Genomic DNA, 55956 nt, shown 5'->3' with positions numbered 1-55956 from the left:
CCGCCGAGGTGAACAGCACCTGCCCGAGCCCGGAGGCCAGCGCCACCGGGCCGACGGTGCGGATGATGTGCAGGTCGAGCTTGAGCCCGACGACGAACAGCAGCAACGCGATGCCGAGTCGCGCGAACAGCTCGATCTCGCTGCTGTGCGCGACCAGCCCGAAGCCTGCCGGTCCGAGCAGGATGCCGACGGCGATGAAGGCGACGATCAGCGGTTGGCGTAGTGCGCGGACGAGCGCACCGGTCACGGCGGCGACGCCGAGGATCAGGCCCATCTGCAGGAAGAGGTCATCGCTCATCGGCATATCCGCCAATGTGCGGTCTGGCGCGGCTCGAGGGTACTCGAGGCGTAGGGCGGGCTGCGGGGTCGGTCCATGGTCCACCTCGAATGGGTCGTTCTCTCCCCGTCGGACCGGGCGCGATCGTGCCGGTTCCCACATCGGTCACCGCCCCTTCACCGCATCTTCACCGCCCATCAACGCCGCGGCAACAGAGTTCGGTGATCCTGTGCGCCACGCTCATCCAGGCAGGCGACGCGATGACCGAGATCACCCGCATGTCCCCTCTGAAATATCGCAGCATCTTCATCTCCGATGTCCATCTGGGCTTCAAGGGGTGTCAGGCCGAGTTCCTGCTCGACTTCCTCGCCACCACCGAGTGTCGGCAGCTCTATCTGGTCGGCGACATCGTCGATCTGTGGGCGCTGCGCGGCGGGCTCTACTGGCCGGAGACCCACAACCGAGTGGTCGCCGCGATCCTCGACAAGGCGCGCGCCGGCACCGAGGTGATCTATGTACCGGGCAACCACGACGAGGTGCTGCGCGCCCATCTCGGGCTCGACTTCGGGCGGGTGGCAGTACGCGACGAGGTGGTCCACACCACCGCCGACGGGCGCCGTTTCCTGGTGCTGCACGGCGATCGCTTCGACGGCGTGATCGAGCACGCGCGCTGGCTCTCGCGCCTGGGTTCGCACGCCTACGACCGACTGCTCGCGCTCAACGCCCAGCTCAGTCGATTGCAGCGGATGCTGGGGTTGCGCTACTGGTCGCTGGCCGGTTATCTCAAGCGCAAGGTCAAGAACGCGGTCAACTATATCGGCGACTTCGAGCGGGTGGTGGCCGAGGAGGCCGCGCGACGGGCGCTCGACGGCATGATCTGTGGCCATATCCATCATGCCGAGATGCGCGACATCGCCGGCGTGGCCTATTGCAACTGCGGCGACTGGGTGGAGAGTTGTACCGCGCTGGTCGAGCATCACGACGGTCGGTTCGAGTTGCTGCGCTGGACCGATGCCTGTGCCGAGTCGCTCGGCGACGAGGAGGGGCGTCCGGCGGTGGCGCTGGCGCGGGTCGGTTGATCCGGCGCTCCTGGCCTATCATGGGGCGAGGTCCTGACCGGAGGAGACGCGCCATGCCCACATTGCAACTGCACACCAATGTCACCGTCGCCCCCGAGCGTCGCGCCGAGCTGCTCGCCCGGCTCTCGGCTGCGGTGGCCGAGCTGCTCGGCAAGCCCGAGTCCTATGTGATGGTCCTGCTCGATGACGGCCGTGCGCTGAGCTTCGGCGGCAGCGCCGAGCCGGCGGCGTTGCTCGAACTGCTCAGCCTTGGCCTGCCCGAGTCCGAGACCCCAGGCTATACGCGCACACTCTGCGCGCTCTGCGAGACGCTGCTCGGCGTCCCTGAGCGGCGGGTCTACATCGATTTCCGCTCGCCGCCGCGCCATCTCTTCGGCTGGAACGGCGGCACCTTCCAGGACCCGCGACGCGACTGACCCTCGCCGCCATCTCCGCGCGCCATTGAACCGCCATCATCCCGCAAGCATCTAATGGATACGGTGTAGCTCGGTTGCGGCGATCGAAACGATTGTCGCCCACGCCGCCCCGTCTCGCCCGCCCCGCCGCGATGCCCGGGGCTATCTCCCGCCCACCCCGGGCGGTCCCTGCCGATCCTTGCGATGGAGGTGTGGAGTCATGGAGGCCCGCGAACTGTCCGACCGGGGGCCTGGTCCCCACTTGGTGCGGCTGCGCGACGGCAGTCGCTGTTTGCTGCGCGCGCTCGGCCCGGAGGATCGCGACTTCCTGCTCGCCTGTTTCGCCGGGCTGTCGCCGGGCTCGCGGCGGCTGCGCTTCTGCGGCGTCAAGCGCGAACTCAACGAGCGCGATCTCGCGGTGCTCGCCGCCATCGACGGGCATCACCATCTTGCCATCGGCGCCATCCGTCTCGATGAACGCGGGATGCCGGGTGAACCGCTGGGGGTGGCGCGCTGTATCCGCACCGCGCCCGGCGCCGACAGCGGGGAGCTGGCCGTCGAGGTGATCGACGCGGCACAGCGTCGTGGCGTCGGTACCGCGCTCCTGCAGGCGCTCATCGGTCACGCCCGCGCCGTGGGTATCCAGCGTCTGCGTTGCGAGGTGCTGGCGGCCAATGTCGGCATGCGCGCGCTGGCCGCGCGTCTCGGCGGGCGTCCGCGCTGGCGTGGCGGCGCGGTGCTCGAGTACGAGCACCTGCTCGGTGGCATCGAGCAGGGCGAGATCCCCTGCAGTGGTTGGCGCGCGACCGTCGCCCGCTATCGTGTGTGGATGCAGCCGCGGCCACGCTCGTTCGGCGCGCGGCGCTCGCGCGTGCTGGCGCGGCGCGCAGCTCAGAGCGCGCGTCGCAACCGGCTCCAGTCGAAGGCCGGGCCGGGGTCGGTCTTGCGCCCTGGGGCGATGTCGGCATGCCCGACGACACGCTCGGGGGTGATCCCCGGATAGCGCCGCCGCAGCGCCCGTGCACAACGTCCGAGCTGGTGGTACTGAGCTGCGGTGAAGGGCTGGGTGTCGGTGCCCTCGAGTTCGATCCCGATGGAGAAGTCGTTGCACGCCTCGCGCTCGCCGAAGCGCGAGCGTCCGGCGTGCCAGGCGCGGCGCTCGCAGGGCACGTACTGCACCAGGGCGCCGTCGCGCCGGATCAGTAGGTGGGCGGAGACGCGTAGTTCGGCGATGGCAGCGAAATAGGGGTGGGCGTCGGGGTCGAGTCGATTGCGGAACAGGGCGTCGATCCACTCCCCGCCGAACTCGCCCGGCGGCAGGCTGATGTTGTGGATCACCAGCAGGTCGATGGTGGTCGCCGGTGGGCGTTCGTCGCAGTTGGGCGAGGGGCGGGCGAGGGCGCCGTCGAACCAGCCGGCGATGTCGATCTCGGGGTCGGTGTCCATGGTTGCTGTGGTTTTCCTTTCGTGTCCGGTGTCTGTGTCTTCGGTGTACACAAGCTCACTGATCTCGGTCATTGGGGCGCTTGACAAGTCTGGCGCCCGGCAATGCCGTGTATCTTGCTGTGCTATAGTGGCCAAGCTGTATACGAATCCCCTAGATATCAGGGATGGTTGCCGGGGAGCCGTCTCGTCCTGATCCGATAGGGGGCCGCCGTGCGGCAGACTGCGCCCGTGCTCAAGATCGCCTTCGTCAATCCGCCCTATCTGGCGCGGTTCTCGCGTACCCAGCGCTCGCCGGCGGTGACCAAGAGCGGCACCCTCTATTTCCCGATGTGGCTCGCCGCCGCCGCCGCGCTCTGCGCCGAATCGGGCCACGAGATCGACCTCATCGACGCTCCGGCCAGCGGCGCCGACATCGAGGCGGTGCTGGCGCGCCTGGCGCACTTCGCCCCCCGGCTGCTGGTGGTCGAGACCAGCACCCCGAGCATCGCCAGCGACCTGGCCTTCTGCGCCCGCGCCCGCGAGCGTCTGCCGGGGACCTGTGTCGCGCTGGTCGGCACCCATGCCTCGGCGCGAGCGCAGGCGTGTCTGCGCGATGAGCCGGCGGTCGATCTGGTGGTGCTCGGCGAGTACGACCTCGGGGTGCGCGACCTGGCCGCGGCGCTCGCGCGCGACGAGCCGGTCTCCACGGTCGCCGGGCTCTGTTACCGTGACGGCGACAGGCCGCGTCTCGGCGCCGCGCGCGCGGTACTCGATGACCTCGACCGGCTGCCGCCGATCAGCCCGATCTATCGTCGCTTCCTCGACATCCGCGACTACTTCAACCCCAACGCCATCCACCCGATGGTGACCATCAGCACCAGTCGCGGCTGTCCCAATCACTGCACCTTCTGCGTCTATCCGCAGACCATCACCGGGCACCGGCTGCGACGGCGCTCGGCGGGTCATGTGGTCGACGAGCTGGAGTACATCCGCAGAGCTTTCCCCGAGGCGCGCTCGGTGTTCTTCGAGGACGATACCTTTCCCGCCGACCGTGCCCGCTGCGCCGAGATCTGCGAGGAGATGATCCGTCGCGGCTTCGACCTGCCGTGGTCGGCCAACGTGCGCGTCGATGTCGAGCCTGAGACCCTGCGGCTGATGCGTCGCGCCGGCTGTCGCAACCTCTGCGTCGGCTTCGAGAGCGGTGACCAGGCGCTGCTCGATCGCGTGCGCAAGCGTATCACCCTGGCGCAGTCGCGCGCCTTCATGCGCGAGGCCCGCGCGCTCGGGCTGATCGTCCACGGCTGCTTCATGGTCGGGCTGCCGGGCGAGACCCCGGAGACCATGCGCCGGACCCTGGAGCTGGCCATCGAGCTGGCCCCGGACACCGCTCAGTTCTACCCGATCATGGTCTATCCGGGGACCGCCGCCTACGACTGGTACGCGCGCGAGGGGATGCTGGTGACCGAGGACTTCTCGCGCTGGCTCACCCCCGCCGGGCTGCACAACACCGTGGTGCGCAGCGCGGTGCTCGACGCCGAGGCGTTGGTCGCCTTCTGCGACCAGGCGCGGCGGCGTTTCTATCTGCGTCCGCGCTATCTGTGGCGGCGGCTCGGGCTGGTGGCGCGCGATCGCGAGGAGTTCCGCCGCACCTGGCGCGCCGGGCGCACCTTCTTGCGCCATCTGCTGCGCGGCTCGGACATCGAGGCCGGCCATGGCTGAGGCCGCGCCGCGGATCTCGGTGGTGGTCCCGGCCTATCAGGCCGAGGCGACCCTCGGGCGTTGTCTCGACGCACTCCTCGCCCAGCACACCGCCGCCGATGACTACGAGGTGATCCTGGTCGACGACGGTTCGCGCGATCGCACCGCCGAGATCGCCCGGCGCTATCCGCTGCGCTACGTCTATCAGGCCAATGCCGGTCCGGCGGCGGCGCGCAACCACGGCGCGCGGCTGGCCCGCGGCGAGCTGCTGCTGTTCACCGACAGCGACTGCGTGCCGGCGCCGGACTGGATCGAGCGGATGCGCGCACCCTTCGCCGACCCCGAGGTGATGGCGGTCAAGGGGGCCTATCGCAGCGATCAGCCGCAACTGGTGGCGCGCTTCGTCCAGCTCGAGTTCGAGCAACGCTTCGCGCGGCTGCGCCGACGCGCGCGCATCGACATGGTCGACACCTATTCCGCCGGTTATCGGCGTGCGGTCTTCGTCGCGCTCGGCGGCTTCGATCCGCGCTTCCCCAAGGCCGACAACGAGGACACCGAACTCTCCTACCGGATGGCCGCGCGTGGCATGCGCATGGTGTTCGCCCCCGACGCGGTGGTCAGCCATCTCGGTCACCCCGATTCGGTCTGGCGCTATGCGCGGCTGAAGTTCTCGCGCGGCTACTGGCGGATGGTGGTCTACAAGCGCCACCCCGGCAAGATGCTCGCCGACAGCTATACCCCGCAGACGCTCAAGCTGCAGATCCTCGCCACCCTCGCGCTCGCCCCGGCACTGGCGCTCGCGCCCTGGTGGCCGAGGGCGGCGCTGGCGCTCGGTGGTGCGACGCTCGCCGCCTTCTTGCTCAGCGCCGCGCCCTTCCTCGCCGCCGCCTGGCGGCGCGATCGCCGGCTGGCGCTGGCCGCGCCGGCACTGCTGCTGGTACGCGCCGCCGCGCTCGGCGGCGGCGCCGTCGTCGGGAGCCTGCTGGGGCGTCTCGGCGCGGGCGTGGGGGCTGATCGATGAGACGCACCCAGCGCAGTGTCTGCCGGATCTGTCACGGCGGCTGCGGTGCACTGGTGACCGTCGAGGACGGGCGCGTGGTCAAGGTCGTCGGCGATCGCGACTCCCCGATGAACCAGGGCTGGATGTGCGTCAAGGGGCTGCGCACCCCGGAGATCGCCAACCACCCCGACCGACTGGAGTGGCCGCGGCGCCGCCGCCCGGGCAAGGCCGGCGGCTGGGAGCGGGTGAGCTGGGAGGCGGCGCTCGACGAGATCGCCGAGCGCGTCGCCGCGATCCGCGATCGCCTCGGCCCCGAGGCGATCGCCCTGGGGCAGGGCACCGGGCGTCATCACTACATGCACGTGGTGCGCTTCGCCAACGCCCTGGGCACCCCCAACTGGTACGAGCCGGGGCTGGCGCAGTGCTTCATCCCGCGGGTGACGGTGAGCAACCTCACCTACGGCGGCTATGTCACCGGCGACTACTACGGCGACACCCCGCCGGCCTGCATCCTCTTCTGGGGGAGCAACCCGCTGGTCTCCAACCCCGACGGCAAGATCGGCATCGCCATCCGTCGCGCCCTCGATCGCGGTGCGGTCGGCATCGCCGTCGACCCGCGTCGGCACGAGACGGCGCGTCGCTGCGAGCTGTGGCTGGGGCTGCGCCCGGGTACCGACGCAGCGCTGGCGCTGGCGATGATCCAGGTGATCATCGCCGAGCGGCGCTACGACGCCGAGTTCGTCGCGCGCTGGACCCAGGGCTTCGACGCACTGGCCGCCCATGTCGCCGACTGTACCCCGGCCTGGGCGGCACCGATCACCGGGGTCGCCCCCGAGCTGATCGTCGAGGCGGCGCGTCGCTATGCTGCGCTCCGCCCGGCGGTGCTGGAGTGGGGCGTGGGGATCGAGCAGAACGTCAACGCCCTGCAGACGGTGCGTGCGCTGGCCTGTCTGCGCGCCCTGGTCGGCAGCATCGATGTGCCCGGCGGCGAGCTGCTGTCGATGCAGCGGATGCGCGCCTATCCGACCCTGGCCGAGCAACTGCCGCGCGAGCAGGCGCGCAAGCGGCTCGGCGCCGAGCGCTTCAAGCTGCTCGGTGGCTGGCGCGCCTACATGCCCTCGGCGCACATCCCCACGCTGTTCGCCGCGATGCGCACCGGCGAGCCCTATCCGGTCAAGGGGCTGCTGGTGTTCGGCAACAACGCGCTGGCGACCGTGGCCAACGCCCGCGCGGTGCGCCGCAGCCTCGAGTGCCTCGATCTGCTGGTGGTGAGCGAGCTGTTCATGACACCGACGGCGGAGCTGGCCGACTTCGTGCTGCCGGCGGCCTTCTGGCCCGAGGTCGAGCAGGTGATCGGCTATCCGCTGGCCACCGGCAACCTGGTCTACCACCAACCGGCGCTGACCCGGCGCGGCGAGTGCCGACCGGACGAGTGGATCATCGACCAGCTCTCGCGGCGGCTCGGCCTGCCCGACAGCGAGCGTCCCTTCGAGGCGGTGATGGCCCATCAGCTCGAGCCGACCGGGGTCGGTCTCGATCAGCTGCGTCGCCAGGGCGTGCTGCGGCTGCCGCATCGCTACCGCAAGTACGAGACACGCGGCTTCCGCACCCCGTCGCGGCGCATCGAGCTCTACAGCAAGGCGCTCGAGCGACTCGGCTACGACCCGCTGCCGAGCCATGTCGAACCGCCCGAGAGCCCGCGTAGCCGTCCCGACCTGGCGCGCGACTATCCCTATGTGCTGATCACCGGCAGTCGCCGGCGCGAGTTCTTCAACAGCGAGCACCGCCAGGTCGCCGGGCTGCGTCGCCGCGCGCCCGACCCGCGCGCCCAGCTCCACCCCGAGGTGGCGCGCGCCGAGGGCATCGCCGACGGCGACTGGATCGCGATCGCCACGCCGCGCGGTCGCATCCGCATGCGCGCCGAGATCACCCCCGAGATCAACCCCGAGGTGGTGAGCATCGACCACGGCTGGTGGTTCCCGGAGGCGCCGAGCGCGCTCGCCGGGGCGTGGCGCGCCAACGCCAATCTGTTGACCTCCGACGCGCCGCCCTACGACCCGGCCTTCGGCACCTATCAGCTGCGCGGACTCCTGTGTCGCCTCGCCCCCGCGAGCGCGCCCGCCGCCGCCGAGATCGACGAACCCGACGATGATCCAGCACGCGCTTGAGCGTCTCAACCTCTTCCTCGGTGCGCGGGTCGGCGGCCAGCGGGTGCGCTGGTTCGTGCTCGCGCTGGTGCTCACCGACCTCGGCTGTCTCGCGCTCAGCCTGTGGTTGGGCTGTCTCTCGCACCGCATCGGCGGGGGCGGGCCGGTCGACGGCGTCGCGTTGGGGCTGGTCGGGATGCTGCTCGGCGCCCTGGTGTTCGAGCGCGTCGGGCTCTATCGCTACGAGCCGAGCATGATGCGGCTGGTGGAGATCCGCAAGATCATCCGCGCGGTGGTGATCCTCGCCCTGGTGCTCACCGCCTTCGCCTTCTACACCGGCGAGCAGGCGGCGCGGCTCGCGCTGCTTCACGCCATGGGCTGGTTGCTGGTCACCCTGCTGGGCGCGCGCGCCCTGGTCTATCGGCTGCAGCAGTCGCTCTACTCGCGGCGCTTCAACGTCAGCCGGGTGCTGATCGTCGGCGCCGGCGAGGCCGGGCGGATGCTCTACAAGCACATCCGCGAGGCCCCCGAACTCGGCTACTGGGTCTCGGGCTTCTATGACGAGGACCGTCGCGCCCTGGCGCTCGCCGGAGAGGCCGCCGCCGGGCCCGAGGCGCCGGCGCTGATCGCCGAGGCCGACGCGCTGCGCGCCTTCATCGAGCGCGAGCAGGTCACGCTGGTGCTGATCAGCACCCCGATCCGCAGCGCCGGCGAGTGTCACCTCCAGCAGCTGATGCGCCTGACCGAGGGACTGGCGGTGCGGATCTGCTTCATGCCCTATCTCAGCGGCTACTTCGCCAAGCAGATCCAGTTCATGGACATCAACGGCATCCCCATGGTGACCCTGGGCGCGATCCGCCCCCGGCCCGCCGAGCAGATCAGCAAGCGCCTGCTCGACCTGACGCTGGCGGGGGCGGCGCTGTTGCTGCTCGCGCCGCTGATGATCGCGATCGCGCTGTGGATCCGTCGCGACTCGCCCGGGCCGGTGCTCTTCGTGCAGGAGCGGGTGGGCAAGGACGGCGCGCGCTTCCCGATGTACAAGTTCCGCACCATGCACCTCGACAGCCCCAGGTTCGCCTATTCGCCGACCGTCTCGGACGACCCGCGGATCACCCGCGCCGGACGCTTCCTGCGGCGCACCAGTCTCGACGAGCTGCCGCAGCTGCTCAACGTGCTCGAGGGCAGCATGAGCCTGGTCGGCCCGCGCCCCGAGATGCCCTTCATCGTCGAGCAGGAGTACGAGGAGATCCATCGCGAGCGGTTGCGGGTGAAGCCGGGGATCACCGGGGTCTGGCAGATCAGCGGCGACCGCGACAAGCAGATCCACGAGAACATCTCCTACGACCTGTTCTATGTCGAGAACCGCTCGCTGCTGCTCGACGCCATCATCCTGGTACGCACCCTGTTGTTCGCCGTCTCGGCGATGCGTACCTGCTAGCCGCGCCACCGGAGCCGCCATGGAGACCGCGACCCCAACCCTCAACGCCCTGCTCGCCGAGCACGCCAGGCGCACCCCGGAGCGCCCCTTCATCCACCATCGCGACGGCACGCTCGACTATCGCCGGACTCAGGCGCTGGTCGAGCGTCTCGCCGGCGCGCTGCACGCGCTCGGGCTGGGGCCGGGAGCGCGGCTGGGGATCGCGCTCGGGCGGCGGCCCGAGGGGGTGCTCGCCTTCCTCGCCGCGACCCGGATCGGCGCCCTGCCGGTGGCGCTCAATCCGGCGCTGGAGCCGCGTCTGCTGCTCGGGTTCGCGCGCGCGCAGCGGCTCGCCGCGCTGCTCGCCGAGGGCGAGACGCTGGCGGCGCTGGCCGCCGGGGAGCTGCCCGAGGGGATGGCGCTGATCGACCGCGCCGGTCGCCACCCCGGCTGTCTCTCCTGGCCCGAGCTGCTCGGCGCCTCGCCCATCGCTTCACGGCCCGAGCCCGAGCCGGGGCAGGTCGCCTATCTCAACTTCACCACCGGCACCACCGGACGGGCCAAGGGCGCACTGGCGACCCACGCCAATCTCTACTGGAACACCCGCGCCGCGATCGAGGCCTTTGCACTCGGCCCGGACGACGTCCATCTGTGCATGTTCGCCGCCTTCGCCCACCCTCACGAGCTGTTCTGTCGCGCGCTCCAGACCGGCGGTGCGCTGGTGCTGCTCGAGGAGATCAGCCCACGCGCCATCGCCGGGACGATCCGCGCGTTCGGGGTGACCTGCATGATGGGGCTGGCGCCGATGTACCGGATGATGGCCGGGGCCTGTGTGCGCGCCGATCTCGCCAGCCTGCGTCTGGCCGAGAGCGGGGGGATGTACACCAGCCCGGAGATCAACGCCGCCTTCGCCGCGCGCGGCGGGGTGCCGATCATGTCGGTGTGGGGCAGCACCGAGACCAGCGGGGTGGCGTTGGCCAACACCGCCGAGGGCTATCGGCTCGACGGCAGCATGGGGCGGGTGTGTCCGCACTATCAGGCGCGCGTCGTCGACGAGCTGGGGCGCGAGCTGCCGCCGGGTGAGGTCGGCGAGCTGCTGCTGCGCGGTCCGGGGCTGGTCTCGGGCTACGACGGTGGGATCGCGCTGGCCGGCCACCAGGGCTGGTATCGCAGCGGTGATCTGGCGCGGTGCGACGACGAGGGTTTCTATTATTACGTCGAGCGGATCAGCGGCATGATCAAGGTCGCCGGGCTCAAGGTCTATCCGCTGCAGCTCGAGCTGCTGCTCGGCGCCCATCCTGAGGTGCGCGAGGCGGCGGTGCTCGGTCGTCCCGACCGCCGCAAGGGTGCGGTGCCGGTGGCCTTCGTCGTGCCCGAGCCGGGCGCCGAACTCGACGCGGCCCGACTGCGCGCACACTGTCGCGCCCAGGGGCTGCCCAACTACATGGTGCCGAGACGCTTCGAGCTGGTCGACGACCTGCCGCGCATCGGCAGTGGCAAGATCGACAAGCGGCCCCTGCGCGCCCTGGTGGAGCGCGGGTCCCTGACCGACGGGTGACGACGATGAAGGCATTGAGGGCAACGGCGGTCTGGGATCCCAGGCCGGGGTACGCGCCGAGCGCGCGCGAGCTGGAGCGGCGCCGCGCCGACTGCGCCAGTCAGGTGTGGCGCGATCCGAGCTTCGCGCTCGCCGAGGTCGCGGTCCCGGAGATCGGCGACACCGAGGTGCTGGTGCGGGTGGTGTGCTGCGGCATCTGCGGCTCGGACAGCCATCTCTACCAGACCGACGCCGAGGGCTATCTGATGTTCTCCGGGCCGGCGGCGCTGCCCTGCATCATCGGCCACGAGTACGCCGGGGTGGTCGAGCGTGTCGGGCGCGCGGTGCGCGGGCTGCGCGAGGGCGATCTGGTCGCCGCCGAGAGCATCGTCTGGTGCGGCTGCTGCACCCCCTGTCGCAGCGGCGCCTTCAACCAGTGCGACCGGGTGGAGCTGACCGGGATCACCACCGACGGCGCGCTGGCCGAGTACGTCGCCGTCGACGAGCGTCAGTGCTGGTCGCTCGCCGCGCTCGCCGGGCGCTACGACGACACCCGGCTGTTCGAGGTGGCGGCGCTGATCGAGCCGCTGGGCTGTGCCTACAACGGGCTGTTCGTCTGCGCCGGCGGCTTCCGCCCCGGGGCGGTGGTGGTGGTCCACGGCGCCGGCCCCATCGGACTCGGCGCCATCGCCCTGGCGCGCCTGGCGGGGGCCAGCCAGGTGATCGCCTTCGACCCCATCGTCGAGCGTCTGGCGATCGCCGAGACGCTGGGGGCCGATCGCGTCTACGACACTACGGCGCTGCGCCGCGACGGCGTCAGGCCGCGCGACCTGGTGCTCGAGCACACCGCCGGGCGCGGCGCCGAGATCCAGGTCGAGGCGGCGGGCGCGGCCGGGGAGACCGTCCCCGAGATGCAGTCCTCGCTCGCCCCCGGCGGCCAGATCGTCTATCTCGGGCGCGCCGCCACCGAGACCCCGGTGCAGCTCAACGGGTTGGTGAGCGGTGCCAATGCCATCCAGGGCGGGCGCGGTCACGCCGGCTACGGCATCTATGACGGCATCATCCGGTTGCTCGCCAGTGGCCGGCTCGAGGTCGCGCCGATGATCACCGCGCGCTATCCGTTCGCCGAGGCGATCACCGCCCTGGCGACCTCGGTACGGCGCACCGACGGCAAGGTGATGGTGCGGATCGGCTGACTGGAGGCGCGTATTGCACCGCGACAGTCGTCGTGCGATCACGCCGACTGATCGATGCCGGACGGTTTCCGTGTCGACGGCTTGCGCGAGTCGCGGACCCGCTGCTGCGCCGATGGTGTTGCGGCTCGGCCTGAGGTTGTCATCGGGGCGCTTCCGGCCTGTGTCGTGGTGCGGTTTGCGGCGTCCCCGCCCGACTGTCGGGCGAGGTGTCGCGGTCAGCGGCCCTGGGTGCGGTCGATCAGGTTGTAGCCCTGCAGCGAGGGCAGCAGGTTGTCGACCACTCGGGTCCACAGCGCCAGCGGAGCGGCGGTGACATAGACCACATCGTACGCGACGAGCGGGAACTGGGCGCCGAGCACCATCGCGGTGGCGTCGCTGAGATCGAGCTGATAGATCTGGATCGGTCGCGCCTCGCCGCCAGGGCGGATGACGAACACTCCGGTGGCATCGGCCGTACCCTCGCTGAGCCCGCCAACGCTGCTCAGCGCCTCGGTCAGTCGCATGCCGTTACGGCCCATGACCAGAGTGGTCGGCTGACGGACCTCGCCGAGCACGAACACCTTGAGGGCGTCGTTGCGCGGCACGTGGATGATGTCGTTGTCGCGCAGCAGCCGGTTCTCGGTGAGCACCCCGTGCTGGAGCAGCGCCTGCAGCGAGATCCGCTGCTCCTTGCCCCGCCGGCTCAGGACCACGTTGTCCCAGTCGGCCTGCTCGGTCAGGCCGCCGGCGTGGTTGATGGCATCGAGCAGGGTCAGCGGGATGTTGGTGAGCGGGCGCGGTCCCGGCTTTCTGACCTCGCCGGTGACATAGACTCGCTTGGCGTTGAAGGCGGCGACGTTGACCTCCACCTTGGCCTCCTCGATGTATCCCGAGAGCGCCTCGGTGAGTCGCTGGCGCACCTCCTCCAGGGTCAGCCCCGCGACCGCGAGCTTGCCGACATAGGGAAAGTAGATGGTGCCGTCGTTGTGTACCCAGGTGCCGGATTCGGCGGCGCTGCGATAGGAACCGGCGGGGATGGTCAGTTCCTCGTGCTCGAAGACGATGATGTTGAGGATGTCGCCCTTGCCGACCCGATAAGCGTAGTTGGTGATCTCATGCTCCAGCGCCGGGTTGTCGAGCGGGCTGGGTGGCGGCGTGGTGAGCCGTTGGATCAGCTTGAAGGTGATCGGGTGGATCTCGGCCTGCTCGGCGGCCGGAGGCTCCTCGGCGCCACTGCGCGGCTTGTCGAAGGTCACCATTCGGGTGCCCGGGACCAGGGCGCAGCCGGTGCCGAACGTGATCAGTCCGATCAGCGCGAGCACGGCGCTCCGGCGGACACGGGGCGATGGCGTGTGGGTGGTGGTCATCGGTGTATCCGGGGTCAGTGCAGATAACGGTATTCGAGCGGGTCGACGGCGGTCAGCACCAAGCCGACAGGCGCGCGCCGGGAGAGCCGCTCGAGTGCCGCGCGTGCCGCGCGCAGCGGGGTGCGTCCGGCACCGATCACCAAGAGCGCGTGCTCGACCCGCGCCAGCACCTGGATGGCGTCCTCGCTCGTGCGTAGCGGCGGGGTGTCGATCAGGATCAGCTCGTAGTCCTCGTCGAGACGCGTGAGCAGCGCGCCGAGTCGGGCATCGGCGAGGAGCGGCGCCGGGTCATCGAGCGTGGCGCCGGCCGGCAGCAGGTCGAGCCCGGGCACGCGGGTGGGAACGATGCAGTGCTCGATTGCCACGCCCTCGCGCAGGTGTCCGACCAGTCCGGGGACTGGTGCGGCATCGAGCCGCGTGGCGAGGTCGGGGGTGCGTAGGTCGAGTTCCAGCGCGAGCACCCGCAGCCCGTCGCTGGCGCATTGCTCGGCGAGTGCGGCGAGCAGGGCGGTGCGCCCGTCGCCACGACAGGGTCCGACCAGCGCGAGCCGGTGGGGCAGTCGACCGTCGAGCCGTTCGCGCAACCGGTTGCACAACGCGCGCAGCGGCTCGCGCAGCGCCGGCGCCGGGCGCGCGCCGCGGCGCACCCGCACCAGTCGGGCGAGCAAGGGCGGGCCGGGTAAGGCCGCCGGGTCGCGTACCGAGTCGTCGAACAGATCCTCGATCAGGGCGATGCCGAGTGCCCAGAAGCCGCCGAGCAGCACGGCGACCACGGCGTTGAGCGCGAGGCTCGGCTTGGCCGGGCGAGTAGTCGGCGTGGCCCGCTGAACCAGCACGTGGGTCGGCGCGACCATCGCAGCGGCGAGGCCGAGTTGACGCTGCGCCTCGAGCATCCGGTCATGGATTGCCTTGCTCACCTCCAGTTCGCTGTTCAGCGCGGCCTGGCGCTCGAGCAGCGCGGCATGGGCGTCGATCCGGTCGCGACACTCGGCGATGGTGTGGGCGATCTGTCGTCCCTCGGTCTCGCTGATCGCCAGCGCCACCCGCTGCGAGATACGTTGCGCGCCGAGTTCCTCGTAGAAGCCCAGGGTCTCGCCGCCACCGCTGACTACCGCTTGCGCCTCGGCAACGATCAGCTCGCGCAGGCGCTCGATCTGGGCGAGCAGCCGACGGTACTCTGAGGATGCCTCGGTGCTGCCGACGCGCAGCGCCGCCAGCTCCTGGAGCAGGTCGTTGAGGTCGGCCTTGAGGCTGCGGATGTGCTCGCTGTTGGCCTGGGCCTGGTCGGCGCTGCGCGCCGCCCCGGTGCGGGCCAACTCGATGTCGAGGGCGCCCAGCTCGGCGGCGATCGCCGCCTGCTCGGTACGGTTCTCCTCGGCCTGGGTGCGCAGGGTGGCGAGCTTGGTCACCAGGGTCTCGAGTTGCGCCTCGAGGTCGCTCACCCCGGTCTCGGCGATGAAGGTGCGCTGCGCGGCGAGGGCAGCGAGATAGTCGTCGCGCACCGTGCCGAGCCGTTCGACGACGAAGGCGCGGGCACGTGCCAGATCGGCCTGCTGGAGTTCGACCTGGCTGGCGATATAGGCCTCGGCGAGTCCGTTGGCCAGTGCCGCGGCCTGATCGCGCTCACCGCTCCAGCCGACGATCTCGATCATGCGGCCGTCCTCGAGTTGGTCGATGTCGAGGTGTGGGCGCGGGGTCAGGCGTGGCAGCAAGCCGCCCTTGATTAGCCGCCGTGCGGTGAGCGGCTCGCCTTGGTCGTCGCTGAGTCCGAGGGTGGTGATCACCCGCTCGAGCGAGGGTTCGAGCTGACCGAGCGAGATCTCGGTGTCGGCATCGAAGTCGTCGCTGCTGCTGAGGCTGGCTGCGGGGATGCCGAGCGCGGCGAGCAGGGTGTTGGCCCCGGGCGATTCGCGTACCAGCACCAGCGCGGTCGAGCGATAGGTCGGTGCGCTCACCAGGGTGAAGAGTGCGACCAGCGCCAGCACGGCGAGGAACAGGCTGGCGAGTGTGCGGCGACGCCGGATCAGCAGGTCGCGGATCTGTATCAACTCCATCTTGTCGCGTCGCCATGCTCGGGGTCGGGGGCGAACTCCTCCGGGGGTGTCTTCGCGGGTACGCTCGGCGGGCCATTATACCGGCCGGTGGCGTCGCGTCGTGCGATGCGTACGGTGGCGACGACCAGCCCATAGAGTATCCAGCTGAAGGCCGAGTCGTAGGAGAAGTCGACCGTGGCATGGATCAGGAACGCCAGTAGCGCGGCGGCGAGACAATACAGATAGCGGCGCAGCCGGGGGTCGCGGATCTCGCGGAGCGCCCGCGCCAGGGCGAGGACGATCCCGAGCACGAAGCCGAGCAGCAGCAGGATGCCGACCGGACCGGCGTCGAAGAGGACGCTGAAATAGTAGTTGTGCGCTCCCGGCCAGGGGTCGACGAGATGGGCGAAGCCGCCGAGTCCGGCGCCGATCCAGCGCTCGCCGAGCAGCCTCAGCCCCGTCTCCCAAAACTCCAATCTGAAGGTGATGGACAATTCGTTGACCCCGGTCCCCGAGGCCAGGCGGTCGGCGCGCAGCACCATCACATTGAACACCATGATCGCGACCAGCGCGGCGAGGAAGGCGAGTCCGGCCAGCAGCCGTCGTCCGCGCAACCCGGGGTAGAGCGCGATGAAGGCGGCGAGGGCGATGACGAAGGCGCCGGCCGCGCCCTTGGAGCCGGTGGCCAGCAGGTTGGAGATCAACCAGGGGGCGCTCAGCGCGAGCACCAGCCGGGCGCGCCAGCCGCACTCGGGCCAGAGCGCGCAGCCGGCCATGAACACGAAGGTGGTGACGGTGCCGGCGATCTGCGGCGGCGCGAAGCCGCCGGCGCGAGTGCCGTAGAGGATCAGCGATGGCTCGAAGCGCCAGTCCGGGCCGAGCTGGACCTGCAGCGCTCGCAGCGGGCTGGTGTCGATCTTGTTGGAGAGCACCAGCATCAGTGCCAGCACAAGGCCCCAGGCGACCGTGAAGCCGAGGGTCAGGGTGAGCGCGCGCCGATCGTCGACATAGAGCTGGATGAGGAAATAGAGCCCGACCCCGAGGATGAGGTTCAGTCCCATGCTCGACCCGTGCAGCGGATCGAGGCTCCAGCCGTAGCTGGCGAGCATCCACAGCAGCAACAGCAGTGGCAGGGTGTCGAGCGCGGCGAGCCTCGGGGGTGCGCCGGGGGCACGTCGGGCGAGCACTCGCGCGGTCAGTAGCGGCAGCAGCAGCGGGGCGAGCCCCAGGGCCAGCGGATAGCGCTCGCCGAGCGCGCGCAGCGGCGAGTCGGTGCTCAGGTTGACGTTCATCAGCAGCGCCGCGCCATAGATCACCAGGAAGCCGATCAGCGGCCAGCGCAGGCTCGCGGCATAGAACCACAGCAGCGCGACCAGCCCGAGCGCGAGCCAGGGCGAGACCAGGATGGCGAGCGCCGCCGGTAGTGCGAGCGCAACCAGCAGGGTCGCGTTAAGGGGGATCGCCAGTCGGTCCATCCGCGCTCAGATAACGTGGTGTGGTGTCGAGGTCGAGCCGGATCGCGCCGTCCACCAGCGGTAGGGTGCGCGGTGCCGGGCCGCTGTCGGGCAGCGCCGACTCGACCCGTACCCGCGCCGTTCCGGCATGCTCGACGGGGATGCGTACCGCTGTGCTGCCGCCCGGTCGGTCGCTCCAGGCCACCAGGAATGGCGCGCCGTGACAATGGAAGCGCACCACCACCAGGCCCTGCTGGTCGTGCAGCAGCCGGGTGCGAGGCCAGTCGCAGTCGTCGAGTCGCTCGGTCATCCGTCGATAGGCGTGATAGGCCGGTTTGCGTCGTCCGTCGGCGTCGATCAGGGCGACCTGGCGGAAGTAGTCGTGATCCGGGCCGGCGCCGCGCTCGGGGGCGGCGCGCAGCCCCGACCACAGGATCAGGCGAAATCCGGAGCCGAGCAGATAGGCGTGACGCTTGACCACGTCCTCGGCCTGGTCGCGCTCGTCCTCATGGCGCCCGGCGTGTTCGAGCGCGACCAGCGGTGCGGGCGCGAAGCCGTTGCGCGCGGCGGCGCGCTCGAGGTCGTCGATCCAGGTGCGCAGCTCGGCGTACTGGCGCTCGAGCGCCACCCCCGGGGCGGTGCCGATCCAGTGCTGGTCGAGATAGTCGTAGGGGCGCTCGCCCCCGGCGCGGGCACCGAGCCGATCGAAGAAGGCGTCCATGAAGCGGCGTGGATCGGTGTCGCCGTGCCAGCCGGGGCCGCGCACCATGCCGGCGATCACCTCAGCGTCGGGGTCGGCGGCGCGGATCGCGCGATGGGCGAGGAGCAGGGTGTCGGCGAGGTCGGCGCCATCGCCTTGCCAGTAGCGTTTGGCATAGGGCTCATTCTCCACCGCCCAGCGTCGGATCGGCGCGCGCAGACCGGGCATGTCGGCGCGCCCGTCGCCGTCGTAGCGCTCCACCGCGGCACGCACGAAGGCGCCGTAGGCTGCTGTGTCATCGGGTTTGCGCGAGATCGCGCGCGCCATTCGCCGGCCCGTTGGTTGTGGCGGTGAGGCGGTGAGGATGGGCACCAGGTGGATATTGTTGGCCTGGCTGTAGCGCACCAGGGCGTCGAGCCGGCTCCAGTCGTAGCCCTCCCGGCCACCGTCGACGGCGTGCCGTTGCACCAGGTTCCAGCTGAAGGCGAAGGTCGCGCCCTGTGATGCCCAGTGGGCGCCGAGCGCGCGCATGGTCTCGCCATAACCCTGGTTCCAGGAGGTGTGCTGGAAGCGCAGCATGTTGGGATCGAAGAAGCCGAATGGCGAGTCCAGCGAGGCCCGCATGCGTGCCCGGTCGAAGTGGTCCTCGGGCGCCGTCTCGGGCATCGGCAGGGAGGCCGGCGCGCGATGCATGGGTGCGCGCGGTGGCGTGGCGTCCGTCTGGAGTGGGCGCCTGGCCGGCGCGCCCGCTGGTCGCCCGTCTCCCGGGCCACTGTCGACGACGATCAGCGCGTGTGGGGTCAGGCGCACGCGGGTCCCCGGGGTCAGCGCGTCGCGGCCGATCTCGTGTTCGCGCAGTACCAGGGCGCCGGGCGGCAGGGGGCGGGTCCCGCCGCCGAGCGTCTCGATCCGTGGCGGCGTGCCGGCCACCACGCGTCCGCGCAGCGGACCCCGCCCCGCGCCTCCCCCGGGGACCACCACCCGCTCGCCCGGATTGAGCGCGGTGGGGTCGGCGCGACTGTGACGCAGCAGCCGCAGTCCGCCGAGCGTCCGGGTGAGGGCGCGACCGTCGCTGGTGATCAGGTGCACCCGATCGCCCGCGATTCGCTCCACCCGCGCCATGCTCGGGCGCTGCGTCGCTCGCTCGGTCATGGGCGCTGCGGGTCGGTTCCAGGGTGGCGGTTGGGGATCGCTCTCGGGGGCGCAGGCCGGCAGCAGTTGGCTCGTCAGTAACAGGACCAGGGTCGCGAGTCGGCTGGAAGGTGTCATCGGCGCTCCCGACAGCGGGGTGGCATCGACGTATTGTCGATCCTCCGCTGGCCTCAGGTCCAGCGGCGATGGTTGCGTCTCGTGTGCGCGAACTGCGCTGGAACAAGGTCGCCCCGATGACCTGCTGTTATCCTTCTATCTATCGCAAGGTCGCGATCCGCCGGTATCCCGCCGGCGCGGACCGGTCCGGATATGGCCGACTTGGCGTGACGGGTTGAACGGCGGGAGAACACGCAGTGGTCGGGATTGAACCATCCAGGGTGCTTGTGCGGTGATCGGCTCGCAGCAGGGCGATGGCGCGCTGGGCGTGGCCGCACGCGGCTCGCTGATCACCCTCGCCGGGAGCTTCGTCGGCAAGGGGCTGGGCCTCGCCCTCAGGGTGCTGGTCACCCGGCTGCTCGGCGAGGCGGCCTTCGGCGCGCTGGCGCTCTGTCTGCTCGTCGGCGAGTTCGCCCGCACCCTGGCGGTGGCCGGGCTGGCGCGCGGCGGCATGCGCTTTCTCGCGCTGGCGCTCGGCGAGGGGCGCCCCGAGACCATCCCGGCGCTGTTGCGTACCGTGTTCTCGATCCCGCTGGCGCTTTCGCTGCTCTGGGCCCTGGCCCTCTTTCACGGCGCCGATACCCTGGCTAGTGGCTGGTTCGGCGATCCCACGCTCGCCCCGCACCTGCAACGCTTCGCCTTCGCCATCCCGGCGCTGGCGCTGCTGCGCGTCGGGGTCGAGACCAGCCGCGGCTTCCACACCACCCGTTACGCGACCCTGGTCGAGCAGCTCGCGCTGCCGGCGCTGCTGTTGTGCGCCGCGCTCGGCGGCTATCTGCTCGGCGGCAGCCTCGGGGCGGTGATCTGGGGGATGGTGCTGGCCTATGGCGTGGCGCTGGGGCTGATCCTGCTGGCGCTGCGCCGTCAGCTCGGCGCCGCGCTGCGCGCGCCGCGCACGCCGTCCGCTGCCGTCGCGTCGGCGCCGGGCGCCGGGGTGGTGCTGCGCTACTCGTTGCCGCTGTTTTTGAGCGGCTTCGCCGCGATGCTGATGGGCTCGCTCGACCTGCTGCTGCTCGGTCACTGGGTCTCGGTCGCCGAGGTCGGGGTCTATGCCGCCGCGCTCGCCCTCGCCGGGCTGCTGTCCTCGACGCTGATGAGTTCGGTCAACAGCATCCTCGCGCCGCTGATCGCCAGTGCCCACGGTGGCGCCGATCCGGCGCGCATCGCCCATCTCTATCGTGCCACCACGCGCTGGCTGACGCTGCTCGCGGTGCCGCTGGCGGGCGCGGCGGTGCTCGCGCGCGAGCCGTTGATGGCGTTGTTCGGCCCCGGCTTCGTCGCCACCGGCGCCGGGGTGTTGGCGGTGCTGGTGATCGGTCACGCGCTCAACTGCGCCAGCGGCGGGGTCGGTCAGGTGTTGGCGATGACCGGTCACCAGGGGCTGGAGCTGCTCGCCAACCTGATCGCGATCGCACTCAACCTGGCGCTCAACTTGGCGCTGATTCCGCTGCTCGGGCCGCTCGGCGCGGCGCTGGCGACCGCCATCGCGCTGGTCACGCTCAATGGGCTGCGGTTGTTGATGGTCCGGGCGCGGCTGGGGATGCAGCCCTTCGCCCGGCGTCCGCTGTTGGTGGCGGCGGCGGGGGTGGTGGTGGTGCTGGGCTGCGAGCTGAGCGGGCTGCGCGCGCTGGCACCGCTGTGGTGCGGGCTGGGCGTCGGACTGGCGCTGGCGGCGCTGGGTTGGCGTCTCGGTCTCGCGGCCGAGGACCTGAGACTGTTGCGGGGGCTGGGCGGACGGCTCGCTCGCGGCGGGCGATTGAGCCGGGCCTGAGCGCCCGGGGCATGGGGGAGACGAGATGACGCAGAGCAACAACCGGGTGATGGTCTTCGGCATGGACGGGGCCACCTTCGACATCATGCAGCCGCTGCTCGATGCCGGCCGGCTGCCCAATCTGGCGCGGCTGATCGCGCACGGGGCGAGCGGCACGCTCGACTCCAGCGTGCCCGAGTTGAGCCCACCGGCCTGGACCTCGTTCATGACCGGGGTCACCCCCGGGGCGCACGGGGTCAACGACTTCTTCGGGCCGGTCGAGGCCGGCTCCTACGAGACCCGCTTCTTCAACGCCTCCTACCGTCGACGCCCGCCGCTGTGGAGCCTGCTGAGCGCGCGCGGGCGTCGGAGCTGCGTGCTCAATGTGCCCTTCACCTTCCCGCCCGACCCGATCAACGGGGTGATGGTCTCGGGGATGGACACGCCGAGCCTGGAGAGCGCCTTCGTCCATCCGCCGGAGTTCCGCGACGAACTCGACCGGGTCACCGGCGGCTACCGTCTCGAACGCGTCGAGCGGCGACTCTCGCGCCGTGCCGTCGGGCGTTATGCGCGCAGCATCGAGGAGATCACCGAGAACCGCTTCCGCGCCGCCGCGCATCTGCTCGGCCGCGAGTCCTGGGATCTGTTCGTGGTGGTGTTCGAGGCGACCGACCGTGCCCAGCACAATTTCTGGAAGTTTCGTGATCCGGTCCACCCCGAGTACAACGCCCGCGACCATGCCCGCTACGGCGAGTTGGTCGAGCGCGCCTACGAGGACCTCGACCGCCGTCTCGGCGAGCTGCTGGCGCTGGTGCCCGAGGACGTGACCCTGTGCGTGATGTCCGATCACGGCTTCGGGCCGCTCTACAAGGGGGTCAGGCTCGAACACTGGCTGGCGCGCGAGGGCTATCTGCGTCGCGCCGCCGCGCCCCGGGCGCCGCGCCCGCCGGCGCTGCGCGAGCGGCTCGGCGCGCTGCTCCCGGGGCCGGCGCGGCGCCTGGCGCGCGCGCTGCTCGGGCGGCGCGGCGGCGCCGCGCTGCCGCCGGGGCTGGAGGCCTTCGCGATGGCCGGGACCGAGGTCTTCCCGGTCGGCGGTTACGGCAACCTGGTGATCAATCTACAGGGGCGTCAGCCACAAGGGGTGGTGCCCGAGTCCGAGTACGAACCGCTGCGCGCGCGATTGATCGCTGCGCTCGAGGAGCTGCGTGACCCCGACACCGGGGCACGCCTGATCGAGCAGGTATGGCGGCGCGAGGAGGTCTATCCGCACTGCCTGGCGCAGACCCCGGACATCATCATCCGCTGGAGTCCCGGCTATTACTGCGTCGGTGAACAGGAACTCGGCTTCCTCGGCATCCGTCCCACGCCTGGTGCGCTGACCACCGCGCATCGCTGGTCGGGCAACCACCTGCCCAACGGCGTGCTGATGCTCGCCGGTCCCGACATCGTCCCCGGCGCGGGGTTCGATGAGGCGGCCATCATCGACGTCGCTCCGACGCTGATGGCGCTGCTCGGCGAGCCGGTGCCGAGCCACATGGACGGGCGGGTGCTGACCGAGGCGTTGACCCCGGACTTCCTCGCCCGCCACCCGCCGCGTAGCGCCGACTACGACCTCGACATCGGCGAGACGCGGCCCTTCAGCGAGGCCGAGAGCGCCTGTATCAACGAGCGGCTCAAGGACCTGGGGTATCTGTGATGGCGCGGGCGCGGATGCTGATCAGGGACCTGTTGCTGTGGCTGCACTGGTATCCGCTGCGCTGGCTGGCGCAGCGGTTGCCGCCGTCCTGGTTGCACGCGCTGGGGCGCTGGCTGGGCGCGGTGGTGGCGTTGCTGGCGCGCGGCAAGGCCGCCGAGTTCGTCGCGGTGATGGACGCCGCTCCGGCGCTGGCGGCGTTGCCACGGCGTCGACGCTGGGTGCGCCGGGCCTTCCAGAACCGTCTCTGCAACGAACTCGAAGTGCTGGTCTACCCCCGTCTCGAACCGGCGCGTATGGCCGGTTTCGTGCGTTGCGACGACTGGTCCGAACTCGATGCTGCGCTGGCGCGCGGTCAGGGCGCGATGCTGCTGCTCGCGCACTTCGGCGCCAACCAGATGGCGATGCCCGCGCTCGGGCATGCCGGCTACCGGATGTGTCAGGTCGGTGGCTCGCCGCTGGTGTGGCGCGAGCGCATCAGCCATCGTCGCTTCTCGCCTCTGGAGGCGCGCACCCTCGAGTTGCGCTGGCGGCACGAGCGTGCGTTGCCGGTGCGTCATATCGACGTCTTCGGTTCGTTGCGCCCGGCCTTTGCTTGTCTGCGCGCCAATCAGGTGCTCGGTATCGCCATCGACGGCGCCGCCGGCAGCGACTGGGCCGAGGTCGACTTCCTCGGCGCGCGCGCGCGCTTCTCCACCGGCGCGCTGCGTATCGCCGCGCGCACCGGTTGTGCGGTGCTCCCGACCTTTCTGGTGCGCGAGGCCTCCGGGGTCTGTCGACTGGAGATCGGTGCGCCGCTTGAGCGCATCGCCGATCCCACCGATCCGGTGGCGCTGGGCGCGGTGACTCAGGACTATGCCCGGCTGCTCGAGCGGCGGGTGATCGCGCACCCCTGTCACTACCTGCCGTTCCTCGCGCTGCGTCGCATGACCGCGCTCAAGGAGGGCGAGCCGCCGTTGTTGCTCGAGACGCCCTCGGCCCCACCCGGAGGTCTGCCCGCATGAAGCTCACCCTGATCACCCCGACCCCGCCCGACATCAGCGCCTTCGACGTGCGCGCGCTCTCGGCCCATGTCCGCGCCTGCGGTCACCAGTGCCGGCTGATCTTCCTGCCCGGCAGCATCGGCCGGCTGCGCGCCGATCGCGAGGTGATCTATCACTATCCGCCCGAGGTGCTCGACGACCTCGCGAGGCTGAGCGCCGACGCCGACCTGATCGGGCTGTCGTTCATGACCCAGTACTTCGACCGTGCGCTGCAGGTCACCGAGCACCTGCGCCGGGTCCACGATGCTCCGCTGGTGTGGGGCGGGGTGCACCCGTCGAGCCGCCCCGACGAGGCGCTCGAGCACGCCGACATGGTGGTGATCGGCGAGGGTGAGCACACCCTGGTCGAGCTGCTCGAGTGTCTGGCGCGCGGCGCCGATCACCGCCGGGTGCGCGGGCTCTGGGTGCGCGATGGCGAGCAGCGTCATCGCAACCCGCAGCGCCCGCTGATCGACGATCTCGACAGCCTGCCGCCGTTCGACTTCTCCAACGACGATCATTACGTGCTCGATCCGCGCGCCGGGCGCCTCCAGCCGCTCACCGATGCGCTGCTGCGCGAGATCCTGCCGCTGCTGCCGGGACCGGGCGGCACCCTCAGGCGCGCCTTCCGCACCATGACCGATCGCGGCTGTCCGCATCGCTGTACCTATTGCAGCGTCTCGGCGATCAAGGCGCGCTGCGCCGAGGACGGGGTGCCCTATCTGCGCTTTCGCGGTGTCGAGCGGGTGATCGAGGAGCTGGTGGCGGTGCGCGAGCGTTTCCCCTTCGTCGAGGCCTTCCAGTTCTTCGACGACACCTTCTTCGCCCGTCCCCGCGCCCAGATCGAGGACTTCGCCGCGCGCTATCGCGAACGCGTCGGTCTGCCCTTCTACGTTCAGGCCAGCCCCTCGACGCTCAACGAACGCAAGCTGCTGGCGCTGCTCGATGCAGGGCTGGTCTATGTCGAGTTCGGCATCCAGAGCGGCAGCGAGCGGATCAAGCGTCTCTACGACCGCACCGAGTCCAACGAGCGGGTGGTGGCTGGCGCCGAGCTGTTGCACCGCCACCGCGACCGCCTGCTGCCACCGGACTATCACGTCATCACCGACAACCCCTGGGAGACCGAGGCCGACGCCATGGACACGGTGCGGCTGCTCTATCGGTTGCCCAAGCCGTTCGGGCTGGCGGTCTCGAACCTGGTGTTCTACCCCCACACCCCGCTCTATGAGCGCGCCGTCGCCGAGGGGCTGCTCACCGACACCGGCCCCGCGCTCTATCGCAAGCCGTTCTTCGCGCCTCGCCGCACCTATCCGAACTTCCTGCTGCACCTGTTCACCTTCCAGCACGTACCGCGCTGGGTCTACCGGGTGCTGATCGACGAGCGCGCGGTGCGGCTGTTCTCGCGCCCGGTGCTGCTCGCCCCGCTGGGGCTGGTCACTCGGGTCGGCGAGGGGCTGCGGCTGCTCGGCAAGGGGACCGGGGCGCTGGCGCGCGGCGACTGGTGGCGCATCGCGCGCTATCTGCAGCGGTTGCGCGCGTTCGATCCCGGGGTGACCGGACGCCGGCACTGAGGCGCGCGCCGGCGGAGCCGGCCATGCGCCCGGGCCGGATGGCATCACGGCCATCGCCGTGACCTCTCCCCGGTCGCGCCGCGCCAGGAGGGCGCGGTGCGATCACGACCCGGCAACCGAGGAGGAGCCCGCGGATGCGCATCGCGTTGATCTCGCCCTTCCCTGACATCACCGTGTTCGGTCTGCGCACCATGTCGGCCTATCTGCGCGAGCGCGGCCACTGGACGCGGATGATCTTCCTGCCCGACCCGGCCTGCGACGAGGACTACGGCGAGGAGCGCTATCGTCCCGAGACCCTGCGTCAGCTGGTGGCGCTGTGTCGCGACGTCGACCTGGTCGGCATCACCCTGATGACCAACTACTTCGCCGCCGCGCGCCAGATCACCCATGCGATCCATGCCGCGACCTCGGTGCCGGTGGTCTGGGGCGGGGTGCACGCCACCATCTGTCCCGACGAGTGCATCGTTCACGCCGACATCGTCTGTGTCGGCGACGGCGAGGAGGCGCTGCTCGATCTCGCCGACGCGCTCGGTCGCGGTGCGGCCATCGATGCTCTGGCCAATCTCTGGGTGCGCGCAGGGGACGGGGCGATCAGCCGCAACCCGCCGCGACCGCTGCTGCGCGACCTCGATCGCTATCCGGCGCCCGACTACAGCCTCGCCGACCATCACTTCATGGTCGCCGACGGCACCATCACCCCTTTCACCCGTGAACTCACCGAGCGCCACCTGCGCACCGGCACCGTCTCCAACCTGCTCGGCAAGATGGGCTACCAGACCATGACCGGGCGCGGCTGTCCGCACAAGTGTTCCTACTGCGCCAACGACGCGCTCAAGAACCTCTACGACAAGCGTGGCTATTTGCGCTGGCGCAGCGTCGAGCATGTCATCGACGAACTCGAGCAGGTCAAGCACCGCTTCCCGGACATCGGCTTCGTGTGGATCTCGGACGATGCCTTCTTCTCGCGCCCGAGCGCCTCGCTGGCGGCCTTCTGCACCGCCTACAAGGAACGCATCGGGCTGCCCTTCTCCTGTCTGGCCAGCCCGCTGACGGTGACCGAGGAGAAGATGGCGCTGCTGGTCGACGCCGGTCTGGTCTACGTGCAGATGGGCATCGAGAGCGGCAGCGCGCGGATGCAGGCGCTCTACAACCGCGCCCGCATGGACAACCGCCGGGTGCTGCGCGCGGCGCGGATCATCAACCGCTATCGCGCGCGGATGTTCCCGCCGAGCTACGACTTCCTGCTCGACGTGCCCTACGAGCGCACCGAGGATACCCTCGAGAGCCTGCGTCTGATCGCCCGCCTGCCCAAGCCCTATCGTCTCCAGCCCTTCTCGCTGGTGCTCTATCCGGGCACCGAGCTGCATCGCATGGGGGTGCGTGACGGTCATGTGCGCGATGCCCATCGCGACGTCTACGCCAAGAGCTACAACATGCGCGCCGGCAGCTATCCCAACCTGCTGTTCGCGCTCGCCCAGGGCGGGCGCATGCCGGGGCCGCTGCTGCGACTGCTCGCCAGCCGACCGCTCGGGCGGGTGCTCGCCGCCGCGCCGCTGCGCCCGGGCTTCGCCTGGCTCTATCGCGCGCTGCGTGCGCTCAAGGCGCGGCTGCGTCCGGTCGGGGGGCGCGCGGCATGAGGGTGTTGCTGATCCAGGCCTTTCTCGGCGGCAACGAGCCGCTGGTCTTCCCCATCGGGCTCGGCAGCCTGGCGGCGAACCTCGTCGGTCATCAGGTGCGGGTGCTCGACACCAACCTAGTCGAGTCGCCGCGCGCGGCGCTCGCCGAGGCGCTGGCCGAGTTCGCGCCCGAGGCGATCGGCATCTCGCTGCGTAACATCGACTCGACCAACAAGCGCGACGTGGTCTTCTACTACCCACTGCTCGGCGAGCTGCTGACGGTGATCGAGCGGTACGCTCGCGCGCCGGTGATCATCGGCGGTTCGGGCTTCTCGATGTTCGCGCGCGAGATCATGGAGGCCGAGCCGAGGCTCGACCTCGGCGTGCATCTCGAGGGCGAGGAGACGCTGCAGCAGCTGCTCGAGCGTCTCGATCGCCCCGAGACCGTGGCCTCGGTGTTCTATCGGCGCGACGGCGTGCTGCACTTCTCCGGGCCGCTGCAGGGACCGGTCGATCTCGATGCCATCGCGCTGCCCGAGCGCGGTGCGCTGCGGGTCGGCGACTATCGCGCGGGCTTTGCCGATGCCATCGGGGTGGAGACCAAGCGCGGTTGCCCGCTGAGCTGTGTCTACTGCATCTACGGTTATCTCAACGGCAAGCGGATGCGCCTGCGCGACCCCCGACTGATCGTCGACGAGATCGAGGCCCTGGTGCGCGATCACGGGGTGGAGCGTTTCACCTTCGTCGACTCGGTGTTCAACCTGCCGCGCGCCCATGCCGAGCATATCTGTCGCGAGCTGGTCGCGCGCGGGGTACGGGCGCGCTGGTCGGCGTGGATCAACGAGCGGCACGCCGACGCCGCGTTCATGGCGCTGGCGGTGCGCGCCGGCTGCGTCCACGCCATCTTCTCGCCCGACGCCATCGCCGATCCGACGCTGCAGCGTCTCGGCAAGGACATGCGGCGCGCCGACATCCTGCGCATCTACCGCCTGCTCTCGCGCTATCCCGGGCTGGAGGTGAGCTACAACTTCTTCCGCAATCCGCCCGGTCAGACCCTCGGCAACCTGCTCTCGATCCTGTTCTTCGTGCTTCGCGCCAGACTGCGCCTGGGGCGTCGGGTGCACTTCGAGTTCAGCGTGCTGCGCATCGAGCCGCACACCGGGCTGCACCGCATCGCCCTGGAGGAGGGGGTGGTCGATCCCGACGACCCGCTGCTCTATCCACGCTACTACACCAATCCGCGCACCCGTCATCTCGACCGTGTCTTCGATGCCCTGCTCTGGCTCAAGGGGCGCGTCGGCCGGCTGCGCGCGCGTCGCGCCGCCGCGGCCCGCTCAACCTGAGGAAGACGCATGAGTCGCACCCACTACAAGATCGTCAATGCCCGCAAGCGTTGGCTGACCCGGCTCGCCGACCTGATCGGTGCACCGCTGAGCCTACCCTGGCGATGGCGCCGTCAGCCGCGTCCGATCGACCCCGCCGAGGTGCGCGAGATCCTGCTGATCCGCACGCTCTATCTGGGCGACGTGATCATGACGATGCCGATGCTGCGCCCGCTGCGCGAGCGCTTCCCGGACGCGCGCATCACCCTGCTCACCGCCGCCGGCGCGGCGCCCTTGCTCGAGGGCAACCCCGACCTCGACGCGCTGATCACCTACGACCCCTTCTGGTTCAGCGACCACAGCGGTCCGCTCGACTATCTGCGCTGGCGTTGGCGGATGCGTCACCGGCGCTTCGACTTGGTGATCGAGGCGCGCGCCGACATCCGCGAGATCCTGATGCTGGTGCGCCCGCTGCAGGCGACCCACAAGGTCAGTTACGGCGTCGGTGGCGGGGCCTGGATGCTCACCCGGGTGGTGCCCTATCCGGGGCTGAAACACAAGGTGGAGTATCACCTCGATCTCTGTCGTGCACTCGGCTGCCGGGTCGAGGGCGTGCACTGGGGTGTCCACCACAGCAGTGCCGAGCGCGCGGCGGCGCGGCAATTGCTCGCCGAGCGGGGGATCACCAGGCCTTTCGTGGCCGTTCACCCCGGCTCGCGCCTGGTGCTCAAGTGTTGGCCGGCGGCGCGCTATGGCGCCCTGGTCGAGCAGATTGGTCGACGGTTGGGGCTTGCCGTGGTGCTGTTCGGCGGCCCGGACGAGCGCGCGCTGGCGGCCGAGGTGGCCGGTGCCGGTGGACCCCGGGTGCACGATCTCAGCGGTCAACTGGGGTTGCGAGCGATGGCCGCGCTGCTGCGCGAGGCGCGGGTGCTGGTGTGCAACGACAGCGCGCCGCTACACCTGGCCGCCGCCCTGGGAACGCCGGCGTTGGCGCTGTTCGGACCTTCATCGAGCCGCGAGACCCGTCCCTATGGCAACGGTCATCGGGTGGTGGAAGTGGCCGATTTGTGGTGTCGCGCCGGCTGTGACGAACATGTCTGTCGTCACCCCGAGCGGCAGTGGTGCATGCGCCAGCTCGGGGTCGATCAGGTGTTCACCGTGCTCTGCGAGATGCTCGCAGCCGAGGTATCCTCGGCTGCGAACTGGTCCCAGAACTGCCACAGCCCGGGGTCGCTGTCGATCCAGTGACGTAGCCGCGCGACGAAGGCCTGTTGCAGCGTCTCCGGGGTCTCGACTCCGGGCGGCGGCGACTCGATGACCGCGCGGTAGCGACGGGCGCCGTCGCGGGCCAGGAAGAGGAAGCGCAGCGGCGCGCCGGTGCTTCGGGCCAGGCGGAAGGGGCCGAGCGGCAGCTCCAGGGTGTGGCCGCAGCAGACGTGGGGCAGGTGATGACCATAGCGCTCGGTGGTGCCGGTGCCGTCGCCGGCCATCATCAGCACCCGCCCGGCGGCGAGACTGCGGTGGAGCTGACGCTGGAAGCGCGCGACATAGAGCATCTCTGCCGGGAAGGCCTCCTCGAGCCGCAGCCGGTGGTGAAGCTGGACACGACGACCGATGAATGAGAGCCCTTGCGCCGAGCGCAACCCGAGCTGGGTCATCGGGTAGCCGAGACGACCGAGCGTGACCAGCGGCAGCTGCGAGGGGCCGAGATGGGCGTGCACCAGCACGCAGCCGCGTCCCTCGGCGAGCGCGGCGTCGAGCCGGTCGCGACCGGCGATCTCGATCATCTGCGACAGCGCCCGCCCGTGCAGCCGGTGGTAGTGAAAGATCGACAGCCGGTCGACATAGTGGTTGATCAGATAGGTGCGGCTCCAGGCGGCGATCCGCGCCGCGTCGGCGGCGGGATAGGCGCGGGCGAAGCGCGCGCGCAGTTGCGCGCGGCGCGCGCCGGAGAGCGCCAGGTGCAAGCGTCCCATGGCGGCGAACAGCCGCAGGTTGAGCGCGATCGGCGCGCGCGCGCAGAACCAGCGCAGCGGATACCAGATCAGCAGTCGCAGCAGGTCGCGCGCCGGGTGCTCGTGCACGATCATCGCGCGCCCCCCTGGCGCTGGCGATAGAGCCCGGGGTCGGCGACTGCGGCCATCGCCTCGCGGTCGAGCGGGCGGTCGAGGAAGTCGGCCACGCGCGCCGCCTCGGCGGCGGGCTCGGCGATGGCGCGCGCATAGTCGACGTCGAGCACCTGGATGTGACGCTGCGCGGCGAGCCAGCCCTCGAGCGTGGCGAGCTGGCGGCGGTAGAGCGTTCCCAGGGTGGCGTCGTCGATCTTGTCGGGGTCGGTGCCGCGACGCACCAGCATGGCGCGCTGCGAGGCCAGCACCTCGGCGAGGTCGCGACGCATGAACAGCACCCGGTAGCGGTGTCCCGGGGGCAGGGCGTCGAGCAGCGGCGCGACCACCTTGATCGCCTTGCCGCGGGCCGCGCGCAGCCAGCCCGGATCCTCCTCGCGCAGCCGTTTCACCCGTTCGTGCTCGAAGTAGCCGCGTGGGTTGTCGGCGTCGGCCGCGCGCGCGGCATCGGTGAACACCTCCACCCCGCCGGCGGCGAGCATGGCGGTCATCATCGAGGTGCCCGAGCGGGGCAGGCCGGAGACGACGATGATCTCCTGGCGGCGGCGCAGACGGTCGAACAGCGGTAGCGGCATCTCGGGGGTCCGTGGCTGTGGGTTGGGATCAGTCGCGCGGCGGGCGCAGCAGGCCCTGGTCGCGATACCAGGCGACGGTGCGGGCGATGCCCGCGGCGAGCGAGTGGGGCGGGCGGTAGCCGAGTTCGGCGCGGGCCTTGCCGATGTCGACATAGAGCCGGCTCTCGGCGGTCCACTCGACGGTCTTGCGCGAGAACGGCGGGCGTCCGGTCTGGGGGATGAGGAAGGGGTAGAAGGGCAGCACCTTGCCCAGCCCCTCGAAGCCGAGCCCGATGGCGCGCGCCAGCGGGATCGGGAGGCGCGGGGTCCACACCTGCACCCCCAGCTCGGCGGCGATGGCGTGGACGATCTCCTCGAGCGAGTAGGAGCGCGCGTCGGAGATGAAATAGACCTCGCCCGGACGGCCGTGCTCGGCGGCCAGGCGCAGCCCGGCGACCTGGTTGCCGACATAGCAGAACTCGGTGAGCACCTCGCGCGGGCCGATCAGCGGGTAGAGTCCCTTGTCGATCACCCGGAAGAGCCGTCCGAGCAGGATCGGCTCGCGTTCGCCATAGGTCATCGGCGGGCGCACCACCACCGTCTCCAGGCCGCCGTCGGCGGCGGCCGCGCGCACCAGTCGCTCGGCCTCGAGCTTGCTCCGGCCATAGATGTTGCGCGGGTGCTGGGGGCTGTCCTCAGTGAGCGGGCGCCCGTCGCGCGAGGTGCCCACCGCCTCGATGGTGCCGGTGAACACGAAACGGCGCGCGCCGGCGCGGCGCGCGGCCTCGAGCAGCAGCCGGGTGCCCTCGACGTTGACCGCCCGGTAGCGCGCGTCGGGGACCCGGGCGTCGTGTCTGGAGACGGCGGCGAGGTGATAGACCTGCCCGACCCCGGCGAGCGCCGCCTCCAGGCTCGCCGCGTCGGTGAGGTCGCCGTGACGGATCTCGGCGCCGCAGGCGCTCAACACCGCGCAGTTCTCGCCGGGGCGCACCAGAGCGCGCACCGCGATCCCGTCGGCGCGCAGCGACTCGACCAGATGGCCGCCGATGAAGCCCGCCGCGCCGGTCACCAATACCACTCGTGTCATCGCGTCACTCTCCTCGGGTCGTCACCGGCGCCGAACGGCGCATCAGGTACGCGACGAACGTTAATGAGCCGCGCCGATGGCGTCAACGCTGTGATGACCCCGGCGCCCGGGCTGCGCCCGGACGTCGCGGCTGTGGCATGATCGCCCCCCTCGATGGGCGCCCGCCGGTGGTGCGCCCGGTCGCCGACGACACAGGACACCGATACCCATGCACAGCCCCCAGCCCCTCGATCCCTCACTGATCCGCGAACAGGCGCGCGCGGCGCTCGCCGAGGACCTCGGCAGTGGCGACGTCACCGCTGCGTTGCTGCCCGTCGATCAGCAGGCGCGCGCCGAGCTAATCACCCGTGAGTCGGCGGTGCTCTGCGGCCGGGACTGGTTCGAGGCGGTGTTCCACGCCCTCGATCCGACGATCCGCATCGACTGGGAGGCGGCCGACGGCGAGCGCGTCGCGCCGGGGCAGCGGCTGTGCGTGATCACCGGTCCGGTGCGTGCGCTGCTCACCGGCGAGCGCACGGCGATGAACCTGCTGCAGACCCTCTCGGGCACCGCCACCCGCACCCGTCGCTTCGCCGACGCCGTCGCCGGGCTGCCGGTGGCGGTGCTCGACACCCGCAAGACCCTGCCGGGGCTGCGGTTGCAGCAGAAGTACGCGGTGCGCTGCGGTGGCGGCACCAACCACCGCATGGGGCTGCACGACGCCATCCTCATCAAGGAGAACCACATCCTCGCCGCCGGCTCGATCGCCGCGGCGGTGGCTGCGGCGCGGGCGCTGGACACCGGGCTGGAGATCATCGTCGAGGTCGAGTCGCTCGCCGAACTCGAGCAGGCGCTGGCCGCCGGTGCGCCGACGGTGCTGCTCGATAACTTCGGCAACGACCAGCTGCGCGAGGCGGTGGCGCTGAGCGCCGGGCGGGCGCGCCTGGAGGCCTCCGGTGGGGTGAACCTCGAGACCATTCGCGGCATCGCCGAAACCGGGGTCGACCGCATCTCGGTCGGCGCGCTCACCAAGGACGTGACCGCGGTCGATCTGTCGATGCGTCTGGAGGTCGGCTGAGCCTCGCTCAGCGCGGCGTGCCGGGGGCGCCGAGGTGCTGCTCGAGCACCTGCAGTCGCTCGCGCAGGCGCTCGTTCTCCTCGAGTAGGTCGAGCGCCAGCGCGGTACCGGCGAGGTTGAGGTCGAGGTCGTGGCGCAGCCGTACGGCGCGGCGCGCGCGGCGCACCGCGACCCCGTCGAAACGCCACTCGGCGGGGAGGCTGCCGCAGGGGTTGAGCAGCCCCTCGGCGACCATGCACTCGATCAGGTGGTGCTCGGCGTCGCAGAGCACGCACAGCTCGACCAGCGACAGGCTCAGGCCCTCGTCGAGCACGATGCCCTCGAAGATCCGCTCCAGCTGCTGCATCGGCGATGTCCTCCCTCATTGAGCCGCGCGCTACACCCCGAGGTCGGCGCGCGGGTTGAAGTCTAGCTGCTCGGCGAGCTTGCGGTAGGCACGCCGCGCCGCCTCGGTGGTCGCCGGCGGGGCCTGGATCTCGAGCGTCACCAGGGTGTCGCCGGGCGGATCGCCGGGCAGCCCGCGCCCCTTGAGTCGCAGCCGCTGCCCGGATTGCGAGCCCGGCGGGATCTTCAGGCTGACGGTGCCGCCGAGGGTGGGCACGCTCACCGCGGCGCCGAGCGCCGCCTCCCAAGGCGCCAGCGGCAGGCGCAGGTGGATATCGCGTCCGTCCGGGGTGAAGTGCGGGTGCGGGCGCAGCTCGACCTCGAGGTAGAGGTCGCCGGCCGGTCCGCCGCCGAGTCCGGCACCGCCCTGGCTGGCGAGCCGGATCTGTCGGCCCTGGGTAACCCCGGCGGGGATGCGGACCTTGAGGGTGCGAGCGTTGCCCGAGGACTCGACCCGCACCTGGCGGGTGACACCGCGATAGGCCTCGTCGAGATCGAGGGCGATGCGTACCGTCTGGTCCTGGCCGCGGCGTCGCGGCGGCTCGGCGCCGCCGAAGGCGCGTCCGAAGATGCTGGAGAAGAAGTCGCTGAAGTCGCCGACGTCCTCGGCATCGAAGCGGTAGTGGCCGCGTCGCCCGCCGCCGGGCGGCGGGCGGAAGTCCTGGCCGGCGCGCCAGCCGCTGCCGAGGGCGTCGTAGGCAGCGCGCTTCTCGGGGTCGTGCAGCACCTCGTTGGCCTCGTTGATCTCCTTGAAGCGGGCCTCGGCGTCGGACTCCTTGCTGACGTCCGGGTGATACTTGCGTGCGAGCTTGCGATAGGCCCGCTTGATCTCGTCCTGGGAGGCGTCGCGCGCCACCCCGAGGGTCTTGTAGTAATCCTTGTATTGCATCGTCTGCTCTCGCGGAATGGACGGGGCTGATCATGCACCGCGCCGCGATGACGCGTGCGTCTGTGGCGACGGGCCGATCGTCGTCTGATCGCTGGATAGTCGTTGCGGCGGGGCGATTGTCAAGCGTGGCGGTGAGGGCGCGCCTGGCTCTCAGCCCATCTCGGCCGAGGTGTGGGCCGGCACGGTGCGCTCGCGCGCCCAGGCGCGCAGTGCCGCGATCCGCTCCTCCATCACCACCGCCAGCGGCTGGGTGGCGGCCAGCTCGGCGAGCAGCGCCTCGGTGTCGGGGCGGCGCTCGGCGCCGTCCTCGGCATAGCAGGCGGCGACCACCGCTTGCTCGATCCCGGCGCCGGTGAAGCCCTCGCTGGCCGCGGCGAGGGTGTCGAGATCGAGTGCGGTCGGGTCGATGCCGCGGCGCGCGAGATGGATGGTGAAGACCTCGCGACGCACCCCGGCATCGGGCAGGTCGACGAAGAACAGCTCGTCGATGCGGCCCTTGCGCAGCAGCTCGGGCGGCAGACGCGAGACGTCGTTGGCGGTGGCCACCAGGAAGACCCGGGCGCGCCGTTCGGCCATCCAGGTGAGCAGGGTGCCGAGCACGCGACGGCCGACGCCGTCGTCACCCGAGCCGCTGGCCAGCCCCTTCTCGATCTCGTCGATCCACAGCACGCAGGGGGCCATCACCTCGGCGGTGCGCAGCGCCTGACGCAGGTTCTTCTCGGTCTCGCCGATGTACTTGTCGTAGAGGGTGGCGAAGTCGAGACGCAGCAGCGCCACCCCGAAGCGCCCGGCGACGGCCTTGGCCGCGAGGCTCTTGCCGCCGCCCTGGACCCCGAGCAGGAGGATGCCGCGCGGGCGGTCGCGACGCTCGTCGGCGTCGAGGAAGGGCGCGCGTCGCCGGTCGAGCCAGGCCTTGAGGTTGTCGAGCCCGGCGATGTCGGCGAAGGTGCGGGTGTCGTACTCGAAGGAGACCACGCCGTCGGGGCTGAGCAGGGCGTACTTGGCGCGGCGCAGGGCGGCGACGTCGTCGCGGGTGATGGCGCCGTCGTCACGCACCGCGTTGCGGATCAGTCGCCGGGCATCGGACTCGGTGAGACCGAGCAGGTTGTTGGCCAGCTGCTCGACGGCCTCGCGGCTGGCGCGCAGCGCGCGCCCGGGCGCGGCTTCCTGCCAGGCGCGGGCCTCCTCGCGGATCAGCTCCATGATGCGTTTGCGCTCGGGCAGGCGCAGCTGGAAGCGCACGCTCAGATGACGCAGCTCGGCGGGCAGTTCGAGCCCGTGGCTGACCAGCACCAGGGTGCGCGCGCAGGTGGCATGGGTCTGGGCGATCTCCTTGAGCAAACGGACGTGGATCGGGTCGTCGAGATAGGGGTGGAAATCGAGCAGCAGATAGAGCCCGGGCTGATCGAGCGCGTGGATGTGGCGCAGCGCCTGGCGCGGCTCGGCGAGGTTGCGTTGCGGCTCGGCGTCGAACTCGAGCCGGCGCAGTCCCTCGGTCACCGTCCAGCGGAAGGCGGGCTGGCCGAGACGGATCGCCAGTCCGGCGAACAGCTCGACCACGCGCGGCTCCTCGACCGATTCGATGATCAGGATCGGGGTGTCGGCGCGCAGCAGCAGCTCTAGATCGTGCAGATCCGGCATGGGGAGGTTGGTGGTGTCGGTGACGGGCATGATCGTGGACCGCTCGGTGGCGTCTCGTCGACGTCTCCGGCAAATTTACCAGCATCACCGTCGACAACCCAGTGACAGCACGGGGTGAGGCTGCGAAGATGCGGAGACGCGCCGCGTCGACCTGTCTCCCCATCCCGTCCCAGGTCCGCAGCCCGCTCCGCCCGCTGAGCGGGCCGGGGCGTCGTCCCGTGGTGGACGACGGCGGGGCACGCGGCCCCATCACAGCCATCAGTATCGGCCTGGCAGGGCCTCCAGGCGTAGCGAGAGAAGAGCCATGAGCGACAAAGACCACTTGATCATCTTCGACACCACTCTGCGTGACGGCGAGCAGAGCCCCGGGGCCTCGATGACGCGCGACGAGAAGGTGCGCATCGCCAAGGCCCTGGAACGACTGCGCGTGGACGTCATCGAGGCCGGTTTCCCGATCGCCAGCCCCGGCGACTTCGAGGCCGTCGCGGCGGTCGCCGAGCAGATCAAGGACAGCCGTGTCTGCGGTCTGGCGCGGGCGCTCGACAAGGACATCGACCGCGCCGGCGAGGCGCTGGCCAAGGCCAACGCCGGGCGTATCCACACCTTCATCGCCACCTCGCCGATCCACATGGAGAAGAAGCTGCGGATGCAGCCCGAGCAGGTGATCGAGCAGGCGGTGGCAGCGGTGCGGCGGGCGCGACGCTACACCGACGACGTCGAGTTCTCCGCCGAGGACGCCGGGCGCTCGGAGATCGACTTCCTCTGTCGCATCACCGAGGCGGTGATCGAGGCCGGGGCGACCACGGTGAACATCCCCGACACCGTCGGCTACAACATCCCCGATCAGTTCGGCGCGGTGATTGCGGCGCTGCGCGAACGCGTGCCCAATGCCGATCGCGCGGTGCTCTCGGTGCACTGTCACAACGACCTCGGGCTGGCGGTGGCCAACTCCCTGGCGGCAGTGCGCAACGGCGCGCGTCAGGTCGAGTGCACCATCAACGGGCTCGGCGAGCGTGCCGGCAACGCTGCGCTCGAGGAGATTGCGATGGCGGTGCGCACCCGTCAGGACCTCTTCGACTGCGACACCCGGCTCGACACCACCCAGATCGTCACCTGCTCGCGCCTGGTCTCGGGCATCACCGGCTTCACCGTCCAGCCCAACAAGGCGGTGGTCGGCGCCAACGCCTTCGCCCACGAGTCGGGCATCCACCAGGACGGCGTGCTGAAGAACCGCGAGACCTACGAGATCATGCGCGCCCAGGACGTCGGCTGGAGCGAGAACCGCATGGTGCTGGGCAAGCACTCGGGGCGCAGCGCCTTCCGCAGCCGGCTCCACGACCTCGGCATCGAGTTCGCCTCCGAGGAGGAACTCAACGCCGCCTTTGCCCGCTTCAAGGACCTCGCCGACAAGAAGCACGAGATCTTCGACGAGGACCTGCAGGCGTTGGTCACCGACGCCAACCTCGATGCCGCCAACGAGCGCGTCAAGCTGGTCTCGCTGCGGGTGTGCTCGGAGACCGGCGAGACCCCGAACGCCGAGCTGGTGCTCGCCATCGACGGCGTTGAGCGCAGCGCGGCGGCGAGCGGCAGCGGTCCGGTCGACGCCGCCTTCCGCGCCATCGAGTCGGTGGTCGAGAGCGGCGCCGAGCTCAAGCTCTACTCGGTCAACGCCATCACCAGCGGCACCGACGCCCAGGGCGAGGTGACGGTGCGGCTGGAGAAGGGCGGGCGCGTGGTCAACGGACAGGGCGCCGACATCGATATCGTCATCGCCTCGGCCAAGGCCTATGTCAACGCCTGCAACAAGGTGCTGCACGGCAGCCACCGCGCCCACCCGCAGGGCGCGGACGTCTGAGTCGGGATGGACGAGCAACGTCGTCTGAGCTATCTGGCGCGGATGGGGGTGCATGCCTGGCAGCCGCGCACGGACGAGCACGATGGCGCCGCGGCGTCGCCGCTCGAGATGCCGCCGGCGGTCCCGCCACAGGCGCCGCCCGCGACCCTCGAGCCGGCACGGCCCCGACCCGCGCCGCGTGCCCCCGAGCCGCCGCCGGTACCGATGCCGCCGCCCTGCGCACCGTCCTCGTCCGAGCCGGCGCCCTTCACCGAGCGCACGGTGGCGCCGCGCGCGCCCGCGCCCGAGCCGCCGGCCGATGATCTGTTCGCGCCCGCTGCATCCGCCGCGGTCCCGGCGGTCGCCACGATGGATTGGGAGCAGCTGGCGCGCGCGGTGCACGGCTGTCGTGGCTGTGCGCTGCACGAGACCCGACAGCACAGCGTCTTCGGCAGCGGCGCGCGCAATGCCCGGCTGATGCTGATCGGCGAGGCCCCGGGCGCCGACGAGGATCGTCAGGGCGAGCCGTTCGTCGGACGCGCCGGTCAGCTGCTCACGCGCATGCTCGCGGCGATCGGGCTGGCGCGCGAGGAGGTCTTCATCGCCAATGTGCTCAAGTGTCGCCCGCCCGGCAACCGTGACCCGCACCCCGAGGAGATGGCCCGCTGTGAGGGCTATCTGCAACGTCAGATCGCGCTCATCGAGCCGACCCTGATCCTCTCGCTGGGGCGGATCTCGGCCCAACACCTGCTCAATACCGATGTCAGCGTGGGTCGGCTGCGGGGGCGCTGGTTCGAGGTCGGCGATGCGCGCATTCCGCTGCGGGTGACTTATCATCCCGCCTATCTGCTGCGCTCGCCGGCGCAGAAGGCCAAGTCCTGGGAAGATCTCAGCGCGGTCGCGCGGCGGTTGCGGGAGACTGAGAGGAAATAATTTCCATATTTAATTATTTTCTAATATAATCCATTCCGTCGTCGCCGCTTGCGGCGACCGGGTTTGCCATCAGATCGAATTCCAACGACCGGAGAGATCAATGAAAAAGCTTGCTACCGCCGCTGCAGTCGCTGCCCTCCTGGGTGCCTCCGCTTCCGCTTCTGCCTGGTGGGGGCCGGGCGGTGGTTACGGCCCGGGCTATGGTTCCGGCTTCGGCGACATGTTCAACGACATGTTCGGAGACGGTTGGGGCGACTTCAACATGAACATGAGCGGCGGTGGTCGCGGTTACGGTCGCGGTCGCGGCTACGGTCGTGGTTACGGCTATGGCTACGACAACCCCTACTACGGCGGCTACCCCTACTACGGCTATGGCGCGCCCTACTACGGTGGTCCTTACGCCGCGCCCTACGGTGCGCCCTATGGCGCCCCGGTTCCGGCAGCTCCGGCTCAGCCTGCGCAGCCGGCTCAGCCCGCCTCGAAGTAAGCAAGGCCAAGCCTGATTGCCCCTTCGTGGGGCGTGCGACAGGACGCCGGGCACAAGCCCGGCGTCCTGTTTTGCGTTCTGCGGGATGGCTAGTCGAGCAGTGCCAGGCTGGTGTCGGCGAGCAGCAGGCCGATGCCGGTGGCCACCAGCACGTCGCTCGGGTAGTGCAGTCCGAGAATCACCCGCGAGCCGGCCACCAGCAGGGTGAAGGGCACCAGGATCCAGGCAAGTTGAGGGAAGTAGTGGGTCGCCACCATGGTGAAGACCACCGCGTGCAGGGTGTGCCCCGAGGGGAAGCTGTAGCGGTCGAGTGGCGGCACCAGGGCGACGATGTCGCTGGCGTGGTTACAGGGCCGCTCGCGGCGGGTGAAGCGCTTGAGCGACTTGTAGAGCGCCAGCGCCACCCCGCCGGTGAGCAGCATGTGCAGACTGGTCTGCAGCCCGTAGGCGCCGTGGGTTAGTGGCAGCAGCGCGATCAGGCTGTACCAGAAGATGCCGTCGCCGAGCCGGCTGATCAGGGCGAAGCTGCGCTGGATCCACTGCCGCCGGCTCGGGCGGCTGCAGGCTCGGCAGAGCGTCGACTCCAGGTCGTTCAGGTGTTGTAGCCACATCTGCATGACAAGTCTCCGCTGCGACGCTGTCGATGGATGACTTCGATCAGTCGCTCCTCGAGTCCCTCGAGGACGCGTCCCCAACTCATGCCCTCGGCGTCGTGACGGGCCGCCTCGCCCATCCGGCGCAGTCGCGCGCGATCGCTTGCCGCCTCGCGTGCGGCCCGGAGGTAGTCGTCGCGCTCGCCTAACGGCACTGTAACGCCGTTTCGCCAGGGGTCAATGTATGTGTGTGCGGCGGCGTCGTCGTAGGCGATCACCGCCAGGCCGCTGGCCATTGCCTCGGTGACCACGTTGCCGAAGGTCTCGGTCTCGCTGGGGAACAGGAACAGGTCGCCCGAGGCATAGTGGGCCGAGAGCGCCTGGCCGGTCTTCGCCCCGGTGCAGACATAGTCGGGGGCGCTGCGGCGCAGCTGCGCCAGCTCCGGTCCGTCGCCGACGAGCACGAAGCGCGCGCCCGGGTGCTCAGTGCGGATCGCCTCGAAGGCGGCGCAGGCCAGCTCGAGGTTCTTCTCCGCGGCGATCCGCCCGACATAGAGCACCGCCAGGTCGTCCGTCTCGCAGCCCCAGGCGCGGCGCAGCGCCGGGTCACGCCAGCGCGGCGAGAAGCGCTCGATGTCGACCCCGCGCCCGAACACCTGGACATTGGTGAAACCGGAGACGGTGAGCGTCTCGCGCAGCGCCTCGGTGGGCACCAGGGTGGCCTGCGAGCGGTTGTGGAAACGGCGCAGCGTGGCGACGATCGGGCGGGTGAGCATGCCCAGCCCATAGTGCTGGCTGTATTGGTGGAACTGGGTGTGGAAGCCGGTGACCGTTGCGACCCCGAGCGAACGTGCCGCGGCGAGCGCGGCGTGCCCGAGTGGTCCCTGGGTGGCGATATAGACCAGGTCCGGGCGGGTGCGGCGCCACAATCGGCGCAGCCGCCAGTAGACCGGCAGACCGAAGCGCAGCCCGCGATAGCCGGGGATCGGCAGTCCGGGGACCACGATCTCGATCGGGGTTGCGCCCGACTCGTCGCGCTGGCGCGGACGTACCACCCTGACCCGGTGACCGCGCGCTGTCAGTCCCTCGGCGAGGTGGCGCATGGTGTGCGCCACGCCGTTGATCTCCGGGGGGTAGGTCTCGGTGACGATGGCGACACTCAACACGGTGGGCCGGGGGGCGGTGGTGTTCATGGCTCAGGCGGCTTCGGGCTGCAGGTCCAGTGATCGGGCGATGGCCGTGCGGGTCTGCGCGGCCAGTTCGTGACGTCTTGCGCTCGGCGCCGGCGCCAGTGGCGCCAGACACTCGATCCTGACCCGCAGCGCCGGGTGACGCACGATGCGCAGCAGGCTGAGGACCAGGTTGTCGTCGTCGGTATAGGCGGCGGCCCGTTCCGGCGCTGGATGATCGGCGTACTGGTAGCGGATGGCTACCGGTTGGACCCGGGTGCCGGGGATCTGGGCGAGGGCGAACAGCCGCGGGTGGAAGCGGCGCAGTCCCTGGCCGTCGCTGGTGGTGCCCTCGGGGAAGATCACCACCGCGCGCCCGCCGCGCAGGTCATCGGCGATGCCTTGCATCACCTGTTCGGTCTGGTGGGCGCCACGGACGATGAAATGGGTGCCGGCGAGGTGCGCCAGCCAGCCGATCAACGGCCAGCGCCGCACCTCGGACTTCGACAGGAAACCCAGTTCGCCTTGGGCGCCGAGCACCGGTACGTCGAGCCAGGAGACATGGTTGGCGACCACCAGCGCGCCCGGTGCCACCCGGCCGCTGACCTCCAGGGTCAGGCCGAGCACCCGGCACAGTCGCCGGTTCCACCAACGCACCGCGCGCGCGGTCCAGGCCGGTGGGTGGCCGAGGCGATCGAGTAGATGGATCCAAAGACCGATCATGGTTCCGGTGAGCAGGTGCTCGACCAGGCGCAGCAGGCGCCAGCCGGTCGTCAGCACGCCGGCCCGTTCAGGATTGCGCGGCGCGTTCGAGGAAGTGTCTGGAGTAGCTTGGGTTGAGTTCATCGACATTGAGCAGCATCAGTACGTCCGCGACGCCGAAGTCGGGGTCGCGGCAGGGTTCGCCGCATGCCTTGGCGCCGAGCCTGACATAGGCGCGCAGCAGCGCCGGCAGCGGGGCGTCGAGGTTGTCGTCCGAGGCGTGTTCGGTGTGCAGCGGCGCGCGCGGGGTGACTCGCAGCGTCTCCGGCGCCAGCGCCTGGCGGCGCAGCCGGTTCATGATCGCCGCCGCCTGCAGGTCGTGCTCGCCGAGCGGCACGCTGGCGCAGCCGAACAGATAGTCCACCCCATGGAGATGGATGAAGCCGGCCAGTCCCGACCACAACACCGCGATCGCCGGACCCTGGCGATAGGCCGGGTCGATGCAGGTACGCCCGATCTCGAGCTTGCGCCCGGGCAGCGCCAGTACCGCATCGAGTCGGAACTCGCCCTCGGAGTAGAAACGTCCGAGCCGGGCCGCCTGGTTGTCGAGCAACAGTCGGGTGCAGCCGATGATGCGTCCGCTGCGCCCCTCGCGGACCAGCAGATGCTGGCAATAGGCATCGAAGGCATCCTCGTCGAGCCCCGGGGTGAGGCTGTCGAGCGTCGCCCCCATCTCGCCGGCGAACACCCGATGACGCAGGGCCAGGGCCTCGCGGACTTCTTGCGTGGACGAGGCCAGTTCGACGTAGAGACGTTCGGTGCGCTTGACGACCGACGCAGACGCGGATGCGACCATTGCAGACCCTCTGCTGTTTCCCTGATTGACTGAGAGGCTGATGGTAGGTCGCGACTGTTGCGGGGCGGTGTGGGTGAGATGACGCCAGCATGAAGACCGCCGGACGACGTCGGGGGATCAGGCGCGCAGCGAGATCACCGGCCAGCCGCGGGCCTCGGCGGTGGCGCGCAGTTGCGGGTCGGGATCGACCGCGACCGGGTGCGCGACCCGCTCGAGCAGCGGCAGGTCGTTGTGCGAGTCGCTGTAGAAGTGGCTGCCGGCGAGGTCGCGGTCGTGCTCGGCGAGCCAGGCGGCGAGTCGCTCGACCTTGCCCTCGCGAAAGGTCGGGGTGCCCTCGACCTCGCCGGTATAGCGCCCGTCACGCTCGGCCGGCAGGGTGGCGAGCAGGTGCGGGATGTCGAAGCGCGCGGCGATCGGCGCGGTGATGAAGGCGTTGGTGGCGGTGATGATCATTGGGGTGTCGCCGGCGTCGCGGTGACGCGCGATCAACGCATGCGCCTGCTCGAGCATGATCGGGGCGATGCAGGTCTCGAGGAAGTCGGCGCGCAGCGCCTCGAGGCGTTCGCGCGGCAGCTCGCTCAAGGGCCGCAGCGTGAAGCGCAGGAAGGCGTCGATGTCGAGCGTGCCGTTGCGGTAGTCGTGGTAGAAGCGGGTATTCTCACGGGCGTAGTGCTCGCCGTCGACGATGCCCTGGGAGACCAGGTACTCGCCCCAGAGGTGATCGGAGTCCCCGGCGAGCAGGGTGTTGTCGAGATCGAAGATCGCTAGTGGCATCGGGCGGTGAATCCTGATGGCTGTTGGTGTGGATGGGTTGGGCGGGCGGCGGGAGAGGGGGCGCTCCTTGGGCGCGAGCCCGCCGCTCGATGGTCCGGGATTCCCCGGATCCTTGCAAGCACGCGCCGCGCCAGTGCCGGGAGGCGGTGCGCGGTATACGGGAAAGCCCTTGGTTTGCAGACGCTTACTCGGGTCTTCGCTTGCCGCTATCAACGGGGTATGGAAGAATGCGAAGGCGCGATCCAGTGGGACAGAGTGACGTGATCGATCACGACGGCTTCAGACCGAACGTAGGCATCATCCTGAGCAATCGGGAGCGCCGTCTATTCTGGGGCCGGCGGATCGGACAGAACGCCTGGCAGTTCCCGCAGGGCGGCATCCGCTCCGACGAGACCCCCGAGCAGGCGATGTTCCGTGAACTCCAGGAGGAGGTCGGGCTCGACCACGACCAGGTCACCATCCTCGGCAGTACCCGTGGCTGGTTGCGCTACCACCTCCCCAAGCGCTACATCCGCCGTCACTGCGGCCCGACCTGCATCGGTCAGAAGCAGGTGTGGTTCATGCTCCGCGTCGACTGCGACGAGGGCGCTTTCCGCCTCGATCATTCAGACAAGCCCGAGTTCGACGCCTGGCGCTGGGTCCGTTACTGGCAGCCGCTCAGCGAGGTCGTCTACTTCAAGCGTCACGTCTATCTGCAGGCGCTCGAGGAGCTTGCCCCCGCGCTCTATCCCGAGGGCGCGCCGACCCGCGAGCTGCGTCAGCGACCGCGCCAGTCGGCCGGCGGCGCGCTGCTGCGTCAGCGGCGCCGCTGAGTCGACTGCGGCATGGCCGGAGGTCTCTGTAACCCCGGCCGACGGCTCTGCCGACCCACATTCATCCATCCATCTCTCTAGAGTCCCGCTCCCTCTATGCTCGAAGCCCTGCGCCGCATCGTCCAGGAAGTCAACAACGCCCGGGATCTCGAACAGGCGCTGGCGATCATCGTACAGCGGGTCAAACTGGCCGTCGGGGCCGACGTCTGTTCGGTCTATCTCAACGACTTCGACAAGCGTCATCACGTGCTCCAGGCCAGCGACGGGCTGCGTGCCGCGGCGGTCGGTCGGGTGCGCCTGGAGATGGGCCGCGGGCTGATCGGTCTGGTCAGCGAGCGCGCCGAGCCGATCAACCTCGACGACGCCTTCACCCACCCGCGCTACCAGTGCATCACCGACACCGGCGAGACCAGCTATCACGGCTTCCTCGGCGCCCCGATCATCCAGAACCGCAAGGTGCTCGGGGTGCTGGTGCTGCGCCAGCGCGACAAGCGTCACTTCGACGATGCCGAGGTCACCTTCGTCGTCACCCTGGCCTCGCAGCTCGCCGGCGCTATCACCTTCGCCCGCACCAGTGGAGAACTGGCGCGGCTGCAGGACGACGGCATCCCGCAGCGCTTCCTGCCCGGACTGGCCGCCTCGCCGGGGGTCGGCATGGGGCAGGCGGTGGTGGTCTACCCGCCCGCTGATCTCGACGCCGTGCCCGATCGCGTCCCCGAGGACGTCGAGGGCGAGATCGACCACTTCCGCGAGTCGCTCGATCAGGTCGCGGCCGACCTCGACCGCTTCGCCAGCCACAGCCACAGCCATCTCGGCGCCGAGGACATGGCGCTGTTCGACGCCTGGCGACTGATGCTCGAGAGCGACACCCTGGTCGACGGTACCCTCGGGCGCATCCGTGCCGGCAACTGGGCGCCGGGCGCGCTGCGCGAGACCATCGCCGATCACACCCGGGTGTTCGACGAAATGGATGACGCCTATCTGCGCGAGCGCGCCTCGGACATCCGCGACCTCGGGCGCTGCATCCTCATGCACCTGCAGAACCGCACCGTCGACCCCTTGCGTCATGCCGAGCAGACCATCCTCGTCGGCGAGGAGATCAGCGCGCTGCAGATCGCCGAGGTGCCGCGCGAGCGCCTCGCCGGCATCGTCTCGACGCGGGGCTCGGGTTCGTCGCACGTCGGCATCCTCGCCCGCAGCATGGGCATCCCGGCGGCGATGGGGGTCTCCGACCTGCCGGTGAGCCGGGTCGAGGGGCGCGAGATGATCGTCGACGGCTATCGCGGTCGCGTCTATGTCTCGCCGACGCCGGCGGTGCGCACCGAGTACCTGCGCCTGGCCGAGGACGACGTCGCCCTTACCAAGGAGCTCAAGGCGCTCTGTCACCTCCCGGCCGAGACCACCGACGGTTATCAGGTGCCGCTCTATCTCAACACCGGTCTGGTCTCCGAGAGCCGTCCGCTGGGCATCGAGGAGTCGGCCGGGGTCGGGCTCTACCGCACCGAGCTACCCTTCCTGGTGCGTGACAGCTTCCCCGGCGAGGCGGCGCAGATGGCCAACTACCGTCAGGTGCTGGAGCTGTTCGCGCCGCGCCCGGTGACCATCCGCACCCTCGACATCGGCGGCGACAAGCCGCTGCCCTATTTCCCGATGCAGGAGGGCAACCCCTTCCTCGGCTGGCGCGGGGTGCGCATCACCCTCGATCACCCCGAGATCTTCCTCGCCCAGGTGCGCGCCATCCTGCGCGCCGCCGTCGGGCTCGACAACCTGCAGCTGCTGCTGCCGATGATCAGCACCATCACCGAGCTGGAGGATGCGCTGCAGCTCATCCATCGCGCCCACGACGAGCTGCGCGAGGAGGGCTATCAGGTGCGGATGCCGCCGGTGGGGGTGATGATCGAGGTGCCGGCGGCGGTCTATCTGATCGACTCGCTGGCGCGCCGGGTCGACTTCCTCTCGGTCGGCACCAACGACCTCACCCAGTACCTGCTCGCGGTCGATCGCAACAACCCGCACGTGGCCGAGCTGTATGACGAATTCCACCCGGCGGTGCTGCGCGCACTGATGCAGATCGTCTCCGGCGCGCGGGTGCACGGGCGCGAGGTCAGCGTCTGTGGCGAGATGGCCGGCGACCCGCTGGCGATCTTCCTGCTGCTTGGCATGGGCGTGCACAGCCTGAGCATGGGCGCGGGCAGTCTGTTGCGGGTCAAGCGGGTGATCCGCAGCATCAGTCGTGCACGCGCACGCGAGGTGTTGCAGATGGCGCTGCAGTGCGAGGACGGCGCCTCGGTGCGCCGGCTGCTGCTCGGCGAACTCGAATCCATGGGGCTCGGCGCGCTGGTGCGTCCGGGTCGGTAGGCATATCCGCAGGAAAGGGGAGGTCAGATCATGGGGCTGTTGAGTGCCATCACCGGCAATGCCGCCAGTCGCGATGCCGAGGCCGTCGGCGAGGAGCTGGCACCGATCCTCGCCGACGGGGAGCGGGTCGAACTGGCCTTCCAGCTGGTGCGCGACCAGTTCGTCTTCACCAACGCGCGGTTGATCCTGATCGACAAGCAGGGACTGACCGGGCGCAAGGTCGAGTATCAGTCGATCCCCTATCGCTCGATCACCCGCTTCGCGGTCGAGACCGCCGGCCACTTCGACCTCGACGCCGAGTTCAAGCTGTGGATCGGCAGCGACCCCACGCCGCTGGTGCGCGAGATCCGCGGTGGCGAGAACGTCGCCGCGATCCAGCGCGCGCTGGCGACCATGGTGCTCGGCGGGTGAGCGGCGCGGGCAACCTGCTCGAGCACCTGCGGGTTCCTGCCGAGGGCGAGCGTTTCGAGACCCTGTTCGCCCGTCCCGGGGCGCGTATCGAGCGTATCGTCAGCAGCGCCACCCCGGAGCCGCTCGACTACGATCAGCCGCACGACGAGTGGGTCTGTCTGCTCCAGGGTGAGGCCGTGCTGTGGATCGACGGCGAACGGGTGCGGCTGCGTGCCGGTGACTACCGGCTGATCCCCGCCCAGACCCCGCACCGGGTCGAGTTTACTTCGGCGGATCCGGCCTGTGTGTGGTTGGCGGTTCACGTCGGGACGCCCTGAAAGGCGCGCCCCGGCCTGACGCCGGGGCCGCGCTGACTCGCTCTGTCTCGACGAGCCTGTCACCAGGCTTAGGAGGAGGCCGGGCAGCCCTTGGTGGCGAACTTCTTGTCGCCGTCGAACGCGCAGGTCCACTCCCCGTCGGTACTCCGGGTCCAAGTGATCTTCTTCCCGATGATCTTGGGGTTGCCGGTCAGGGTGCAGACGATGGTCCCGGCGCCCGTATTGTCGACGTTCGCCGTGACGTTGCAGCTCGATGTGGCGGCCTTGAGACCGAGGTCGGTGACCGCGTTGTAATCAGCGGTTCGTCCCTCGTTGACCATCAGCTCCATCTCGGTTTTTCCGGGGGTGATCTCGGCAAGCCCCGCCGCGACCTGGGATTTGGCAACATAGTCCTGATAGGCGGGCATGGCAATCGCTGCCAATACGCCAATGATCGCCACGACGATCATCAGCTCGATGAGCGTGAATCCCGATTGCTGTCTTTTCATTCCTGCTCTCCGTTCTATGGATTGAGTTCGCTCTGCGATGCGTGCTCGACAAGCCTTGGCATCTGCTCCATGCAAGACAACTTTCGGGCCACTTCCAATGGCGATTTAAACGACTGATTGTGTGTGTTCGTCGCTTGGTTTGTCATCGCTCTCGGATGTGACGATGTGACGATGTCTGTGTTCGGAGTGAGACAGACGAGCCGCCGTCATTGTTCATGTCCAGGAAATTCAAATGGCTTGATCGGTTTGGCCGGCGAATTCTTGATGATCGCGTTTGCTTTTTCATTGGAATAGTTTGTTTTTAACCTTGATGGTTGTTTTGGGCGCGTTGCTTCGTTATTGTGATTTTGTTTTCTTTTACATTGTTTCGCTTTTCTTCATGCCTTTCTTGGGTTTGATGTGCCGATGGCTTCTTGGGGCGACCGCCCATCACTATCGGTGACGAGGTTTTGAGGTTTTCCAGGACCGCTTCTGTCACGGTTCAAAGGTGTGACATGAGGTTTTGTCGCTATTGCGAGGTGTGACTCCGATGGTGAGTTGGCGCCCCTCTGTGTCGGCGATTTAAACTAATCGCCCTGTATTGAATTGAGGTGTTGGAGGGGTCGTGCCGTCGGTGTGTCTGGATACCGCGAGCGCCATTACCGGACTGACCAAGCGCACCCTGTGGCGCTATATCCAGGACGGACGCTTGCATGCGATTCGCGAGGGACGGGGGCGACGCACCTCGGTGCCCCTGGCTGAGGTGCTGGCCCTGACCGACCGCGTGCTCGATGCGGAGGCCCGGGCGCTGGTGCTGGCCGCCGACCGTGGGGATGCCGAGGCGCAGTGCGACCTGGCGCTGCGGCTGCTCGAACTCGAGCGCCTGGGGAGCGCGCGCGAGTGGTTCGCCCGCTCGGCGCGTGCCGGATATGCCGATGCGATGTGCTGGCTGGCGCGGGATCTGTTGGTCGGGCGTTGCGGCGAACGCGATGACGCCGGCGGGGTGCTGTGGCTGAGTCAGGCCGCGGCCTGTGGTTCGCCACTGGCCGAGGCGTTGTTGATCGAGCTGCACGGTGCGGTCTGTCGCAAGGCGCGCGCCGCGGCAGATCTCGAGACCCTGGAGACGCGTCTCGATGCCGTCGAGCGCGAGTTGTTGCTGCGGGCCTTGAACGAGACCGGCGAGGCGGCGGCCGCAGACACGGACGGCGAGGGCGACATCGACCGTGTCGCGACCTCACCGACCGAGGAGGTCTGAACGCTCTCGCTCAGTCGACGGGCGGCAGCCCCTTGTCGGGGTTGAGGATGCCGGCGGGGTCGAAGACCTGCTTGATCTCGCGCATCAGCGCGAGCGCCACCGGATCGAGTTCGCGGTCGACGAAGTCGCGCTTCTCCAGCCCCACCCCGTGCTCGCCCGAGAGGGTGCCGTCGAGCCCGATCACCAGCGCGAAGACCGCGTCCAGACAGGTTGCGGCGCGGGCGACCTCGTCGGGGTCGTCGGGATCGATCAGCAGGTTGACGTGGATGTTGCCGTTGCCGGCATGACCGAAGTTGACGATGGTGATGGCGTGTTCGCGCCCGAGTCGGTCGAGTCCGTCGATGAAGGCGCCCATGCGCGAGACCGGTACCACTACGTCCTCGTTGATCTTTTTCGGCGCGACATGACGTAGCGCCGGCGACAGCGCCTTGCGCGTCTTCCACAGCGCGGCGACCTCGGCGGCGCTGTTGGCCCGGCGCAGCTCGATCGGCTCGCCCGCGCGCGCGGCCTCGGCCACCGCCTCGAGCGCGGCCTCGATCCCGGCCTCGGGGCCGTCGACCTCGATCATCAGCAGCGCGCCCGCGCCCGCCGGCAGTTCGAGCCCGGCATAGCGGCTGACCATCTCCAGCGCGCGCGCGTCCATGAACTCCAGCGCGCAGGGGGTGATCGGCTGCGCCATGATCGCCGAGACCGCCGCCGCGGCGCCGTGGATGTCGCCGTAGGTGACGCGCAGGGTGCGCTTGGTCTCGGGCAGCGGGGTGAGACGCAGCGTCGCCTCGGTGATCAGCCCCAGGGTGCCCTCGGAGCCGATCAGCAGCCGGGTGAGGTCGTAGCCGACCACGCCCTTGGTGGTCTTGACCCCGGTGCGCAGCACCCGACCGCGACCGTCGACGGCGCGCAGTCCCAGGGTGTTGTCGCGCGGAGTGCCGTATTTGACCGCGCGCGGTCCGGCGGAGTTGTAGGCGAGGTTGCCGCCGATGGTGCAGGTGGCGGCGCTGGAGGGATCCGGCGGCCAGAAGAAGCCGGACGCGGCGAGCGCCTGCTGCAGCGCGCCGTTGGTCACCCCGGGCTGGACTACCGCGAGACGGTTGTCGGGGTCGATGCGCAGGATCCGGTCCATGCGCTCGAACGACAGCACCACGCCGCCGTGATCGGGCACCGTGGCCCCGGAGGTGCCGGTGCCGCGCCCGCGCGCGGTCAGCACCGTGCCGGTGTCATGACAGAGTTGGGCGAGTGCGGCGACCTGGTCCTCGTCGGTGGCGAACACCACCGCCTGGGGCAGGGCGTGGCGGCGGCTGTTGTCGTAGCCGTAGGGCCAGCAGTCGGCCGGGGCGGTGAGCAGGTTGCCGGGACCGGCGATCGCGGCGAGCCGTTCGCGCAGCGCGCGCGGCAGTTCAGTTGCCGGTGGGACGGTATTCAAAGAGCTTCACCACGCGCTTGACCCCGCGCACATAGCGCGCCTTCTCGGTCGCGGCATCGGCCTCGGCGGGGCTGACCAGCCCCATGAGGTAGACCACGCCGTCCTCGCTGATCACCTTTACCCGGGTGGCGTCGAAGTCCTCGAGGTCGACCTTGGTCAGCGCCAGCTTGACCCGTGAGGTCAGGTAGGCGTCCTCGGACTTGCGCGCCAGGCTCACCCGCGGGCCGATGGTGATCTCGTCGACCACCCGCTGCACCTTGGCCAGACGACGGACCTTGTCGGCCGCGCGCTGGGCGAGTTCGGCGCGCTCGGCCTGACCGGTGAGCAGCACTGTGTAGTTGTAGCTGGTGACCGAGATGCGGGCGTGGTCCTGCAGCTCCCGGTCCTGCTGGATGGCGCTGATCGCGTTCATCTCGATCTGCTGGTCGTCGATGACCACGTAATAGGGGCGGCGGTCATAGAGCGCGGCGGCGCCGACGGTGATGCCGCCGACCACCAGGGCACCACAGCCGCCGAGCAGGCTGCTGGCGAGAACGAGCGCTAGGGTTGCCGCGCGCCTCGTGCGCGCGCGCTCAGGCGTCGAGCGAGAAGGCATGTTTCACCCACTGGATCTGGTCCTGGCCGCTGATGGCGACCACATCGAAGCGGCAGCATAGCATGGTCGGATGGCGCTGCAGATAGTGCGCGGCGGCGGCCGCCAGACGGCGTTGCTTGCGCGCGTCGACGGTCGCCGCCGGGCTGCCGTAGCGCTCGCTGCGGCGATAGCGCACCTCGACGAAGACCAGGGTGTCGCCGTCGCGCATCACCAGGTCGATCTCGCCCTGGCGGCAGCGATGGTTGCGCGCCTCGGTGGTGAGCCCGTGGGTGCGCAGATAGCGCTCGGCGAGTCGCTCCTTGGCCGCGCCGAGCCTGCCCGGGAGCAGCGCCATCGGGTGCCTCAGCGCGCCGCGCGCAGGGCTTCGACCTCGACCGGGCGCGGCCCGTCGACGGTGAAGCGCGCGAGGCTGAGACGACGACGGATCTGTCCCGAGGCGTCGACCGAGAGCCCGCCGGTCTGTCCCGGGTAGAGGCTGCCGGGATGACGGGCGAGAGCCTCCATGCGCGGCGCCAGCCGATAGGCGTCGATGCCCATGGCATAGAGCCGGGCGAGCGGGTCCGGGGTATTGTCGAGCCCGGCCATCATCCGATAGCGCGACAGCGGTCCCTGGCCGCCGACGCCGAGCATCCAGGGGATGTCGACGAAATAGAGTCCGACCAGATCGCGATCGCGCACCCGCTCGAAGCCGCCGGAGTAGACGTGCGAGGTGGCGAGCACCGGCAGCCGCCCGCCACTGGCCTTGTTGATGAGCGGGTTGACCAGCCGCGCCAGATCCGGGGTGGCGATCAGGAACACCAGATCGGCTGCGGTGTTCTCGGTCAGCTCGGTGACCTGTCGGGCATAGGTCGCGTTGCTGGCGTCGACGGTGCGCTCGGCGACGAGGATGCCGCCGAGTCCCTGCCATTGGTGGATGAAGGCGCGCGCCAGACGCTCGCCCCAACGTCCCTCGGGGCGCAGTACCAGGGCGCGTCTGAGACCGGCGGCGCGCGCCTTGTGCGCGACTTCGGCGGCCTCGTCGTCGGGCGAGAGCGAGAACTGGTAGAGACCGCTGGCATGGCCCTCGCGATGGGTGGTCTCGTTGAGCGCGAGGGTCGGCACGCTCAGCCGACCGGCGCGCGAGAGTGCATCGACGCTCGCCTTCTGCAGCGGTCCGATGACATAGTCGGCGCCGCCCTTGGCGGCGCGGGCATGGAGCCTGCGCACCGCGCCGGGGTCGGTACTGTTGACGAAGCGCAGCGCCGGCCGGCGTCCGCTGGCATCGGCCGCGCGCGCCGCCTCGATGCCGTTGCGTACCGCCGTGGCCGCTCCGGCGAAGCGCCCGCCGCGCGGCAGCAGCACGGTCAGTACGTCGTCCCTGGCATAGCCGCTGGCGAGCTGGTTGACGTAGGCCGTGGCCAGCTCGGGCAGTGCCGGGTGCTTGGCGTGCGCGGCGCGCCAGGCGCGGTACTCGCGGGCGAGCGCGAAGGCGTCGTTGCCCCAGCGCTCGCTCAGGCGCAGCACCTCGACCCAGCCGCGCATCCGGCTCTTGCCCTCGCGGGCAAGGGTGTCGAGTCGGGCGGGGGCGGTCTGCGACAGCGTCGAGAGCAGTGAGACCTGATTGACCAGTCGCGCCTGCGGTTGCTCGAGCAGGGTGTCGATCATGTCGAGCGCCCGTGCCGCGGCGACCGGATGGTCGAGCAGCCGCTCGGCCGAGGCCAGGGTGCCGTAGTACTGCAGCCGCAGCGCGTCGGGCAGGGCGCGATGACGGACCCGCTCGAGCCGGGCGATGGCCTCGCGCGGCCGACCCTCGAGCAGCTCCAGGTCGGCCTCGGTGAGCAGCAGCAGCTCGCGCTGGGCGGCGCTCAGCTCGCTCTGGCGGATCGCCGCGAGCGCCTTGCGTGCGGCGCCGGTGTCGCCGGCGGCGAGCAGGACGCGCGCGGCCTTGAGGCGCAGCTGGGCGCGGGCCGGCGGCTCGGACTCGGCGGCCAGCGCCAGATAGCGTTCGGCGGCCTGCGCCGAACGCCCCGAGGCGGCCAGCGCCTTGGCCTGGTCGAGTTCGGTGGCGCTGACCTCCGAGAGTGTCTGCCCCTCTTCCCAGATCGGATCGACCGCGCAGGCGCTGAGCAGCAGCGACAGGATCAAGAGGGTTAGGAAGATCGGGGTGGACAGCGGAGAGGGGTGGGCGCGATTCTTGTTCTTTTGCATGATTCCGTTGCGCTCGGTGGCCGGCGGAGGTGGGAGATATGGAACGAGGTCGCGGAGTACTATACGTGGTGGCCACGCCGATCGGCAATCTTGCCGACATCTCGGAGCGTGCGCGTAACACTTTGAATACGGTCGATTTGATCGCCGCTGAGGATACCCGTGAGAGCGGGCGGCTGCTCGCCCATCTGGGGGTCTCGGCGCGTCTGGTGTCCTGTCACGAGCACAATGCCGAGAGCTGTTGCGCACGAGTGCTCGAGGCGCTCGGCGAGGGGCGCGATGTCGCCCTGGTCTCGGATGCCGGTACCCCATTGGTCAGTGACCCCGGTTATGAGCTGGTGAGCGCGGCGCGCGCGGCCGACTTCTCCGTGGTGCCGGTGCCGGGTCCGAGCGCGCTGATCTGCGCGCTCTCGGCTGCCGGATTGCCGAGCGACCGCTTCGTCTTCCTCGGTTTTCCGCCGCGCGGTCAGTCGCAGCGCCTGGAGCTGTTCGAGTCGCTCGCCGCCGAGCCCGGCACCCTGATCCTCTACGAGAGCGGCAAGCGCGCGGTGGCGACGCTGCGTGACCTGGCCGCGGTGCTCGGCGAGCGCCGGGCGGTGGTCGCACGCGAGTTGACCAAGCGCTTCGAGACCTTCCTCTCGGCCACCCCGGCGGCCTTGGCCGAACGCCTGGAGGACGATGCCGAGCAGCGCCTCGGCGAGTTGGTGATCCTGGTCGAGGGTCAGCGCGGCGAGGCCGCCCCCGACCGCGCCGAACAGGAGCGGGTGCTGCGCATCCTCGCCGAGGCCTTGCCACTGCGCCGCGCCGCCGCCCTCGCCGCGCAGATCACCGGCGCCAAGACCAACGCCCTCTACCGCCTCGGCGTCGAGCTGGAGCTGGGCGGGAAGGGGTAGGGGGCGGCTTTCAGCCGCCAGTCGCCAGCTCTCAGTCACCAGCCCCCAGTGGGCGCCTGCCCTCACCATCGGGAGCCGAAGACAATCCGCTGTTGGCTGTTGGCTGTTGGCTGTTGGCTGTTGGCTGTTGGCTGTTGGCTGTTGGCTGGCGGCTGGCGGCTGGCGGCTGGCGGCTGGCGGCTCGATCCCGTGCGACCTAAGGCATAGTTCTCGGGTATACTGTTTGCTTGGGAGTCGGCCAGACAGTCGCTTCCGTCCTGGTGACGGGAGAGGAAAGTCCGGGCTCCATAGGGCAGGGTGCCAGGTAACGCCTGGGGGGCGAGAGTCCACGGAAAGTGCCGCAGAAAAGATACCGCCGATCCCGTTTTCGGACGGGAGGTAAGGGTGAAATGGTGCGGTAAGAGCGCACCGCGCTGATGGCAACATCAGTGGCAGGGTAAACCCCACCCGGAGCAAGACCAAATAGGGGAACTCGCGGCTTCGACCGCAGCGCGCGGCCCGCGCGTGTTCCCGGGTAGGTCGCTAGAGGCGCGCGGCGACGCGCGTCCCAGATGAATGGCTGTCCACGACAGAACCCGGCTTATCGGCCGACTCCCTTCCCACCATCGATCTTTGTCTCCGTCCCCATTCAGTGCTCGCGCCCAACCTGGTCGGAAGGTGAAGCGTGACCTGAAGTTTATTCTCCAGCCTTTTGATATCCAAACCTTTCACCGGCTCTTCGGCGTTGGTCGAACTTGCCGGCGTAAGTTGCTGACTGTCCAAGAATAAAGTCCACCGTTTCCTTGACTGACCCCAGACCCCTCTCTAACATGGGAGTCAAGTGGGGGGGAGTGGGGAATCAGGGAGCAGGAACCAGGCGGTTCGCCGCGGGGGCGCTCGGTGTTTCGGGGGGTCAGTCTCGTCAATCTCGATGCCAAGGGACGTCTCGCGGTACCTGCCCGGTACCGTGAACGGCTGCGTGCTGCCTGTGATTCCCAGCTGGTCGTGACGGTCGATCGTGACCGCTGTCTGCTGCTCTATCCAGAGTCCGAATGGGACACGATCGAGCGCAAACTCGCCGCACTCCCCGCCTTCGATGCCACGGCACGCGCTATCCAGCGCCTCTATATCGGGAATGCACAAGACGTGGAAATGGATGCTCAGGGTCGAATCCTGTTGCCCCAGCATTTGCGTGATTTCGCCACGCTCGACAAACGGGTCGCCTTCGTCGGCCAGGGTGCCAAGTTCGAGCTGTGGGACGAGCTTGCCTGGAACGCGCGTACCGTCGCGGCACTGAACGACACCGCGATCGACGAGCTGGCCGCCGCGGCCGGACTCGGGTCCTTCACCCTGTGAGCCCTCTCATGACCCCTGCACGCCCTGTTCCCATGGACTCCCAGACCATTCATCGCTCGGTGCTGCTCGACGAGGCGGTGAGTGCGCTGGTGACCGAACCGGGCGGGCGCTATGTCGACGCGACCTTCGGGCGCGGCGGGCACAGTCGCGCCGTGCTCGCGCGGCTGGCTCCGACAGGGCGGCTGATCGGGCTCGACCGCGATCCCGAGGCGATCGCCGCCGCGCGCGCGCTCGACGACCCGCGTTTTCGCATCCTCCACAGCGCCTTCGGCGGGATCGGCGCGGCGCTCGCCGAGGCCGGCGAGACCGAACCGCTCAACGGCATCCTGCTCGATCTCGGCGTCTCCTCGCCGCAGCTCGACACCGCCGAGCGCGGCTTCAGCTTCAGCGCCGACGGGCCGCTTGACATGCGCATGGACCCGAGTCGGGGCGAGTCGGCTGCGGACTGGCTGATGCATGCGGAACAGCAGGAGATCGCGCGCGTACTGCGCGAGTTCGGCGAGGAGCGCTTCGCCAAGCGTATCGCGCGCGCGATCTGCGAGCGTCGTGCCGAGGCCCCGCTGCGCACCACCGCCGAGCTTGCCGCGCTGGTCGATCGCGCCCAGCCGGGGCGGCGCGAGCCGGGCAAGCACCCGGCCACCCGCACCTTCCAGGCGCTGCGCATCCAGGTCAACGACGAACTCGGCGAGATCGAGCGCTGCCTCGATCAGGTCTGCGAGCTGCTCGCCCCCGGTGGGCGGCTGGTGGTGATCAGCTTCCACTCGCTGGAGGACCGCATCGTCAAGCACTTCATGCGTCGCGAGTCGCGCGGCGCGGTGCTGCCCAAGGGCGTGCCGG

Annotated in this window: 50 protein-coding genes and 1 other RNA gene (2 of these 51 only partly in view); 29 read left to right on the top strand and 22 right to left on the bottom strand. The window is 69.9% G+C overall.

Annotated features, from left to right (window positions below; all coding sequences use genetic code 11):
• Positions 1-298, bottom strand: the start of a protein-coding gene (locus MARPU_RS14260) for a cation:proton antiporter (RefSeq protein ID WP_005224076.1). 1373 nt of this gene lie to the left of the window's left edge; 298 of the gene's 1671 nt are visible here — the first part of the coding sequence; its start codon is at positions 296-298; its stop codon lies beyond the left edge, outside the window.
• Between the two features lie 239 nt (positions 299-537).
• Between MARPU_RS14260 and MARPU_RS14255 the strand changes: the two genes are divergently transcribed.
• The 3 genes from MARPU_RS14255 (at position 538) to MARPU_RS16835 (ending at position 2754) form a co-directional block, all read left to right on the top strand.
• Complete coding sequence (locus MARPU_RS14255; RefSeq protein ID WP_005224077.1) at positions 538-1356, top strand: UDP-2,3-diacylglucosamine diphosphatase; 819 nt, start codon at positions 538-540, stop codon at positions 1354-1356.
• Positions 1357-1409: 53 nt separating this feature from the next.
• Complete coding sequence (locus MARPU_RS14250; RefSeq protein ID WP_005224078.1) at positions 1410-1772, top strand: phenylpyruvate tautomerase MIF-related protein; 363 nt, start codon at positions 1410-1412, stop codon at positions 1770-1772.
• Between the two features lie 199 nt (positions 1773-1971).
• Positions 1972-2754, top strand: a complete 783-nt coding sequence (locus MARPU_RS16835; RefSeq protein ID WP_005224079.1) for a GNAT family N-acetyltransferase — start codon at positions 1972-1974, stop codon at positions 2752-2754.
• Here the strand turns inward: MARPU_RS16835 and ampD are convergent.
• Positions 2643-3197, bottom strand: a complete 555-nt coding sequence (gene ampD, locus MARPU_RS14240; RefSeq protein WP_005224080.1) for a 1,6-anhydro-N-acetylmuramyl-L-alanine amidase AmpD — start codon at positions 3195-3197, stop codon at positions 2643-2645. The genes MARPU_RS16835 and ampD overlap by 112 nt on opposite strands.
• Before the next feature lie 210 nt (positions 3198-3407).
• Here ampD and MARPU_RS14235 point away from each other — a divergent pair, with 210 nt between their 5' ends.
• The 6 genes from MARPU_RS14235 to iolM are packed head-to-tail and all read left to right on the top strand — an operon-like array spanning position 3408 to position 12171.
• On the top strand, positions 3408-4895 hold the full coding sequence (locus MARPU_RS14235) for a B12-binding domain-containing radical SAM protein (RefSeq protein ID WP_005224081.1): 1488 nt from the start codon (positions 3408-3410) through the stop codon (positions 4893-4895).
• Positions 4888-5895: a glycosyltransferase gene (locus MARPU_RS14230; protein WP_005224082.1), complete on the top strand. Its 1008-nt coding sequence runs from the start codon at positions 4888-4890 to the stop codon at positions 5893-5895. The genes MARPU_RS14235 and MARPU_RS14230 overlap by 8 nt, the downstream gene beginning before the upstream one ends.
• Positions 5892-8042 (top strand): molybdopterin-containing oxidoreductase family protein, encoded by a 2151-nt coding sequence (locus MARPU_RS14225; RefSeq protein WP_005224083.1) that lies wholly within the window; start codon positions 5892-5894, stop codon positions 8040-8042. The genes MARPU_RS14230 and MARPU_RS14225 overlap by 4 nt, the downstream gene beginning before the upstream one ends.
• A complete protein-coding gene (locus MARPU_RS14220; RefSeq protein ID WP_005224084.1) occupies positions 8023-9459 on the top strand; it encodes a sugar transferase in 1437 nt (478 codons plus the stop codon). The genes MARPU_RS14225 and MARPU_RS14220 overlap by 20 nt, the downstream gene beginning before the upstream one ends.
• 19 nt (positions 9460-9478) lie before the next feature.
• Positions 9479-10996, top strand: a complete 1518-nt coding sequence (locus MARPU_RS14215; protein WP_005224085.1) for a class I adenylate-forming enzyme family protein — start codon at positions 9479-9481, stop codon at positions 10994-10996.
• A gap of 5 nt (positions 10997-11001) precedes the next feature.
• Entirely contained in the window at positions 11002-12171 is a 1170-nt protein-coding gene (iolM, locus tag MARPU_RS14210; protein ID WP_005224086.1) for a scyllo-inosose 3-dehydrogenase, read from the top strand.
• Between the two features lie 215 nt (positions 12172-12386).
• On the opposite strand, the gene MARPU_RS14205 is transcribed toward iolM, so the two are convergent.
• The 4 genes from MARPU_RS14205 to MARPU_RS14190 are packed head-to-tail and all read right to left on the bottom strand — an operon-like array spanning position 12387 to position 18973.
• Entirely contained in the window at positions 12387-13517 is a 1131-nt protein-coding gene (locus tag MARPU_RS14205; RefSeq protein ID WP_005224087.1) for a polysaccharide export protein, read from the bottom strand.
• A 14-nt stretch (positions 13518-13531) separates the two neighbouring features.
• A complete protein-coding gene (locus MARPU_RS14200; protein WP_005224088.1) occupies positions 13532-15571 on the bottom strand; it encodes a GumC family protein in 2040 nt (679 codons plus the stop codon).
• Positions 15562-17025, bottom strand: coding sequence for an O-antigen ligase family protein (locus MARPU_RS14195; RefSeq protein WP_005224089.1), 1464 nt, complete (start codon positions 17023-17025; stop codon positions 15562-15564). Before MARPU_RS14195 ends, MARPU_RS14200 begins: the two co-directional genes overlap by 10 nt.
• Entirely contained in the window at positions 17000-18973 is a 1974-nt protein-coding gene (locus MARPU_RS14190) for a hypothetical protein (RefSeq protein ID WP_005224090.1), read from the bottom strand. Before MARPU_RS14190 ends, MARPU_RS14195 begins: the two co-directional genes overlap by 26 nt.
• A 271-nt stretch (positions 18974-19244) precedes the next feature.
• On the opposite strand from MARPU_RS14190, the gene MARPU_RS14185 reads away from it, so the two are divergent.
• The 7 genes from MARPU_RS14185 (at position 19245) to MARPU_RS14155 (ending at position 29234) form a co-directional block, all read left to right on the top strand.
• Positions 19245-20783, top strand: coding sequence for an oligosaccharide flippase family protein (locus MARPU_RS14185; protein WP_005224091.1), 1539 nt, complete (start codon positions 19245-19247; stop codon positions 20781-20783).
• 25 nt (positions 20784-20808) lie between these two features.
• Positions 20809-22458, top strand: a complete 1650-nt coding sequence (locus tag MARPU_RS14180) for an alkaline phosphatase family protein (RefSeq protein WP_025275374.1) — start codon at positions 20809-20811, stop codon at positions 22456-22458.
• Positions 22459-22472: 14 nt separating this feature from the next.
• Positions 22473-23459, top strand: a complete 987-nt coding sequence (locus MARPU_RS14175; RefSeq protein ID WP_198015481.1) for a lysophospholipid acyltransferase family protein — start codon at positions 22473-22475, stop codon at positions 23457-23459.
• A complete protein-coding gene (locus MARPU_RS14170; RefSeq protein WP_005225078.1) occupies positions 23456-25048 on the top strand; it encodes a B12-binding domain-containing radical SAM protein in 1593 nt (530 codons plus the stop codon). Before MARPU_RS14175 ends, MARPU_RS14170 begins: the two co-directional genes overlap by 4 nt.
• Before the next feature lie 134 nt (positions 25049-25182).
• Positions 25183-26685, top strand: coding sequence for a B12-binding domain-containing radical SAM protein (locus MARPU_RS14165; protein ID WP_005225079.1), 1503 nt, complete (start codon positions 25183-25185; stop codon positions 26683-26685).
• Positions 26682-28007, top strand: a complete 1326-nt coding sequence (locus MARPU_RS14160) for a B12-binding domain-containing radical SAM protein (protein ID WP_005225080.1) — start codon at positions 26682-26684, stop codon at positions 28005-28007. The genes MARPU_RS14165 and MARPU_RS14160 overlap by 4 nt, the downstream gene beginning before the upstream one ends.
• Before the next feature lie 9 nt (positions 28008-28016).
• The gene (locus MARPU_RS14155; RefSeq protein ID WP_005225081.1) at positions 28017-29234 is read left to right on the top strand and encodes a glycosyltransferase family 9 protein; all 1218 of its coding nucleotides are present in this window, start codon (positions 28017-28019) and stop codon (positions 29232-29234) included.
• Here MARPU_RS14155 and MARPU_RS17335 read toward each other — a convergent pair.
• The 3 genes from MARPU_RS17335 to MARPU_RS14135 are packed head-to-tail and all read right to left on the bottom strand — an operon-like array spanning position 29132 to position 31753.
• Positions 29132-30076 carry a lysophospholipid acyltransferase family protein gene (locus MARPU_RS17335; RefSeq protein ID WP_005225082.1) on the bottom strand — a complete coding sequence of 315 codons (945 nt, stop codon included), beginning with the start codon at positions 30074-30076 and terminating at the stop codon, positions 29132-29134. The two genes, MARPU_RS14155 and MARPU_RS17335, sit on opposite strands and share 103 nt — an antisense overlap.
• Positions 30073-30687 (bottom strand): sulfotransferase, encoded by a 615-nt coding sequence (locus tag MARPU_RS14140; protein WP_005225083.1) that lies wholly within the window; start codon positions 30685-30687, stop codon positions 30073-30075. Before MARPU_RS14140 ends, MARPU_RS17335 begins: the two co-directional genes overlap by 4 nt.
• A gap of 28 nt (positions 30688-30715) precedes the next feature.
• Positions 30716-31753 carry an NAD-dependent epimerase/dehydratase family protein gene (locus tag MARPU_RS14135; RefSeq protein WP_005225084.1) on the bottom strand — a complete coding sequence of 346 codons (1038 nt, stop codon included), beginning with the start codon at positions 31751-31753 and terminating at the stop codon, positions 30716-30718.
• 208 nt (positions 31754-31961) lie between these two features.
• On the opposite strand from MARPU_RS14135, the gene nadC reads away from it, so the two are divergent.
• On the top strand, positions 31962-32810 hold the full coding sequence (nadC, locus tag MARPU_RS14130) for a carboxylating nicotinate-nucleotide diphosphorylase (protein WP_005225085.1): 849 nt from the start codon (positions 31962-31964) through the stop codon (positions 32808-32810).
• Positions 32811-32817: 7 nt separating this feature from the next.
• Here the strand turns inward: nadC and MARPU_RS14125 are convergent, their stop codons facing one another.
• The 3 genes from MARPU_RS14125 to MARPU_RS14115 form a co-directional block, all read right to left on the bottom strand.
• Entirely contained in the window at positions 32818-33156 is a 339-nt protein-coding gene (locus MARPU_RS14125) for a chaperone modulator CbpM (protein ID WP_005225086.1), read from the bottom strand.
• Positions 33157-33186: 30 nt separating this feature from the next.
• On the bottom strand, positions 33187-34083 hold the full coding sequence (locus tag MARPU_RS14120) for a DnaJ C-terminal domain-containing protein (protein ID WP_005225087.1): 897 nt from the start codon (positions 34081-34083) through the stop codon (positions 33187-33189).
• A gap of 150 nt (positions 34084-34233) precedes the next feature.
• The gene (locus MARPU_RS14115) at positions 34234-35754 is read right to left on the bottom strand and encodes an AAA family ATPase (RefSeq protein ID WP_005225088.1); all 1521 of its coding nucleotides are present in this window, start codon (positions 35752-35754) and stop codon (positions 34234-34236) included.
• 274 nt (positions 35755-36028) lie between these two features.
• Here MARPU_RS14115 and MARPU_RS14110 point away from each other — a divergent pair, with 274 nt between their 5' ends.
• The 3 genes from MARPU_RS14110 to MARPU_RS14100 all read left to right on the top strand — a co-directional run bounded on the left by MARPU_RS14110 (position 36029) and on the right by MARPU_RS14100 (position 38978).
• Positions 36029-37579 (top strand): 2-isopropylmalate synthase, encoded by a 1551-nt coding sequence (locus MARPU_RS14110; RefSeq protein WP_005225089.1) that lies wholly within the window; start codon positions 36029-36031, stop codon positions 37577-37579.
• A 6-nt stretch (positions 37580-37585) separates the two neighbouring features.
• A complete protein-coding gene (locus tag MARPU_RS14105) occupies positions 37586-38491 on the top strand; it encodes a uracil-DNA glycosylase (protein ID WP_025275369.1) in 906 nt (301 codons plus the stop codon).
• Between the two features lie 100 nt (positions 38492-38591).
• Entirely contained in the window at positions 38592-38978 is a 387-nt protein-coding gene (locus MARPU_RS14100; RefSeq protein ID WP_005221052.1) for a sulfur globule family protein, read from the top strand.
• A gap of 89 nt (positions 38979-39067) precedes the next feature.
• Here MARPU_RS14100 and MARPU_RS14095 read toward each other — a convergent pair whose 3' ends face one another.
• From MARPU_RS14095 to MARPU_RS14075, 5 genes are all read right to left on the bottom strand, one after another.
• Entirely contained in the window at positions 39068-39595 is a 528-nt protein-coding gene (locus MARPU_RS14095) for a phosphatase PAP2 family protein (RefSeq protein ID WP_005221055.1), read from the bottom strand.
• A complete protein-coding gene (locus tag MARPU_RS14090) occupies positions 39571-40764 on the bottom strand; it encodes a glycosyltransferase family 4 protein (RefSeq protein WP_005221057.1) in 1194 nt (397 codons plus the stop codon). Before MARPU_RS14090 ends, MARPU_RS14095 begins: the two co-directional genes overlap by 25 nt.
• A gap of 3 nt (positions 40765-40767) precedes the next feature.
• Entirely contained in the window at positions 40768-41520 is a 753-nt protein-coding gene (locus MARPU_RS14085; RefSeq protein ID WP_025275368.1) for a lysophospholipid acyltransferase family protein, read from the bottom strand.
• Between the two features lie 10 nt (positions 41521-41530).
• Positions 41531-42298, bottom strand: a complete 768-nt coding sequence (locus tag MARPU_RS14080; RefSeq protein ID WP_005221061.1) for a GNAT family N-acetyltransferase — start codon at positions 42296-42298, stop codon at positions 41531-41533.
• Positions 42299-42415: 117 nt separating this feature from the next.
• Complete coding sequence (locus MARPU_RS14075; protein WP_005221063.1) at positions 42416-43072, bottom strand: histidinol-phosphatase; 657 nt, start codon at positions 43070-43072, stop codon at positions 42416-42418.
• 260 nt (positions 43073-43332) lie between these two features.
• On the opposite strand from MARPU_RS14075, the gene MARPU_RS14070 reads away from it, so the two are divergent.
• The 4 genes from MARPU_RS14070 to MARPU_RS14055 all read left to right on the top strand — a co-directional run bounded on the left by MARPU_RS14070 (position 43333) and on the right by MARPU_RS14055 (position 46970).
• Positions 43333-43884, top strand: coding sequence for an RNA pyrophosphohydrolase (locus MARPU_RS14070; RefSeq protein ID WP_025275367.1), 552 nt, complete (start codon positions 43333-43335; stop codon positions 43882-43884).
• A gap of 96 nt (positions 43885-43980) precedes the next feature.
• On the top strand, positions 43981-46242 hold the full coding sequence (gene ptsP / locus MARPU_RS14065) for a phosphoenolpyruvate--protein phosphotransferase (RefSeq protein ID WP_005221067.1): 2262 nt from the start codon (positions 43981-43983) through the stop codon (positions 46240-46242).
• A gap of 30 nt (positions 46243-46272) precedes the next feature.
• Positions 46273-46653 carry a PH domain-containing protein gene (locus MARPU_RS14060; RefSeq protein ID WP_005221068.1) on the top strand — a complete coding sequence of 127 codons (381 nt, stop codon included), beginning with the start codon at positions 46273-46275 and terminating at the stop codon, positions 46651-46653.
• On the top strand, positions 46650-46970 hold the full coding sequence (locus tag MARPU_RS14055) for a cupin domain-containing protein (protein ID WP_005221070.1): 321 nt from the start codon (positions 46650-46652) through the stop codon (positions 46968-46970). The genes MARPU_RS14060 and MARPU_RS14055 overlap by 4 nt, the downstream gene beginning before the upstream one ends.
• Before the next feature lie 68 nt (positions 46971-47038).
• On the opposite strand, the gene MARPU_RS14050 is transcribed toward MARPU_RS14055, so the two are convergent.
• Complete coding sequence (locus tag MARPU_RS14050) at positions 47039-47458, bottom strand: pilin (RefSeq protein ID WP_005221074.1); 420 nt, start codon at positions 47456-47458, stop codon at positions 47039-47041.
• 613 nt (positions 47459-48071) lie between these two features.
• Between MARPU_RS14050 and MARPU_RS14045 the strand changes: the two genes are divergently transcribed.
• Positions 48072-48692 carry a hypothetical protein gene (locus tag MARPU_RS14045; protein ID WP_025275366.1) on the top strand — a complete coding sequence of 207 codons (621 nt, stop codon included), beginning with the start codon at positions 48072-48074 and terminating at the stop codon, positions 48690-48692.
• 10 nt (positions 48693-48702) lie between these two features.
• Here MARPU_RS14045 and MARPU_RS14040 read toward each other — a convergent pair whose 3' ends face one another.
• Genes MARPU_RS14040 through MARPU_RS14025 form a run of 4 tightly spaced genes read right to left on the bottom strand, consistent with a single transcriptional unit; the run spans position 48703 to position 52894 of the window.
• Positions 48703-50112 (bottom strand): FAD-binding oxidoreductase, encoded by a 1410-nt coding sequence (locus tag MARPU_RS14040; protein ID WP_005221078.1) that lies wholly within the window; start codon positions 50110-50112, stop codon positions 48703-48705.
• Positions 50087-50707, bottom strand: a complete 621-nt coding sequence (locus MARPU_RS14035) for a BON domain-containing protein (protein ID WP_005221079.1) — start codon at positions 50705-50707, stop codon at positions 50087-50089. Before MARPU_RS14035 ends, MARPU_RS14040 begins: the two co-directional genes overlap by 26 nt.
• Entirely contained in the window at positions 50685-51041 is a 357-nt protein-coding gene (locus tag MARPU_RS14030; protein WP_005221081.1) for a YraN family protein, read from the bottom strand. The genes MARPU_RS14035 and MARPU_RS14030 overlap by 23 nt, the downstream gene beginning before the upstream one ends.
• 8 nt (positions 51042-51049) lie before the next feature.
• Entirely contained in the window at positions 51050-52894 is a 1845-nt protein-coding gene (locus MARPU_RS14025; RefSeq protein WP_005221082.1) for a penicillin-binding protein activator, read from the bottom strand.
• Between the two features lie 38 nt (positions 52895-52932).
• Here MARPU_RS14025 and rsmI point away from each other — a divergent pair, with 38 nt between their 5' ends.
• From rsmI to rsmH, 4 genes are all read left to right on the top strand, one after another.
• Positions 52933-53784, top strand: coding sequence for a 16S rRNA (cytidine(1402)-2'-O)-methyltransferase (rsmI, locus tag MARPU_RS14020; protein ID WP_005221083.1), 852 nt, complete (start codon positions 52933-52935; stop codon positions 53782-53784).
• Between the two features lie 230 nt (positions 53785-54014).
• Positions 54015-54383, top strand: an RNA gene (rnpB, locus tag MARPU_RS16875) — RNase P RNA component class A.
• Positions 54384-54663: 280 nt separating this feature from the next.
• Complete coding sequence (gene mraZ / locus MARPU_RS14015; protein WP_005221084.1) at positions 54664-55119, top strand: division/cell wall cluster transcriptional repressor MraZ; 456 nt, start codon at positions 54664-54666, stop codon at positions 55117-55119.
• Between the two features lie 32 nt (positions 55120-55151).
• A protein-coding gene (gene rsmH / locus MARPU_RS14010; RefSeq protein ID WP_005221085.1) for a 16S rRNA (cytosine(1402)-N(4))-methyltransferase RsmH crosses the window boundary here: on the top strand, positions 55152-55956 show its 5' portion. 143 nt of this gene lie beyond the right edge of the window; 805 of the gene's 948 nt are visible here — the first part of the coding sequence; it begins with the start codon at positions 55152-55154; the stop codon falls past the right edge of the window.

This window comes from Marichromatium purpuratum 984 (assembly GCF_000224005.2).
In the GTDB taxonomy this organism is placed as follows: Bacteria; Pseudomonadota; Gammaproteobacteria; order Chromatiales; family Chromatiaceae; genus Marichromatium; species Marichromatium purpuratum.
Note: the sequence above shows the minus strand (reverse complement) of the source record. Positions and strands in the feature narration are given on the sequence as shown.

What these genes read in the sequence shown, in the direction of transcription:
- MARPU_RS14225 (WP_005224083.1), top strand. Translation starts at nt 5,892, where the DNA reads ATGAGACGCACCCAGCGCAGTGTCTGCCGGATCTGTCACGGCGGCTGC.
- ampD (WP_005224080.1), bottom strand. Translation starts at nt 3,197, where the DNA reads ATGGACACCGACCCCGAGATCGACATCGCCGGCTGGTTCGACGGCGCC.
- MARPU_RS14190 (WP_005224090.1), bottom strand. Translation starts at nt 18,973, where the DNA reads ATGACACCTTCCAGCCGACTCGCGACCCTGGTCCTGTTACTGACGAGC.
- MARPU_RS14025 (WP_005221082.1), bottom strand. Translation starts at nt 52,894, where the DNA reads ATGCAAAAGAACAAGAATCGCGCCCACCCCTCTCCGCTGTCCACCCCG.
- MARPU_RS14035 (WP_005221079.1), bottom strand. Translation starts at nt 50,707, where the DNA reads ATGCCTTCTCGCTCGACGCCTGAGCGCGCGCGCACGAGGCGCGCGGCA.
- MARPU_RS14125 (WP_005225086.1), bottom strand. Translation starts at nt 33,156, where the DNA reads ATGCAGCAGCTGGAGCGGATCTTCGAGGGCATCGTGCTCGACGAGGGC.
- MARPU_RS14095 (WP_005221055.1), bottom strand. Translation starts at nt 39,595, where the DNA reads ATGCAGATGTGGCTACAACACCTGAACGACCTGGAGTCGACGCTCTGC.
- MARPU_RS17335 (WP_005225082.1), bottom strand. Translation starts at nt 30,076, where the DNA reads ATGATCGTGCACGAGCACCCGGCGCGCGACCTGCTGCGACTGCTGATC.
- MARPU_RS14080 (WP_005221061.1), bottom strand. Translation starts at nt 42,298, where the DNA reads ATGGTCGCATCCGCGTCTGCGTCGGTCGTCAAGCGCACCGAACGTCTC.
- MARPU_RS14200 (WP_005224088.1), bottom strand. Translation starts at nt 15,571, where the DNA reads ATGGAGTTGATACAGATCCGCGACCTGCTGATCCGGCGTCGCCGCACA.
- MARPU_RS14100 (WP_005221052.1), top strand. Translation starts at nt 38,592, where the DNA reads ATGAAAAAGCTTGCTACCGCCGCTGCAGTCGCTGCCCTCCTGGGTGCC.
- MARPU_RS14105 (WP_025275369.1), top strand. Translation starts at nt 37,586, where the DNA reads ATGGACGAGCAACGTCGTCTGAGCTATCTGGCGCGGATGGGGGTGCAT.
- nadC (WP_005225085.1), top strand. Translation starts at nt 31,962, where the DNA reads ATGCACAGCCCCCAGCCCCTCGATCCCTCACTGATCCGCGAACAGGCG.
- MARPU_RS14075 (WP_005221063.1), bottom strand. Translation starts at nt 43,072, where the DNA reads ATGCCACTAGCGATCTTCGATCTCGACAACACCCTGCTCGCCGGGGAC.
- MARPU_RS14195 (WP_005224089.1), bottom strand. Translation starts at nt 17,025, where the DNA reads ATGGACCGACTGGCGATCCCCCTTAACGCGACCCTGCTGGTTGCGCTC.
- MARPU_RS14220 (WP_005224084.1), top strand. Translation starts at nt 8,023, where the DNA reads ATGATCCAGCACGCGCTTGAGCGTCTCAACCTCTTCCTCGGTGCGCGG.
- ptsP (WP_005221067.1), top strand. Translation starts at nt 43,981, where the DNA reads ATGCTCGAAGCCCTGCGCCGCATCGTCCAGGAAGTCAACAACGCCCGG.
- MARPU_RS14140 (WP_005225083.1), bottom strand. Translation starts at nt 30,687, where the DNA reads ATGCCGCTACCGCTGTTCGACCGTCTGCGCCGCCGCCAGGAGATCATC.
- MARPU_RS14115 (WP_005225088.1), bottom strand. Translation starts at nt 35,754, where the DNA reads ATGCCCGTCACCGACACCACCAACCTCCCCATGCCGGATCTGCACGAT.
- MARPU_RS14255 (WP_005224077.1), top strand. Translation starts at nt 538, where the DNA reads ATGACCGAGATCACCCGCATGTCCCCTCTGAAATATCGCAGCATCTTC.
- MARPU_RS14250 (WP_005224078.1), top strand. Translation starts at nt 1,410, where the DNA reads ATGCCCACATTGCAACTGCACACCAATGTCACCGTCGCCCCCGAGCGT.
- MARPU_RS14230 (WP_005224082.1), top strand. Translation starts at nt 4,888, where the DNA reads ATGGCTGAGGCCGCGCCGCGGATCTCGGTGGTGGTCCCGGCCTATCAG.
- MARPU_RS14170 (WP_005225078.1), top strand. Translation starts at nt 23,456, where the DNA reads ATGAAGCTCACCCTGATCACCCCGACCCCGCCCGACATCAGCGCCTTC.
- MARPU_RS16835 (WP_005224079.1), top strand. Translation starts at nt 1,972, where the DNA reads ATGGAGGCCCGCGAACTGTCCGACCGGGGGCCTGGTCCCCACTTGGTG.
- MARPU_RS14060 (WP_005221068.1), top strand. Translation starts at nt 46,273, where the DNA reads ATGGGGCTGTTGAGTGCCATCACCGGCAATGCCGCCAGTCGCGATGCC.
- MARPU_RS14160 (WP_005225080.1), top strand. Translation starts at nt 26,682, where the DNA reads ATGAGGGTGTTGCTGATCCAGGCCTTTCTCGGCGGCAACGAGCCGCTG.
- MARPU_RS14175 (WP_198015481.1), top strand. Translation starts at nt 22,473, where the DNA reads ATGCTGATCAGGGACCTGTTGCTGTGGCTGCACTGGTATCCGCTGCGC.
- MARPU_RS14215 (WP_005224085.1), top strand. Translation starts at nt 9,479, where the DNA reads ATGGAGACCGCGACCCCAACCCTCAACGCCCTGCTCGCCGAGCACGCC.
- MARPU_RS14120 (WP_005225087.1), bottom strand. Translation starts at nt 34,083, where the DNA reads ATGCAATACAAGGATTACTACAAGACCCTCGGGGTGGCGCGCGACGCC.
- rsmI (WP_005221083.1), top strand. Translation starts at nt 52,933, where the DNA reads ATGGAACGAGGTCGCGGAGTACTATACGTGGTGGCCACGCCGATCGGC.
- MARPU_RS14155 (WP_005225081.1), top strand. Translation starts at nt 28,017, where the DNA reads ATGAGTCGCACCCACTACAAGATCGTCAATGCCCGCAAGCGTTGGCTG.
- MARPU_RS14090 (WP_005221057.1), bottom strand. Translation starts at nt 40,764, where the DNA reads ATGAACACCACCGCCCCCCGGCCCACCGTGTTGAGTGTCGCCATCGTC.
- MARPU_RS14050 (WP_005221074.1), bottom strand. Translation starts at nt 47,458, where the DNA reads ATGAAAAGACAGCAATCGGGATTCACGCTCATCGAGCTGATGATCGTC.
- MARPU_RS14030 (WP_005221081.1), bottom strand. Translation starts at nt 51,041, where the DNA reads ATGGCGCTGCTCCCGGGCAGGCTCGGCGCGGCCAAGGAGCGACTCGCC.
- iolM (WP_005224086.1), top strand. Translation starts at nt 11,002, where the DNA reads ATGAAGGCATTGAGGGCAACGGCGGTCTGGGATCCCAGGCCGGGGTAC.
- MARPU_RS14205 (WP_005224087.1), bottom strand. Translation starts at nt 13,517, where the DNA reads ATGACCACCACCCACACGCCATCGCCCCGTGTCCGCCGGAGCGCCGTG.
- MARPU_RS14165 (WP_005225079.1), top strand. Translation starts at nt 25,183, where the DNA reads ATGCGCATCGCGTTGATCTCGCCCTTCCCTGACATCACCGTGTTCGGT.
- MARPU_RS14135 (WP_005225084.1), bottom strand. Translation starts at nt 31,753, where the DNA reads ATGACACGAGTGGTATTGGTGACCGGCGCGGCGGGCTTCATCGGCGGC.
- MARPU_RS14180 (WP_025275374.1), top strand. Translation starts at nt 20,809, where the DNA reads ATGACGCAGAGCAACAACCGGGTGATGGTCTTCGGCATGGACGGGGCC.
- MARPU_RS14110 (WP_005225089.1), top strand. Translation starts at nt 36,029, where the DNA reads ATGAGCGACAAAGACCACTTGATCATCTTCGACACCACTCTGCGTGAC.